Origin of the sequence: Pseudoalteromonas sp. MTN2-4, from assembly GCF_042848605.1 — a bacterium.
Lineage (GTDB): Bacteria > Pseudomonadota > Gammaproteobacteria > Enterobacterales > Alteromonadaceae > Pseudoalteromonas.
The window spans coordinates 111,942-169,612 of the sequence record NZ_BTGK01000009.1; the positions used below are offsets into that span (position 1 = coordinate 111,942).

Consider the following 57,671-nt stretch of genomic DNA (forward strand, 5'->3'; position numbering starts at 1 on the left):
AGCATTGAAGTAGATCTGCGTTTGGTCATTAAAGTAGTACTTGGCGCTGAAATCTAACTGAGTGTGTGCGTCTTGCATCACGCGGGCATCGTTATCTTCATGAGAGAAGCTTTTGCTTTTATAGCTTGCGCTTAAACGCGTACTAAAATGGTCGCTTTCATAGCCGAACATTAAATTCGCAACGGTGTCAGACTGGTTTGGCAGCTTGTCGTCGGCATCAATAAAAGTCCCGTTTGCTGACAACATCAGGCCATTTTTGAAGTTCTTTGTATAAGCAAGTTCAACGCCTGAGAGGCTGGCCTCACCTCCATTGACTGCTTGCATCACTTCTTTAAAGCCATCCCACTGTCCGTTATCTTGCACTTCTTTAGTGGCGATAAAGTTATCTATGTCTTTGTAGAACACGCCGGCTGAAATTACACCAATATGGCCCGGGTAGTATTCAATTGACCAATCGAGGTTTGTCGATTCATATGGGTCTAAATGCGGATTACCGACTTCAGCTTTACGCTCGGTTTCAATCTGACCATCTTCTTCGGTGGTTTCTGATTCAATGATTTGAAATGCCGCAGAATCCGAGAAGCCAGGTCTAGCTAGGGTGTTGGTGTATGCAAATCGCGTCACGAGTTTGTCATTAATATCGTAGCGAACCGTTAAGTTCGGTAATAGATGACTGTAGTCTTTATCAACCGCCCAAGGGTTAATCTCAACACGCTCATCATCGTTTACTTCGTCTTTAATTAGCTCAACTTTGTTACCTGATGTGCTGTAATCAGTCGCTTCATAGCGCAGACCGGTGATCACTTGCCAAGCGCCCATATCGATAGTGAACATGGCGTAAGCGGCAAAAATATCTTCGTTGCTGGTAAAGCTTTTGCCTTTTGTTTCGATATCAGAATCTAATTGATTAACGTCAAACTCAGCACGGTTGGTTGCAACAAATCGTGCAATCTCAGAACGAGATAAACCCGGGCCAAAAGCACTGAGTGACCAATCGGGCGATGGCGCAGCAAATTGCGCAGCTGTGGCATCATTAAAGCCACCATCGAAGACAGTGGTGCGCACAGCATTGAACTTCTCACGTTGCGCATATTTCGCCCCAAATTTGAGCTGGGTGTTGTAGCCAGCTAAGGTAAAGTCTTTGCTTAGATCTAGCTTTAAACTCAGGCTTTCATCTTCGGTATTGTTGTTTTCCCAAACTAACTCATCTAATTCGAAGTTTTCGAGCTGGTGGGCATTGGCTGATTGTGTCAGGGCAGGCGCTTGGCCTAAGTGGCTGTAACCGAGTGTAAAACCTTCTCCCGCAAAATCAGCATCAATGCGATTGGGCTCTTCTTCAGAAGACTTGGAATACCCGATACTATACTCCACAAACCAATCGCTTAGTTGGTGTTCGGCCCCCGTGACTAATGACAAAATGGTTTGTGACTCATATCTGTCTTTGGTGTCACGATCCATTTCTGCGCCACTAAACTGTGCGCTTGAGTCGTTAAATTGACCTGAGACTAATTCACCTTTATCAAACTTATACTCATTGCGCAGACGGAACTCATCATCTGAGAACTCGCTATACAGTGTACGCAGGTAGTATTTGCTGAAATCATTGCTGTGCAAATCAAGGTTTAGGGCTGCGCCTAAACGTTCTCGTTTAATCTTATAGTGGCGTTGTTCAATTTCCTCAGCACCAAATAGTTCTACTTCTTCACCATTGTCGGTTTCAAGTTCGAGCATTTGCCAGCCACCATCGGTCTCCATATTGTGCGAGCCAAATTCTCGTTCAGACCAAGATAGGGCTGTGGCTATACCCAGATCAAACTGTTTGTTAAGGGTATAAACGTCGGTAAAGCTGGCAGAGAGCTTAGGGCTGGTGGCTTCAACTTGTTCGTTGTAAGTGGCTTGTGCACTCATGCTGTAGCTTTGACCTTCACGGTCAAAGGCACTTAAGCTTTTGACTTCGATGCTGCCACCGATGGCACTGGCATCCATATCTGGGGTAACGGTTTTACTGACTTCAAGGCTTTGCACTAGCTCGCTTGGGATCACATCCATGGCGACACTACGAACACCAGATTCTGGGGAGGGCACATTTGCGCCATTGATGGTGACATTATTCAAACTGGGGTCGATACCACGAATGCCAACAAATCGGCCTTCGCCTTGGTCGCGTTGAATAAACATACCGGGTAAACGCTGTAACGCTTCAGCCGCATTTTGGTCAGGAAGCTGACCTATTGAGTCGCTGCTAACAATAGACTTTACGCCCATGGCATTTTTCTGGCGATTAAGCGCGCCAGCTTGTCCTGCGCGTTGACCCACCACAATGACATCTTCGATGTAGGCGTCTTGGTTCTCAAGAGCAATACGTTGAGTGAGTACTTCATTCTCTTTGATGATGATTTGACGTTCGACACTTTTCGCGCCTAGATAATCCACGACCAAGGTATATTGACCTGCAGGCAGGTTTGTTAAGCGAAATCGACCATCGCGTTCAGAGCTGATGGTGCGGTTTAATTCTTTTATGCTTATCTTGGCCCCTTCAAAGTACACTGAATTATTGGCATCTGTAATACGACCTTCAAGGGTATTGGCAAAAGCATGTGAACTTATTAATGCACAAGTGGTAGCTAATGCGATTTTAGAACGAGTAAATCTAGACGGTTTATGTGTTTTCATCTTTCTCTTCTCAGTTTGCACAGGAGTATTTGGGTTTATTGATAACGACGGCAAAAGTAGAGAACTCAGATTAAAGAAATATGTCAGTACAAAAGCAAAGCAGTCAAAATTCGCTTAAAACGAGGTTTTTCGTCGGTATTTTTTGCCTTATTGAGCCAATATGACCCCCTACAATCTTGGTGTGATTGTTTTAAGTGCCATAAAACATGGGGAAAAGTGCCGAGTTGTCATAATCGCATCACCTTTGATGAGCTAAAGTGACCCTACGATAAAACCTGCCAGCTTTGTAGCATGGTGATACTTTTAAGCGCTTATTTGCTGTTATGACTGATTCATTTTTAAAACTTCACACGCGACTATTACTATTGCTAGTAGTGTTTATTGCCGCAGCAATATGCATGGTGAGCCTTTTTGGTAGCGCCAAGCCTGCCAGCGAGATAGATTGGATTGACTGCTTTGGTGAGGGCGGTATCGCGGTGATGACCTTGATTTGGTTACTGGCGACCTTGCTCACTCGGCCTAAAGGCAAGGTAACGAACTTATTGTTTCTTGGCTTGAGTGCTTTACATATTTCTTTGTTGCTCGACTTCTTAGATGAATTTTATCGCTTTGATCTTGAATATGACTGGCTAACGAGTTTAGAAGCGCTTCCTGCGACTTTAGGAATGGGGCTGATGAGCTTAGCAATGTATTTTTGGTATCACGAACAGCAGGTCTTAAATCATCTATTGCAAAAGAAAGAACGCTTTTATCGTGAGCATGGCTTAACGGACTTTATTACTGGTTTGTACCGCGCTGATTATATGAAAAAACAGGTAGCGCGCGAGTTACACGCTTACCGTGAGAGTGGAACTGGATTTTGTATGGCTTTACTTGATATTAAAGGGTTCAGTGAATTTAATCGTAAATATGGGGGCGTTCGAAGCAATAGTTTGCTCTCAGATATTGGTCAGATCATCACGCTTAACTTGCGGGAGTCCGATTTGGCCTGCCGTTATGCCTCTGATAGGTTTATTGTGTTGTTACCTGATACTGATTTAGTGGAAGCACATGCCGTGATTGAACAGGTGGCGCAAATGGTGGCCAGTCATACGCCGTATGATAATCACAATAGCGCACTGGGGTTTGAAGGTGTGCAATGGCAATGTATGGCAGCCCGTAAAGATGACGATCACAGTACCCTGTTACAACGTTTAAGCCAAAGCTTAAATGAACTCAAAGCGGTGGCGGCATGAGGCAGGTATTTGAAAGTGATAGCCCTATTTTGGCAATGCAGCCATTATTACTGCCTTTGATTGAGATGGCTGAACAAAGAGGTGTGAGTAGTCATAAGTTACTCAAAGGCAGTCGTCTGTTTAATGAAGACTTACATCAACCTAACAAGCGAGTGAGTTTTAAGCAGGTGGCGCAAATTTTTGACAATGCTCAAACGCTCCTAAGTCAAGATGGCGTGAGCTTTTTAGTAGCGAGACATTGGCTATTTAGCCAGCCTGAAGCGGCTTTTCAGGCACTACTTAATAGCCGGAATTTGTTAGATATGAGCCGAGTTTTACAAGTTAGGCAAGCGCAAATTTGGCCATTGATGTTTTTTCAAAGTTATCGTAGCGCAAATGCACGCCATTTTGTCGTGAATCCCGCGGTAGCTCAGATGTCAGCGCCTTGCATGGAATTTATGGCCGAATTTCTGATAGCCGTGATTGACCAGTTATGCCGATGGCGCTTTGACATGGTGACGCATTTAACGGTCAAACTGCCCTATGCGCAACCTAAACATGTGGAACAATACCAATCGCATCTGCAGCTGCAATATCATTTTTCACAGCCTTGTTTTATGGTGAGTGTGCCCACTACTTACATGTATCGGCCACAAACTTTAGCATTAACTTCTATGCGTGGTTTCTATCTTCAGCAATCAAAACATGCAGAAAATAATGTCGGTTTTTTACAGTATGTCTGTTCATTACTCGCTCTGAGTCCTAAACAGTCTGCAACTGAGCTCAGTGAATGTTTAGGTGTGAGTGTGGCGACTTTAAAAAGGAAGCTAAAAGCCCACAATACCAGTTTGCAAGCTTTGAAAGATCAGCTACAAAAGCAGCAAGCGGTGATCCATATAAGTGAGCGGGGTTGTTCAAACGAGCAAGTTGCGCAACAACTAGATTATGCAGATGTGACAAACTTCCGCCGCAACTTTAAACGCTGGACGGGCATGACGCCCAGCGAGCTAAGGAAGTTGTTTAATTAAATTAATCTAGGTTCAGGTTAATTAAGTGAATCTGCGGCTTTACGCACAGCAAAAGAAAACTCGGTGCCTTTACCTAATTCGCTATCAACCTTGATCTCTGATTTTAACAAACGAATAAGGCGGGAGGTTATCGCCAGCCCTAGACCCGCATGGGTCTTTTTACAGCCTTGACTGTTGCTTGCCTTGTAACGGGCTTCAAAAATATAAGGCAGCTCTTTGGCATTGATACCCAGTCCGGTATCTCGCACGGCCAAGGCATATTGTTTATTGTGTTCGCTGACTTCAATGGTGATGTTTCCTCCCGACGGCGTATGTCGAATGGCGTTATCAATCAAGTTGGTTAGCACCCGCTCTAATTTGGCGATGTCAGAGTAAACTTGGGCATCAAATGTTTTCGGCTGCACTGTTAAAGTAATATTGGCCTGCTCAGTTTTTAGCGCGAACTTGGCCAAAATGTCGTAAATCAACTCACCTAAGTTAAACACTTCAAATTGCACATTGGCATGACCAGATTCAAGGTGCGCGAGTTCAAAGATTTGATCTATGAGACTCTTTAATTGAATACAGTTTTTAAGTGCAACTTGCAGAAAATGCATCTGTTGCTCAGGCTTGGCATGCTGTTTTTCAATCAATTCTAAGTACCCTTGCAATGAAGCAAGCGGAGTACGCAAATCATGAGAGAGGTGGGCTAATAATTGACGGCGTTGTGAGTCGAGTTCTGTGAGTTGTGCCATCTGCTGATTAATTGTCACCAGCATCTGATTAACACTGTTGCCAAGCTGATGGACTTCGTTATCAGAATTTGACCACTGCGGCATAGTCAACTCGGTTAAATCAAATTTCACTTCTTCTGCTTTGTGAATAAAGTCACTCAGTTGCTTAAGGGGCGAGGTGATATAGCGAAAGAGTAGTACCGCTACGAATAGTAAAATGATCAATAAGATCAACAAGCCAGCGGAGTGTTGAAACAAGTGATCTGAACTGCTGATTTGGGTAAATATAGAATCATAAGCAGAAGAGCCAATAATCACATATAAATACCCCTGAAGCGTGTCATTGTTATACACAGGCGCAACCGAGAAGATTTTTTTTTGATCAAAGCTGCGTGGATCATCGCCAAAAATCGGTAAGTTGTGTGGCTCTTCTATGAGCTGCAACAAAGGGCGTAAATCGATACTTTGCTTTTTAACATCGCCAGGTTTTGCGGAGTAGGTGACTAATTTGCCGCTAGGATCGACAAAGTAAAACTCAAAAGACGGGCCCAGTACCATTAAGGTATGAAATAGGCTTTCAAGGGCCTTATAGTCGTAAACGCCTTGTTTTAGCAAGGGGTTGTCATTGGCGAGGTGTTCCGCAAGGCCTAAATGTAGTTTTTGCTCAGCTTGAGATCGAGACACTTCAGACACACATTGTGTCCAAGTTACAAACGAAATGAGTATGATGAAAAGCACCATTGAAATGGTCAGACTGAGGCGCTGATAAAGAGATTGGATCATAATGATGCCTGTTGCAGTGATTTGGCGTTAAGTTTGTAACCTACACCCCATACTGTTTCTATGATGTCTTGTTGGCATAAGTTACCTAACTTACTGCGAAGACGGTTTATGTGTGAATTAACAGTATGTTCGTAACCTGAGTGGTCATAACCCCAAACTGATTCGAGCAATTGGGCACGTGAAAATACTTGATTGGGGTGTTTGGCAAAGAAGTGGATCAGATCAAATTCGGTTGCGGTGAGGTCAATAAGTTGATCATTGATGAAGACTTCATGGCCTCCGGTATCGATTTGCAGCGCGCCTAACATCAAGGCAGTTGGCGCTGTTGCGATTGTATCGGTTGGCTGTTGCTGCATTTTGAGCAATTTAATATGGCGGATCTGCGCTTTGATCCTTGCTTGGAATTCTCGATAGCTAAAAGGTTTACAAATATAGTCATCGGCGCCGATCTCTAGGCCAATTACTCTGTCCATCTCACTGCTTTTTGAGGTCAGTAATACCACGCTGATATGAGGAAATAGAGATTTGATCTCTCGGCAAACACTGAGACCGTCCATGCCAGGCAACATAATATCGAGTAGCACGATGTCGAAGTGGTCTTGCATTAATTTTGCCATGGCGCTTTCCCCATCGCTTACGTGCTCAACATCAAGTGCCAATTCTTTTAAATGCACTTGAACTAACCCTGCAATATCGAGATCGTCTTCAACGACCAATACTTTATGCTGCATATTTCAACCCTCTTAAAGTAAATCTCAACTCCAATAAGCTATGATTTACTTTGTATTGCCCACCCCACACACCGTGAAATGGGCGTGTAGGGTTTATTTCATTCTTGTTATTGTGATCATCATCAGTGGGTTATCGAATTTATGCATGCTATCTAGCACTGAGCTAGAGAGCCCGTCATCATTACCGACAACGCCAGGATGCATCGCGACCTTATCCATGGCTTCTCGGGCACTATTGAAGCCTTCTCCACCATCGGCAGGGCCAGGAATAGTCCCTTGTGCTTCAGTATTTTCTTCGGTACCTGCATCATACGCATAGGTACGCATAGAAATACTGTCGCCTTCTGCTAGGTTTGATACGTCCATAGCATTAAGACCGGTAAACCCATCATTTGTATTCACCATCATGGTGATTACAGACAATTTATAGTCTTCAAGGCTTTCGGTAGTGAGCATTAACTCTTGGCTTGAGCCTGGCGCAAGTGGGGCATCTGCTGAGCTTGACATCATAACCACATCTAATCCGAGTAGCCCTGAATTATCCCCGCCTTCAGCTAAGGTTTCTAATTCGGCGCTGGCCGCCTCACCGATTTGCCAAAATTGTCCTTCTTTATGTAGTGCAATACCAATTGGCGAAAGTGGCTGTCCGTTAGTGAGGTTCACCGCTGTCACTTTTAGCATAATTTCTTCTGCTGCTGGCGGCGTAGGCATAGGTGTTTCTAGCATCACATCATTGTCGTCATCACCACAACCTGCGAGTAATAGGCCTGCAAATACAGGCGCACATAATTTGAGTGCTTTCATGTTAGGCCTCTTACTTTACTGTTACAGTCACTTTAGCTACTGGGTTCAACCAACGGTGTACTGTGTTGTGTAAATCGCTTTTACCGCCTGTTGCTTCGTCATCACCTAAATTCCCGCGGTGAATATGTACCATCATGTTGGTTTCTTCATTGGTTACACCACTGCCTTGCGTACCAGGAGTCATACCCGGAGAGGCTGGAATACCCAATGAGCCAGGTGCACCAGAGCCATCAACGACCAGTTCGTTGTTTGCTTCTGTGCCTGCATCATAGGCATTTAGGTAGATATGATATGTGCCTGCTTCAGTTGGAATAGGCCAAGCATCAAGGCCCACAAAGCCATCGTTGGTTGGTAACATCATGGCGACAATAGACAGGGTTGAATTAGTTTCAGAACTTTCAACCATAGCCATAGTTGATGCGGTAGGTGCTAATAACCCTTCAGCTGGATTTGCTGCAGCGCTAGCATTGATGCCTGATAGCACATCCACAAGACCTGAAATATCGCCGCCTTCAGCCATTGCTTGTAATGGCTCAGACGCTTTGCTGCCAATTTGGTAAAGGTGTGCGTCACTGCTGTGTGCTGCGACAAGGAGCGGGGTGAAATAAATACCTTGTGTGAGGTTGGTAATTTTTACTTCTACATCAGCGGCCATTGCTGTACCGCCAGCCATTAATGTTAGTCCTGCGATGAGTGCACTTGTTGCTTTGTTCATGTCTTGCTCTTTATAGTTTTGTTAAACACAAATCTAGTTTGCAAGACAGTTATCGCGAAACTATGGCTAATTATTCACAAATTTATCACAAGAGTGTTTTAAATTTATCGCAGCGGAGATTTCTGCTACTGAAGCTTAGAAAACAATGCCTTAAACTCAGTAATTAATTGCTCCTGAGGGTTGTTTTTACGATAAACCAAGTAAATTGGTCGCTTAATTTGTAACGGTGTTTCGATTTCAAATAACTCGCCGCTTTCAATTAGCGCTTGAACCAGAGGGTAGGGCAAGTAAGCAAATCCGCCTTTAGTTTGTAAAACTTCAAGTGCAATCATAGCGGCAGAGGTTTTAAAGTTAGGGGTGACTTTATGGTGCAAAGCGTGTTCTTTTTGAAAGGTGATACCCCAATCAACTAACACATAATCTTCGACTTTGGCCTCGAATTGAGGGCGGCTCCCAACCAATGATAAATCAAAATGACCAATTAGCTCATTACAAAAGTCGCTGTCTTTGATCGGATCGGTGAGTAAGCCCACATCTAATGAACGGTCTTCTAACTTTCTTTGAATCGCCTCTCGAACAGAGAGCTCAGCACCAACAACTAGGTCTTCAAAGAGTGCCAGCATGTCTTGAATACGAGAGCTAAAAAAAGCGTCCCAAACATTGGGCGTAGCTGCAACACTAAAGGTATTTTTCTGCATGGCGGCAATTGATAAAGAGAGCTTAGACTGTGCCATTTGGCTCACCATCAAATGCGCATGAGATAACAGCGCTTCTCCGGCAGGGGTTAGCCTTAAATTATTTTTTTCTCGAATAAAAAGAGCCGTATTATAAAACTCTTCAAGTTGTTTTATTCTTGCACTGACAGCAGCTTGGGTGATATACAAAGTTTCTGCAGCGCGTCCAAAATGGCGATTTTCTGCAACGGCGATAAACGTTTTAAAGACTCTAATATCCATGTGTCATGGCTCACTTCTTATAATGGCCTCAATTTAAAAAAATATTATCTTCACGACAAATATTTTTTGTTTTTCTTCTTATTGGTTTTTGCATACATTCCGCAAATAAGAGCTTTCTTTGCTCTTGGCAATAATTTGTTCATAAAAGCTGGGTATAGATTAATCAGTTGTATCTCACTTTATTTAACCGTTATATGGCAAACCACTTAGGGGAACATATGAATACGACGATCCGTAAAGGTAAAACACTGTTTTATGGCGACCACACATTTTCACATGGGTTATCAAGAAGCGGTCATTTTACGTTGAAAGAGGCTGAGTTTTTAGAAAGCTACGGCCATACGTTAAGTGCACTGGCGAATGAGACGTTGCAGCCTGAAAATGACGAAGAGCAATTATTTGTAGTACAGGTAAATGATGAGGGTGAAAGCACCTTACATGCTGCCAAACTTTGGAAAAAATACTTAAAAGCAATTAATAAAAGCAAAGTGGGTCATAGCTTCTCAAGAAGCAGCGGCCGTACTGTGCAAGACATGGGGAATGAATTCAGCTTAGCTGATTAATCATACGACCCAATCTTTATATCTGATTGCCAATTAGCCAGTTTCGACTGGCTAATTTTATTTCTGTTACTGATATACCAATCCTCAAAAATAGTGAGTTAAGCGGGTTGGTACTTAAAACCTTAAAGACATATAGCCATGAAAATTTGTTTTATTATGTACCCTTGGGATCGTGTTGAGCCTGAGACAGATACTACGCTTCGTTTAATTCATGAGTGTGTTAAGCGCGGTCATACTGTTGCTATGTCAACGGTGAATAACCTGACTATTCGAGATAGCGTGGCGAGTGCATTCTGTGATGTATTTACACGTAAAACAAAGTGTTCTGACAATGTCGTAAGTTTTTACAAAAATGCCGATCTAAAGCGCACTCAACTACCGCTTGCAGGTTTTGATGCCATTATCATGCGTGCGAATCCGCCGCTAGATACCTTAGCATTGAATTTCTTAGACTCAGTGCGTGGCGATACTTTCATCATGAATGACTTAGATGGTTTGCGTATTGCGAACAACAAAATCTACACGGCGTCTTTTCAAGATACTGAGAGCGAGTTTATTCCAGCTACACACGTATCAAAAAACCGCGAATACTTAGAGCGTATTTTTGATGAGTCTGACAGCGATCGCATGATCTTAAAGCCCCTAGATGGGTTTGGTGGCCGTGGTGTGATTGTCATAGAAAAGTCGGCACGTCAGAGCTTTAGATCGTTACTCGATTTTTATATCGGCGGTGATGAAAATGGCAAAGGCGAAAACTACGTTATTTTGCAAGATTATGTTGAAGGTGCGGAAGAGGGAGATGTGCGCATTATGATGCTCAACGGCGAACCGATTGGTGCTATGAAGCGTGTGCCTGCGAATGGTGATCTGCGTTCAAACGTACATGCGGGTGGCCGAGTTGTGAAACATAAATTGACTGAGCAAGAGAAAAAGCTATGTAAGTACATCGGCCCTAAACTTGTTCGCGATGGCTTGTATCTAACAGGCATTGACGTTATCGGCGGCAAGCTAATTGAAGTGAATGTATTAAGCCCCGGTGGCATTGTACGTATCAACAAATTAAACCGCGTGAAATTACAAGCACAAGTAATTGATTTTGTTGAAAGTGTCGTGCATGCCAAAGAGCTAGTACGCAACCGTAAAACTGAATTCAGACAGGTAATCGAAAATGCTAACGCTGTCTGAGCAGGCGTGTATCGCGAAAATTATTAAAGGTGAGAGCTTTCACGCTGAAGTCGAAGGCGGCGCGTTTATTGTTAAAATTGATGAATATACGCCGGTGGTCTGTGCGGCCATTCATAACGGCCACCGTTTGCGTAAAGATCTAGAAAAAAGTTTTATGCTCAGCAAAGATGAGCGATTTTTTGAAGAAGATCCTTATACCGATGAGCTTATTTCGTCATTTCCTATTCAGTTAATAGGAAACGACTCGCGTTTTGAATACGACTTAAACCGTGCAAAAACCTTGTCGACGTATTTTAAAACAGCATGGAATAAACAGGTGTGGCAAAAGCCGTTGAGTGCGAAACAACGTGTAATTAGTCAAGCTAAGCATGAGTCTTTTTATAATGTGCTTGAGGCGATCATTGCCAAAGTAGAGTCACTGTTCAGCCGTGCAATTGTGTTTGATATTCACTCGTACAACTACAAGCGTATCGAAAAAGACACGCCGACGTTTAATATTGGCTCAGGGCAAATTGATGTCGAGCGCTGGGGCAGTGTGGTGAAGCATTTTGAGAAGCAATTGAATAAGATTGAGTTGCCTAACTTAGCAGTGCGCGCTGCAACAGACGAAGTGTTTCACGGTCGTGGTTACTTGATAAGTCATGTCAATGCACACTTTGATAACACCTTAGTGCTACCAACTGAGGTCAAAAAAGTCTTTATGGATGAAACATCGGGTGATGTTTATCCTCTGGTGCTTGAAGAGTTAAAAGCAGGTTTTAAGAGTGCTATCTCTGAAACCGCTGCGTATTTTATTCGCCGTTTTGGCAGTAAAAAGCGCATGCAAAAAGCCGATATGCTGTCTTCCAGTATCAGCCCAGAGGTACTAGAGGTTGATAAAGCGTTATTCTCGTTATGTCGTCATATCGAAACGCTGAACTTTATTAACCCAGTAAACCTGCAAGCGCAGCGTAAGAAGTTTATGAAAAATAGCTATGTTGCGCCGAGTTTTAACTATAAGCAGCTAGACCTTAATCCTTATAAGTTCAGAGAAAAGCTATATAAGTTACCGGTTGATAATATTCTCGATGCCGATATCCAGCAGCTGTATCGTCATATCATTGATAATTTGGCGAACAAAATTGATTTGTTGGCCACCATAGGTACCGATGAGTTTATGTATAACTCATTAAAATATTATGGCGAGCCGAGTGAAGATGACATTGCGAACGCACGATTCTTACTGCACTTAAAGCCACAAATTGATGAAAATGAAAAAGTATTGAATGCGGATGAGGCAATCGCTTGCTTTAGAGCGCAGGCGCAAGAGTGGGGCTTAAACTGTCGTATCGAGAAGTCGGCAAAAATAGTTGCCAAGGCCATGGTCAATAACGACAAAGTATTGTTATTGGTTAACCGAGACGCCAGTTTTACCGAAAAAGAAATTCATGCTTTTGCTTTTCATGAGTTAGGCATTCATATGGTGACGACACTGAATGCTAAAAAGCAACCGTTGAAGGTGTTTGGGTTAGGTTTGTCAGGCAATACTCATACTCAAGAAGGTTTGGCAATCTACAGTGAGTATTGTTCGGGGAGTTTGACAATATCGCGCCTGCAAACCTTGGCGTTGCGTGTTATCGCCGTAAATTACATGTTGAAGCATCGCGATTTTGTGAAAACCTTCCACACTTTAGTCAGTGAGTTTGAGTTAGACAGAGATTTTGCTTTTACTTTAACAACCCGTGTTTACCGAGGTGGTGGCTTTACCAAAGATTATCTATATCTAAGCGGCTTTAGAGATATCGTTGAACTGGCAAAGACACAACCGCTTGATAATTTGCTGGTCGGTAAAACCGGATTACTTGATTTTGCGATTACTAACGAAGTGGTTGAGCGTGGCTTGGTAAATAAACCAACGCCTTTATTTGATTTGAGCTATCGCTCTTCAGGAAATGATGTATTGGATTTTATTGTGCAATCAGTACGTTAATAGATAAATTTCGAACAAATAACAATCGAGCGCCCATCACGAGTGGGCGTTTTTATTAATTATTTGAGTCTGTTGACGGCTTTGTATTTGAGCTAAGCAAGGCTGTCTTCAACGCATTTAAGTTTATTGGCTTGGCAATATATTCATTCATTCCCGCGTCTAAGCACTTTTCTTTGTCGCCCTCCATCGCATTGGCTGTCATGGCAATGATATAGGTAGATTGATGGTGCAAGCCCGCTTTACCCTGTCTTATAAGACGCGTGGCTTGGAAACCATCCATCTCGGGCATTTGTACGTCCATCAAGATGACATCATAAGGAGTGGCTTGTGAGTTTAATTGCGTTAAAGCTTGTTGCCCATTTTCAGCACAGTCACACTTCAGGCCTAAGTTTTTAAGAACGCCTTTAGCCACTATTTGGTTCACTGGATTATCCTCTACAAGCAGAATGTTTAAATCTAGTAGGTGTTTAAGATCATCTATCCCAGAGGTATCATCAGTCTGATGCAGTTCATTAATATAATGATGTGTGATCAGCGGTTTGGCGTTTTTTAAAGAGTCTCCCTTATCAGAGATAATTTTGAGTGCGCCTAATAAATCTTGTGTTGTAGTGGGTTTTGGAAAATACCCTTTAAAGCCCAAATCGGCGAAATACTTTGCGTCACCCCGGGTTTGTATTGAGGTCATCATGATAAGTTGCATTTGCTCGCAATCAGGCAGATTTTGCAGGTGTTGTGCTAGTTGAGCGCCATTCATATTTGGCATTTGCATATCTAAAATAGCAATATCAAACATAGGCCCAGTTTGGCTCTTACAAAGAGTTAAGGCATGCTCACCACTGTGACTGGTCGTGACTTTTGCACCCCATTGTGATAATTGCTTATTTAGTATCTCTCTATTTGTTTCATTATCATCAACGACCAAAATACTCAGTGAGGAAATGTCTGCATTAGGCACCTTGGTGTGATTTTTTTCACAACCAGAGACTTTGATAGAGCAGGTGAATTCGCTGCCTTCTTCTGGTGTACTTTGTAAAGAGATCGAACCATTCATACGATTACAGAGCTTTTTAACTATGGCCAAGCCAAGCCCTGTTCCCCCATAGTTTCTGGTCGTAGAGGAGTCAGCTTGACTAAATGTTTCAAATACGTGTGTTTGCTTGTCTTGAGCGATACCTATGCCAGTGTCTTTAACCCTTAAGATAAGTGTTAGGTTATTTAAGTCTGTGCCTTGTAATTGAGCTGAGATTAAAATCTCGCCGTTATGAGTAAACTTAATTGCATTACCGATTAAATTTGTGAGAATTTGCCTAATTCTACCAGGGTCGCTAATAATCATTTGGTTTGCTAACTCTGTTGTGTCGAGGATCAGTTCTAGCCCTTTGGCGTCGACCGTCATGGCAAATGACTCGCATAATTCACCAAGCAAAGTTGTAAGATTAAAAGGAATATTTTCTAATTCGAGTTTATCGGCATCAATCTTAGAAAAATCGAGAATGTCATTGATCAGGATCAGTAGTGAGTTTGCACTACTTTGCGCAATTGAAATACGGTGCTGCTGTTCATCAGAAAGTTCACTGCTTGTGAGTAAATCAAGCATCCCAATCACCCCATTCATCGGCGTTCTAATTTCATGGCTCATACTGGCCAAGAATTCATTTTTCGCTATGACGGCTGTTTCGGCGTCAGTTTTTGCCTGTTTCAGAGCGTGTTCGTATTCTACGCGTTCGGTTACGTCATAGTTTACACCCACGACATTGGTAACAAGACCATCTTCATTTACCTTGTTGATAGCAGAGGCTTTTATATGACGGATTTTGCCATTAGGTAAGATAATTCTAAATTGTGTATCAAATTTAATATCTCGTTTAATCGCTTCACTTAACAATGTTTCCGTTGAAGCTTTATCATCAGGGTGTAAAGACTCCTCCCATGCGTTGTATGCTGCTGAAAAGTCAGATTCAGGGATGCCATACAGTTTGAACATCCAGTTGTCCCAGCTTAACGTGTCATCGACTAGGTTATAGTCGAAAATTCCGATACCTGCAGAATCTGCAGCTAGCGCCATACGTTCGTTTTTATCTTGTATTTCTTGCTCAGCTTGCTTTGAAGCGCTAATGTCTAAGTGGGTGCCTATCATGCGTTTTGGTGAGCCATCAATATGCCACTCAACCACACGACCGGTGTCCAATATCCAGACCCAGTGACCGAGTTTATGTTTCATACGAATTTCACACAGATATATCTCTTTCTCTCGATTCCAGTGCTCTCGAAGCGCATGCTCTGAGTATTTAAAATCTTCTGGATGAACCTGATTTACCCAAGTTAAGGTATCGGTAGGTTCTAGTTCACTGAGTTTGTAACCTAAAATATTTGCCCAGCGCTCGTTATAGGTAGTTTTACCAGAATCAATTTCCCAGTCCCAAATGCCGACACCGGTTGAATCCAAAACAAATTCGAGCCTTTGATTACTGAATTTAAGCTTGTTTTGCGCTTCGACTCGCTCGGTAATATCTTGGAATGAACCAAACATACGAACACACTTTCCGTCCTTAAACTCCGTCTGCCCTTTGGCCTCAACCCAGACTTCATTGCCTTTGGCTGTGACAATTTGTAGTTCTTCTTGATAGGGTTCGCCGCTTTGCATTGATTGGGCAACCAGTTCAGAAATGCGCTCTTGACTAAACCCTGGCTTATAAAAGTTGATGGCTGTGCTAAGCTCTGGCTCAAAATCAGATTCTACTTCATGTATTTGTTTGGTCATGTCTGACCAATATACTTTTTCTGTGGCCAAGTCGAATTCCCAAGCTCCGATATTGGCTTGTTCACTCATTTGTGCCATAAGTTGTTGCTGTGAAAGTAATCTATTTTCTTGTTCTTCGCGCATGAACTCATTGCTTATCCAGTGTGCTAGCACTTGAACGATTTCAAGATCTGATCGTGTAAAAGCATGTGGAGTGACTTCAGGGCTCGAAAAGTTCAGCGTACCAATGCGCTTTCCTGATACAACGAGTGGGCAGCCAATATAACTCTCTAGGGAAAAGTTTTCGTAACATGGATGCGTGGCAATATCACTTTGCCCAACATGATGATAGGCAATGGCATGGTTTGCTTTTAGTGTATGGAGACAATAAGAGTGTTGGTACTCGAAGGTAGTACCCGGAGTAATTGCCCCATTAGGGGTCGAGGCATATTTAACCAAATAAGAGTTCTTAGCTTCATCTATGCTACTGACAATAGCCAAAGGTAAATTAAACACCTCTCTACCTAGCAACAATAAGCGTTCTATTTTTTCATCTAAAGATTGCGCCGAATCACTGGTGATGTTGTGAATTTGCGTTAGCGCTTCTAAAGTTCGTTTCTTTTCAGTGATGTCGTGTTGGATGATGATAGAGCTATCGACTTCATTTTCTATGTGTTTGATAGGGACGATGCTGGTGTCGAACCAATAAAGTCGGCCATCTTTACCTTTATTACAAATCTCTCCTTGCCAGACACTTCGATTCTTAATGGCATTATCGACTTCTTGATAAAAAGCCTCACTATGAATACCGCTGTGTAAGTTTTTGATGCTTTGACCGAGTAGTTCTTTCTTGTTGAAACCATATTGCTCAGTAAATTTACTATTATAAAATAACAGTTTAGCTTGACTATCAACACGCATAACAACCGCATGCTGATTGATTGCAAATTGCACGTCTTTTACGCGATTCTTTTCTAACAACAGCTTTTGATAGGTCTCAGATAACCAACGTTGCGTCGGTTTGAAAATCGCAAACACTAGAAACAAAATGACCAACATCGAGAGCCCCCAAAAGGCTAGGTTTACTCTTTGTAACGTTAGTTGTTGGGTAAGACTCGCTTGTTCAAACAAGGTAACGGTGTGGTTTAAGTCATGTAGAAGCTTTTCGTTATCAAATTGTTCGAACAGCGACAGGTCATTTATTGTATTTTTATTAGATGCTTCAATTGCTAAGTGGGTGTAACGCTCTAAACGTAAAGCGAGTTGTGTGTCTTTGAAGTGTTGAGACAGCTTAGCTTGTGTTGCAGCACTTTTTGTTGTGAGTTTTTCTATTAAGAATTGCTGATTGTCTAATAGCTTAGCTGCTATGCGCTGAATTTCTTGCGCTTTTTCAGGTGCCTCTAAACGGTGCATAACTAAGGCTAAACGCTGCGATAGCATACGTTGTTCGCCTGCAATATTGATAATTCTTGAGTTATCTCGCTGCTTTATTTGCTGTTCGTTTAAAGTGATAAATGAGGTAGTGATGGCCAGTACGATAACGAAAAGAGCTAGTTTGTAGCGCCTTGAAAAAGTCGCAATAAATGATTCGGTACTGATCATATAAAGCACGCCTTTGTGTTTTTATTTTCTTAGTATTACTTGTTTTGAGAGTAATCGGTGATACGTCAACAACTATGAGTATAAGCTATCACAACAAATGTGCTGAGTCGTAGTAATTTATTTGCTCCTCCCTTGAGCAACGGTAATTCACGAGTTAAATAGTTATAATTTATATTGCTCTATTAACCTTAAGACACTCAGTTTAAACAGCTCGCCAGCTTTGTTTTGGGAAAGAGTATATTTTGTAATGGCATGCCCTAAATATAAACTATAAAGTTCATAGGCGATGACATGACTTGGGATGTCAGACGAGAATTGTTTTTGCTCAATGCAGCGCTCAATACGATGTGTTAGGTAACTCAATAAGCGTTCTTGTTGGTTAATAACAAAGCTACGCACCTGCGAATCAGGTCGGTTTTGAAATTCAACCACAGCCTTGATAAACGGGCAGCTCATTTGTGGATCGTTGAACATGTCATTGATCCAGGTGCTCCAGCAGTTTAATAAGTTGACCAAGTGATCTAAAGAGTTTTCACAGCGAGCCGGGGTGATCACTCGGTCAATAAATAGAGCTTCACCATATTGTAAGATGGCAACTTGCATGTCTTCTTTATTTTTAAAATGAGAAATAACACCCGTTCGAGATAAACCACAGAGTTTTGCAACGCTGCCGATTGTGACATCAGCGAGACCGAATTGACTGCTGTATCTAATACTTTGTTTGAGGATCTCGTTACGAGTGCGTTCGCCTTTACTTATCACGTAGTGATCACCTGAGTTATATGTTTTATGACCTTAGTATCGCCTAAAAGCCTTCGATGACCAAGCCCCTGCGTGGTAAACAATGGGGATTTGTGTGTCTGCAGATAGTCGGTGACACTTTGATAACTGGCGTATTTATCTTGCTCATCATGAATAAAGTGGATGTGCTCAGAGAGTTTACTAGTATGCTGGCTGAGACATAGGCTTTGCCACTGTCGATTAAACTCAGCGCCAATATTGTCTAGCACCTGAGTCAGTAATTTGGTTGAAAGGCCTGCTTTATTGACTTTTTCAAACATGAGTTCAAAGAAGTTAATAGGCGTAGCAATCAATATCAGTTTTTTATTGATTAGTTTGTCTTCAGGTAAATTCAGTGTCGCAACTGCGCCCATTGAATGCGCGACAATGGCATGTATTTGATGCTCACTTTGCTCAAAATACTCGACGGTGGCGTTTAAAGTCTCAATAAAATTCAATAAATGAGTTTGCTTCCCTGTGGACTTGCCATGCGCAATGTGATCGATGGCTGCGACTTTAAATCCTTGCGATAATAAATTGATAATCATGGCTTCAAATCCCGAGCTGTTATCTGCCCAGCCGTGACTGACAATCACAAGGTTGCTGCCTTGCCCAAATAGATTGATGTGTGCTTTGCCCAAAGAGGTATTTAGATGAATGACATCATCAGCTTCAAGTTCATTAAAGGCATAATGACGTTTACCAAATGGATTGAGTAGCAGTTTTTTACCTATGGTAAGGCTCAACTTTGGCGCGAGTTTTATTAGCCCGCCAGATAAAGCGCGCGTGACATTTTGAATGCCAAAACGATTTTGTTTGTCTTGAAAATAGTTGAATTTCATGGGTAATACCAAATAGTACAAATGTTATATTTTAAAATAGTTCAACTGTACTATTTTGTAAAGAGGTTATTTTGATGCTTGGTGGTTAGGTATTATTGAGATAAGTGAAGGAAGTAGAAGAATAGACAAAAAAAGCTGCCATAGGCAGCCTTTAAAAAATCAATATAAAAATAGTGTTATTGCATCATGCTTGCTGTTTTTGGGTTGGCAAGTAGTTCGCTAAATAATGCCCAAATCTCTGCTTGCGTGCCTTTTTTTGTTTGATTTTCAATATAGTCCTTAACGATATCTTGGCCAAGGTTGTAATTGATAACATAAGCGCGGTTAGCTTTAATAAAGCCTAGGCGTTGTTGCGCCTTTTTCTCTGTGACTAAGGTGTATTTTATAAGTAATTCTATGGCTTTTTGATCGTCAATCTCACCATCTAAATAACGTTTTGCGACCATGTTATCAGCATATGATAGTTGCTGTTTTACAGCCTGTACTTGGTAGTACAACTCGACCTTGCTGGCATCTAGTCCAGCCAATGGAAATAAAACGTCTCTTTCAAATTTGATACGTTCAGAATGTGGGAAAACCACATCAACGCCGAAATTGGCACTGCCTTCTGCAAGTAATGACATCGGCGAGAACAGCGGGTACACCGAGTATTCAATCCAGCCTTTCCCATTAACTAAATGTTTTTCCATGAGGGAATTAAATACATGGTGCCCTGGATAGCCTTCGTGACTGGCTAAGTCTATGGCGCGAGCAATATAAATGGGAAAGTCTGTATTCACTTGAATTAAGCTAAAACTGTTTCCTTGATACCAGTTGTAGCCGCTCCACACTTTATCTTGAACATATTCGATGGTGAAGCTCTCCTGTTCTTCAAGTTCTATGTATTGCTTAGTTCTTTTACGAGATTCAACAACAGCCGCTTTAAACACACTATCTAGTTTGTCTTTAGGGATCACAAACTGCTCAATAAAATTATTCATACGCTCACTGACTGAGCCTTGTCCTGGCAGCATTAAGTCTAATTCATTCAGTGCTTTATCTAGTTCGGCCTCGGTAATGTTTGGAGAAACGGCGTCGTATAAACGCAAAGACTCATCATCAAAGTTGACTTGTTCGTTATTGATAATTTGGATGAAGGTCAACATTGACTTAGTTTGTACTTGAAGAAACGCTTTACGCTGTGATTGCGTTTCTGAGTTTTGCACTTGTTCTAATTGCTCAAGCAGCGTTGAGATATCTTCTTTTAAGTCTTTTAAAGGTCGCTTCTCACCCGTTCGCCACTCACTAGGGCCATAATAAGCATCGACATAATAAGGATGGTGCTCACCCATAGCCAAAGCTAATTTTACATACTGTTCTGCTAAATTATCTAGGGTCATGGGAGTGTCCTCTTCGGTGTTTAACATGTTTGAATGGCAGCCCAAAAGTGTGGCTAACAAACAAAGAATAACGAGTGTGATACGCATGATGGAGTTCTGCTTGGTTAAATGGAATGCGGATCATAGCTGAAATAAATATTGTATACAATTTGAGTTTTAGGGACTTTGATATAAAACACCGCTTAGTCTGATAACTTATGCTATGTTTTTAACATGTTTGAAATTATGTATTTATGGTTATGCTGAAAGCTGAGGGTATACAAGACGCTCCTTTTACAATCAAAAGTGGGTATTTTTTAGGTATTACCATTAGCTGTTTTGTATTGGGTCTGTTTGGCACACTGTTCAATATAGAGCCTGGTTTTGCAAGTGCGATTTGGCCCGCTGCTGGTTGGTCTGTTGCCTGCCTGTTGGCATTTGGTCGATTTTCACTCCTGCCATTATTCTTCGGAACACTATTAGCAAACTTATATAATTCCGGTTTTTTTGGTGTCCCCTTTGATTTCTCAAATATCTTTTGGAATGCTTTACGCAGTGCCGCAGGCGTACTGCAGTGTATTTTTGCTTACTCATTAATGAAGCGCTTTTGCCGTTTTCCGCTAAATTTTCAATATGCAGAAACACTTATTAAAGCGCTCTTATTAGCCGGGCCTATCGCCAGTATAGTATCGTCTTCTTTCGGCGCGTGGAGCTTATTACAGCAAGGTTTCATCCATTCAGATAGTCTAATGTTTGTATGGTTTACCTGGTGGGTAGGCGACACCGTTGGTGTATTATTTTTCCTACCGCTATGTACTTTTTTGTTTAAAAGCCGCAGCTATACAGAAGTCAGTCATAAATCATGGATTTTAGCGTCCGCATGCTTACTGTTTATCACAGTATGTTGGACCTTTAATTACTCTCGTAATGTCTATTATGACAACCATTACACTCGCTTTGCGAACATCACTGAGCAAAAGCTAGTTTCGATGCAGTTATTAAAAAATTCTATTGAAAATGATTTAAAAGCGCTCGGGGTATTAATGCAAACGGGTCATACGATGAATATCGATGAATTTGAGCATTATAGCTATTTTTTAAGTGATGATTTTGAGCTATATCGCGCCTTAGGATGGGTTGATTTTGTTCGAACTGAAAACCTTGCTGCTTGGCAAAAGTCTCTGGCGCAGTCGGGCATTGCAGATGCAAAAATCAAACAAGCCCCCGACAGCAATGAGATTGAAGATATTTTATTACCTATCAGCTTAATAGCCCCATATAAAGCCAATGCACCAGCAATTGGTTTAGATGTCATGAGCCACCCTATTGCGGGGCCGGCTGCGGCAAAAGCGATTAAGCAAAAAACGCCCATCGCAACAGCGCCATTAGTGCTGGCGCAACAAGCGAATAAAGCGACAGGGAATGTGGTGTATTTTCCTGTTTTTGATAAAAATGACCCCGATAGGTTATTGGGGTTGAGTGAAGTTGTACTCGAAATTGATGTTATCGTTGAGCGAATTTTATCAACTAGCCGATATAAACATAGCTTCAGTTACACTTTAAGTGATTTATCAAAGCAAGACTTTTGGTATAGCTATACGCCTGAAGTTAAGCATGATCTTCATGATTTGCACTTTACCACAGAATATCAAATAGATTGGTTTGGTCGTAGTTGGAAGCTGAGTTTTGAAAGTACCGAGAGCTTTGAGAACAACAATAAAGACTGGTTAAGTTGGTTAACCCTCACAATAGGGTTGATAGTTGCCGCATTGGGCATGTCATTTACCATGATTTTAGCTGGGTTTAATGAGCAGCTAAGAGTGCGTGTCGATAAGCAAACTGCGCAACTAGAAGAGCTGGTGGTTGAACTAAAGCAAGCAGACAAAGTTAAGAGTGAATTCTTGGCAAATATGAGCCATGAAATTCGTACACCGATGAATGGGATCTTGGGTACTTTGCAACTATTACTTAAGACGGCATTAAGTGAGAAGAACCATGAGCTGGTAGCCAGTGCGCTGGGCTCAAGTCGATCATTATTAGCGATATTAAATGACATTCTTGATTTATCTAAACTTGAAGCTGGTAAGGTCAAGATAGAGAGTGCACCACTGTCGATAAAAAGTTTAATTGATCAAGTGATCAGAAACCAATCTCGAGCAGCAAAAGCAAAAGAGCTACAGCTAAGTATTGAGATAGCATCTGAAGTTTGGCTATTTAGACAAGGCGATAGCACACGTATTAAGCAGGTGCTTGAGAATATTATTTCAAACGCCATTAAGTTTACTTCAGATGGAGAGGTCAAAGTCACTGTTTCAGAGATGGGTGATGATCAGGTTGTCATTACAGTGAAAGACACTGGAATAGGGCTCAGTGACGAGCAAATAGCACGTCTCTTTAATCGTTTTGAGCAAGCCGATGCGTCTACAACAAGAAAGTATGGCGGTACAGGACTCGGTTTATCTATTTCTAAACAGCTAGTTGGCTTAATGGGTGGTGAGATCTCTGTATCAAGCCAACTTCACCATGGCAGCAGTTTTGAGGTTGTTTTACCGCTCATAAAAATACCTGCAGAGCAGGTTATTGAAACAGCAGAAGTTCATGCAGATCTCCCTGATCTGCAAGAGTATAAGATCTTGGTCGCTGAAGATAATCAGGTAAACCGCTTGGTCATTAATGCAATGCTGGCACCAACACAAGCGAGCATAGACTTTGCTGAAAATGGCTTGCAAGCAACTCAGATGGCGACAAACCAGCATTATGATTTAGTGCTGATGGACATTCAAATGCCTGAAATGGATGGTGTGCAGGCCTGCCAGATAATCAAAGAGCAACTCCCTAAATTGCCCATCGTTGCTTTGACAGCCAATGTAATGGAGCAAGATGTTAAAACGTATCTGAGCTCAGGTTTCACCGCTCATCTAGGTAAGCCGATAGAGATAGACGGCTTGATGAGTTTGCTTAAGCGACTTTTAGACTCTTAATCATATTTTGTATTTAGTTTTTTAATTAAGCTGTTTTAAACGCCTTTCATAAACTCTAAATAAGCTTTTTCGGGCATTGGCTTAGCGTAATAGTAGCCCTGACCATAATCGCAGCCTGCAGCAAGCAATTGCAGGTGTTGTGCTTCGGTTTCAATGCCTTCAGCAATCACCTTTAAGCCCAGTTGATGTGCCATCATGATCATGGCTTCGCATAGTGCAAGATCATCAGGGCTTTCAGCAATGCCATCCACAAAGCGCTTATCGATTTTAATAAAATCGGTATCCATTTGCTTTAAATAAGCCAAAGATGAATAACCAGTCCCAAAGTCATCGAGTGCTAAAGCAAAACCTTGCTTTGATAATTGATTTAAACGCGACTGGGTACGCTGTTGAGCATTCATCATTAAGCCTTCAGTGATCTCAATGACAAATTGCTCAGCATTTAAAGAAAGCTCATCAAGGTGTGTTTTCCAATCAACTAAACGGCTATGTTTAGAAGAAAACTGTATCGGTGAGACGTTAATACTCAGTTGTACTTGCTGCTCTGCAGATATGAGTTTCTTTTGAGTGCGACAAGCTGATGCAAAAATAAATTCGCCAATTTCTAATATAAGTTGTGTTTCTTCAGCAAGTGGAATAAACATCGCTGGACTTATAATGCCCTTATTTGGGTGCAGCCATCTGATCAGGGCTTCGGCTTTGACTGCCTTACGTGATGACATCTCAACGATAGGTTGATAATACAGTTCAAATTGCTGCTTTTGTATCGCAATACGTAAATCTTTCAGCAGTTGCATGCGTTGTTCTGTAGCATGACGCATCTCAGCGTCAAAAAAGGCAAAGCCGTTACGCCCTTGTTGCTTAGCCAAATACATAGCTTGATCTGCTGCTTTTAGCAGTAAGCCACTGCTATTACCATCTTTAGGTGCGGCTGCAATGCCGACACTGGCACTAATATGGCAAGCTTCATTATCAAGATAAATAGCTGGTTTAAGCGATGTAAGCACTTGCTCAGCTATTTGCATCAGGTGCTCATGTTGGGTACTTTCAGAAATCACTAATACAAACTCATCGCCACCTATACGAGAAAGTAAACTACATTTACCTGCCAGCTGGTTGAGTCGATTGGCAACTTCCCTGAGCAGTTTGTCGCCATGATAATGACCTAAGCTGTCGTTAATATCTTTGAAGTGGTCGAGATCGAGTAGCAGGATGGCCAATGAAACCCCTTCACTGAGTTGCTGCTTCAAATGACGTTTCAGTTCTAAGCGGTTCGCTAGTTCAGTGAGTTGGTCGAAATGAGTACGACGCCAAATCAACTCATCTTGACGCTTTTTCTCACTAATATCAGTGAAAATGGCGACTCGTCGGTAAGGGTTGCCTGCATCATCATAAACAGAGTTAATGGTAAGCCATTCGGTAAATAACTCGCCATTTTTGCGTTTATTAATGATTTCACCTTGCCACGCACCTTTAGATTGGATCTGCTGCCACATGTCATCATAAAACTGCTTAGTATGCTTTCCTGAGCCCAGTAATGCGGTATTTTTACCCAAGACTTCAGCTTTAGAGTAGCCGGTGACTTTTTCGAAAGAGGGGTTCACATCCAAAATAATACCGTTAGCGTCGGTGATGGTCATACCCTCACTCGAGTTCTTATATACCATGGCTGCTAACTTCATCGCTTCTTCTTGTTGCTTACGCGCTGTAATATCACGCAGCACAATAATAGCTTGCTGGTGGGTATCTATGAGGTTGGTTCGAGCTTCAAAGGTATGGAGATTGCCATCGACTTGCGCGGTAAATTCAAATTGATTTGTGTCACTGAGAGAATGGTTTTGTAATGTGTTAAGTAATTGATCACAGCTATGCTGAGGCAGTAGATCGAGTATATGCTTGGGCGGGCTCGAAAAGGTGACATTAGACGCCAATACTTTGCCTTCGTTATCAATACGCAAATAGGTATCGGGTAGCGCCTGGATCAGGCTAGCTAATTCGGCATGTTTATGTGCGAGCGCATTCTCAGCGGTGAGCCTTTGGGTTGCCATATTTTCAAAATTGCTCGCGATACTTTTAAACTCAGGAGATAAGCCACTTTGTTGAAAGCGAGTTTTGTTCCCTTTAGCAAAAGCATCTAGTGCATTTTGGAGTGATTTTAAAGGTTGCAGGAGCACTTTATTGAGCTGTTTACGTGCTTGCCAAAACATAAGTAACAGCGCGGCAATAAATAAAGTAAAGATTAGACTAACTTTGCGATTTGCGGCGGCAATAGCATGCTCAAAGGGAATAGATAAATGTAGCGTAAGCTGACTACTCGAAGTGTTTTCGACGATATGTTGTCGTAAGTAAATTCTGCGCTCACCAGTTGGGGCTTCAAATTGTAAAACCCCTTGAAAGTGCATATTGGGCCAATGCTCATTGGTAGGTTGGCCGAGTTGTGCATAATCAAACGGATAATTGGCAACTATATTGTGATCAACATCGGTAATAATTGCTTGAGAGTTAGCTGGTAGAGTCAATTGATTTAAGCTTTGACTCCACTGTTCTAGTAATTTAGCTACAGCAAGTATATGAGTTAAGTTACCGTGACGATCAAAAACAGGCATCGCAAAATTGACGGTTAAGCGGTTAATTGAACGATCAACCTGAAACTGACCAATCGCGAACTGCTGTGTGTTTAAAGCGCTTTGAAAATAACGTCTGTCTTTTATGCTTATGCTTTGATTGGTGTTTTTTACTGTGCATAACACATCACCATTCAGGTCTATCAAACCAATATTGGCAATGTTAGGGGTGATCAAACTGGCATGAGTAAGCAGGCTACTGCATTGGCCATTACTGGCTTTTAGCAGTTCATCATGTTTCGCCAATTGGGAAAGTAATCTTCTGGTTGCGTTGAGATCGGCACGCTGCAGCTGTGAGATCTGTAATGCGAGCGCACGCGCTTGTTGCTCGTGCTCTTTTAAAATATCTGTACGCTCTTCAAGTAACTGAAAGAGGATCACGGCTAAGCCTGGTAGGCAAAGCAAAAAGAGTAAGCGATTAAAGCGACGTGGTATTGATAAATTTAAAATAATAACGCTCGGTGATTTACAGCAGCAAGACTCTTAATTGTATAAAAAATCCAGTCTAGCGCCAAGTTTAGTGATGAATTTAACTGATTACTCCTTGTACAAGAAGATGAAACTCATTTTGCACGTCATAGCCTGTCGAAAAGTCATGCTTGTAAAATCATCATAGTGCGAAAAAATAGATGAATTTTTTGTTATAAAAAAGTTTTATTCCTGCCTTTTCGGGTTTTCTCAAGCATTTCATAGGCTTTCAGCAAAGCCGCATTTTATCTGGGTTTTTTGATATTTTCGGCTTAGTTTTCGGCTTGACAATAATACTAGTCAAGTCATAGACTGTGCAGTTGTGGGAAAAAGTGGTTTTTTGTGGATCAAATTGGATCTGAAGGGTTAAAAATACGATAAGGTTGGTTGCTCCATGTTTTCAGGTGCAAGTGCGCTAAATTTAGATGATAAAGGTAGATTTGCGATACCAACTAAGTATCGCCAACCAATTTTGTCTGAAGAGCAGGGCTCGCTGATTTGCACTATTGCGATTAACGAACCATGCCTTTGGTTATACCCTCGCAGCGAGTGGGATGAAATTGCCGCTCGACTTGTAAAGCTCTCCAGTATGAATCCAAGAGCGCGTCGATTGCAGCGCATGCTGGTTGGGCACGCCACTGAGTACCAATTAGATAAGAATGGCCGCATTTTACTTTCTCCGGCATTACGTAACTACGCAGGTTTGGGGAAAAAGATCATGCTAATAGGGCTATTAAATAAATTTGAGATTTGGGATGAGTCGAAATGGCACCAGCAAATGCAGCTTGATACAGAAATTGAGCGTGCAGGTGACTTTGAGATGACGCCTGAATTTGAAAACTTTTCGCTTTAGAAAACAAAAAGGCTTACATAACGCATGACTGCGCAATTTACCCATGTATCAGTTTTGATGAATGAAACGTTAGACGCGTTAGATATCAAAGCCGACGGTACCTATATCGATGGCACATTTGGCCGAGGCGGCCATTCGGGTCAAATTCTAAGTCGTTTGGGCGAACAAGGTCGTTTACAGGCTATTGATCAAGACCCGCAGGCGATCGAAGCCTCTAAGAAATTTGCTGACGATACCCGTTTTAATATCGCACATACGCGTTTCTCAAACATCGAATCGGTGGCAACAGAAGCGGGTATTCTGGGCCAAGTCGATGGCATTTTATTAGATATTGGCGTTTCTTCCCCGCAATTGGACGATGCTGATCGCGGTTTCAGCTTTATGAAAGATGGTCCACTTGATATGCGTATGGATCCAACGTCTGGTCGTAGTGCCGCGCAGTGGTTAGCTGAGGCTGAACTTGAAGACATCGCGTTTGTGATCAAAAAGTATGGTGAAGAAAAGTTTGGCCGTCGCATAGCGCATAAAATTGTTGAAACCCGCGACGAAACACCGATTACCACTACGAAACAGCTGGCTGATTTAGTTGATGAAGCGGTACCTGTGAAAGATAAGCACAAGCACCCAGCAACACGCACTTTCCAAGCAATTCGTATTTATATCAACAGCGAATTAGAAGAAATTCAAACTGCATTACAAGCGTCGCTTTCGGTATTAAAGCCTGGCGGTCGTTTGGTGGTGATTTCATTCCACTCTTTGGAAGATCGCATCGTTAAGCAGTTCATTAAGAAACAAAGTAAAGGTGAGGCCGTTCCTCGTGGCTTGCCATTAACTGAAGCGCAGTTGAATAAAAACCTGACACTGAAGGCGTTAGGTAAAGCCATAAAACCAACTACTGAGGAAATAGCTGCTAATCCAAGATCACGTAGCTCAGTATTGCGAGTAGCGCAAAAACTATAATGAACAAACCACAAAGCCGACAGCCTAAGCTGTTTAATGAGATATTTGCAGGCCTTTTAGCGAATAAGCTAACGGGCTTTTTGCTTATTTGTATCTTTGCTTCGGCTTTGGGGGTTGTACAAGTCACTTATCTGTCTCGTCAGCAAGTGATCCAGCAGGATAAACTCTTACAAGAGCGTGACGAATTGGACTTGCAATGGCGTTACTTACTGGTTGAAGAAGAGTTCTATTCACAACATGCGCGCATCGAAGAAGTCGCAACCACGCAGCTAGAAATGAAGCGCCCAACCAGTAAAGATGAGCAAGTGGTGGTGTTGCCATGAAAAAAGCAAAAGCCAATAGCTCAAAAACACTCATAACTTGGCGCTTTGCATTGGTGTGTACTGTGTTAGTCATGGTGTTTTTAACGCTGATGGCCCGTGCTGCCTACTTACAAGTGATTGAGCCCGATCATGCTCGTGAAGAAAGTACAAAACGTACAGTGCGTGTTGAAACTCTAAAAGTGCAACGCGGCATGATTTTTGACAGAAATGGTAAAGAGCTCGCTGTCAGTGTGCCCGTTGTGAGTGTCTATGCCGATCCGCTTGCCCTAGATAAAGCGCTTGGTAAAAGAGTCATTCGTGCTGCGCGTAAAAATAAAGAAGATCATAAAGCGCTGGCTGAAAATGAAGAAGAAATGACATACCGCAAGCAAGTTCGGTATGACAATGATATTCGTTGGCGCGAGCTTGCAGACGTATTACAAATTGATCACGAAGGAGTGGATGAACGTTTGCGTGACAATCCTGCACGCCGATTTGTTTATTTAAAGCGTCAAGTCACGCCTGCAGTTGCAAGCTATATCAGTCAATTAAAATTGCCTGGCATTCATTTACTCGACGAATCAAAACGTTACTATCCGAGTGGCGAAGTCACCGCGCATGTGTTGGGTTTTACCAATATAGATGGCAAAGGCATCGAAGGCATCGAAAAGCTATTTGAGAATGCCCTTACAGGTGCAGAAGGTAAAAGAACCATTCGTAAAGACGCACGTGGTCGTGAGATCCAAGTGTTATCTGAAGAGCAACGTGTTGAGCCAGAAGATATTCAACTCAGCATTGATTTACGTATTCAAGCGATTGCTTATAAGGCCTTGAAAAGTGCGGTACTGAGCTATCAAGCGACTTCAGGCTCAGCCATGGTGGTGGATGTGAAAACCGGTGAAGTGCTTGCTATGGTAAACAGTCCAAGCTTCAACCCGAATGATATGCGCGATGCACACCCTTACAAACGCCGAAATCGCGCCATTACTGATTTATTTGAGCCCGGCTCAACGCTTAAACCGCTGGCTGTGTTAGCGGGACTAGACCATGATGTGATTGAAGCCGATGACACCATCAATACCTTTCCGGGTTGGATGCGCCTAGGTGGCAGCTTAGTTAAAGATGAGCGTAATCACGGTGAAATGACACTAAGAGAAATTCTTAAAGTATCGTCGAACATGGGCGTGGCTAAAATTAGCCAAATGCTGCCTAAAGAATATCTCGTTGGTTTATACCAAAAAGTAGGCTTTGGAGAAGATACAGGCACCTTGATGGTGGGTGAGAGCAGTGGTTTGTTTTACCCAAATCGTCGTTGGTCTGATTTTGAAATTGCAACCTTATCATATGGCTATGCGGTTTCAGTGAGTACCGCGCAAGTAGCACGTTTATATGCCACATTTGGCGCTGGGGGAATTTCTCGCCCTTTAACCATCCTAAAACAAGATACGCCGCCAGAGGGTGAGCGTCTATTCAAAGAGGAAGATGTCAAAGCGGTTGTAGAAATGATGGAGTCTGTATTTGAAAAAGGCGGTACCGCGGCAAACGTCAAAGTCGATGGCTACCGTGCAGCGGGTAAAACCGGTACTTCTGAGAAAGCAGTAGCCGGTGGTTATGGTGATGAATATGTTGGTTACTTTGCCGGTGTAGCCCCAGTTACAAACCCGCGCTTAGCTGTGGTGGTGATGATCAATGAGCCTGGCGGTGATGTTTATTACGGTGGTCAAACAGCAGGCCCTGCATTTGCAGAAATCATGTCGAACGCATTACGTATTTTGAATGTGGCACCTGATAAAGGCCGCGTTGCTTATTTGTCGGAGAAAAAAGATGCGCTTTAATTTATCTCACACATTAGCAGCGTTAAACATTGAACTTTCAGAGGCAAAAATCCCCACAAAAACTGCTGACTTGCAGCTCGATAGCCGTGCTGTAAAAGCCGATGATGTATTTATTGCCATTAAAGGCCATATAAGTAATGGCGAAAACTTTATTGCTGCGGCTTTTACCAATGGCGCTAGTTGTGCCTTGGTCGATGTAACCAGTTTTGCAGCGCAGGATCAAAGTTTAGGCTTGCTGATCCCTGTCCAGAATTTGGCTGAGCGTATCGCTGAAATTGCCAAAACTTACTATCAGAGTCCGACCGAGCGTATAAAAGTAATGGGTGTAACTGGCACCAATGGTAAGTCAACCACGACTGCCATGATAGCATCGCTCGCAGAGGCCATAAATGCACCAGCTGCGGTTGTCGGTACTTTGGGTTATGGCAAAGTAGATGAGTTAACGCCTCTGCAAAACACCACGCCGTCGTCTGTGGACTTACAACGTATTTTTGCAACGCTTGCAGAGCATAATCAGCTAGCAGCCATCGAGGTTTCATCTCATGGTTTAGTGCAGGGCCGTGTAAAAGAAACACAGTTTAGTACGGCGGTTTTTACCAATCTATCTCGCGATCATTTAGATTATCACGGTGACATGCACCGTTATGCCGACGCAAAGCGCTTGCTGTTTACAGATTGTATGCCAAAACACTGTGTTTTAAATCATGACGATGCAGTTGCCCAAAGCTGGATCGCACAATCTAGTTTTAGCAATCTAGTGGTATATGGCAAAAAACCAACGGCACACAATTTTTCTCAGTTTGTTTGGTTTGATGAGGTTGAATGTCATCAAACAGGTATTCGTGCAATGCTCTTCACTTCTTGGGGGGAAGCGACCATTAATGTACCGCTATTTGGTCAATTTAATCTTTATAACCTAGCAGCTGCGATGGCGGCACTCTTGGTTGAAGGGTATGACTTTAGTGCATTGTGTAACGCAATTTCTTCTCTGGAGCCAGTTGCGGGTCGTATGCAGGCATTTTCGGTTGAGGACAAACCAACTTGCGTGGTTGATTATGCCCACACCCCGGATGCGTTGACTTTGGCGTTACAAGCACTTCAGCAGCACGTACCCGGGCAAGTGACTTGTGTATTTGGCTGCGGGGGCGATCGCGATAAAGGCAAGCGTCCTATGATGGCGCAAGCGGCTGAGCAAAACGCCGATAAGCTGGTGATCACCAGCGACAACCCGCGCAGTGAAAATCCCGACGATATTATCGCAGACGTTAAGGCTGGGCTCAGTCAACCTGAGTATGCTTACTGCCAACCTGACCGAGCTAAAGCTATTGCCTATGCAGTTGAGCACACATCTGCTTCAGGCGTGGTACTGGTTGCTGGCAAGGGACACGAAGATTATCAAATTATCGGTGATCAAACGATCACCTTCTGTGACAGAGCATGGGTAATGAAAATTTTAAAAGGGGATAAAGCATGATCACAATGGATTTTGCTTGGCTTACAGCCGTATTAAACACCCCAGTAAGTTGTGGCGAGAATTTATCTGTCAGCAATATCAACACCGACACCAGAACAATAAAAAATGATGAGGTGTTTTTAGCACTGAAAGGGCCAAACTTTGACGGACATAAATTCGTCCAGCAAGCGTATGAAAAAGGCGCCATAGCAGCGATTGTCGATAAACCAGTGGAATGCGATATTCCTCAGTTTGTGGTAGCCGATACACGCTTAGCTTTAGGACATATAGGTGCTGCCGTAATGACACAAGTAGCGCCAAAAACCATTGCTATTACGGGCAGTGTGGGCAAAACCACAGTAAAAGAAATGTGCGCAGCGATTTTGTCGCAAAAAGGCAAAGTGCTGGCAACCAATGGCAATTTTAATAACGACATTGGTGTTCCGTTGACGTTAATTCGTTTGTCGGAAGACGACGAATATGCGGTTATTGAACTTGGTGCAAACCATATTGGTGAGATTGCTTATACCACGCAAATGACCAAACCAGACGTTGCTGCCATTTGTAATGTTGCACCAGCACACATTGAAGGTTTTGGTTCAATTGAAGGCGTGGCGCAGGCCAAAGGTGAGATTTTCTCTGGCTTAAAAGCAAATGGTTGTGCTGTATTTAACTGCGATATTAATCCTGAATTTCGCCAGATGTGGGATAGCAGCATGTTTGATAAGCGTATAAAACGCATTGCCAGCCATGAACAGCTAGATATTTGGGCTGAACAAGTCACGCTAAACGACACCGCTCACGCCAGCTTCTTACTTTGTGATGGTGAACAAAAAGTACCTGTGACGCTGGCGTTACCAGGTGAGCACAATGTCACCAATGCACTAATTGCAGCGGCCCTCACAACTGAACTAGGCGCTAGTTTAAATGAGGTGGCTGCGGCGCTTGAGAGCATGAGTGCAGTCAAAGGTCGTGTGAACCTTATTAAGGTCAACGAAAATTTAACCGTGATTGACGATACCTACAATGCCAATGTGCGCTCGGTCAAAGCGGCAATCGATTTATTGACTAAAATGCCAGGCTATAAGGTGTTTGCCTTAGGTGATATGGGCGAGCTTGGTGAACATGCTCGTGAGTATCATCAAGAAGTAGGCGAGTATGCCAAACAGCAAGGTATCGACGCGTTATTTACCCTAGGGGTACTGAGCCGTTATAGCAGTGATGTGTTTGAAATTGCCGATAGACACTTTTCGACACGCCCGCATTTATTGGCCGCAATTAATCAAACTTTAGCGGCGCAAAATGGTCCATGTACTGTGATAGTGAAAGGCTCTCGCAGCGCGCGAATGGAATTACTAGTAGAAGAATTAATAACAACAAGTGGTGAACAAGCAGCCACAAATGGAGTATCAGCATGTTAGTGTGGTTGGCTGAATATTTAACCCAGTATTACAGTGGCTTTAACGTCTTTTCTTACCTGACGCTGCGTGCGATTTTAGGTATTTTAACGGCGTTATTGTTATCGCTTTATTTCGGTCCGATTTTGATCCGCGCACTACAGCGCATGCAGATTGGTCAAACGGTACGTGATGATGGTCCAGAATCACATTTATCTAAGTCTGGTACGCCGACCATGGGTGGGGTATTGATCTTAGGCGCTATTTTTACCAGTACCCTAATGTGGGGCGACTTAAGCAATAAATATGTGTGGGTGACGCTCTTTGTTTTAGGCAGTTTAGGTGTTGTCGGCTTTGTCGATGACTATCGCAAAGTGATCCGCAAAGATTCAAAAGGCCTAATTGCTCGTTGGAAATATTTCTGGCAGTCGGTGATCGCTATGACTGTGGCGAGCTTCTTATACTTTACTTCACTAGACCCAAATGAAACCGTGCTAGTTGTGCCTTTCTTAAAAGAAGTGATGCCGCAACTTGGCATTTTCTATTTGGTTATGAGCTATTTTGTGATTGTCGGTACATCTAATGCGGTAAACCTCACCGATGGCCTAGATGGCTTGGCGATAGTTCCGACTATTTTAGTGGCATCAGCCCTTGCGATTATTGCCTATTTAACTGGTAACGCAAATTTCTCGGAGTACTTACATTTACCGCATTTACCACTGGCCAGTGAGCTGGTCGTAGTGTGTACCGCCATTGTTGGTGCGGGCCTTGGGTTCTTATGGTTTAACACTTATCCTGCACAGGTCTTTATGGGTGATGTGGGTTCATTGGCACTAGGTGGTGCGTTGGGCATTATCGCGATTTTAGTGCGTCAAGAGCTTGTGCTGTTGATTATGGGGGGGGTGTTTGTAATGGAGGCGCTGTCGGTCATTTTGCAGGTCGGTTCATACAAGCTACGTGGCCAGCGTATTTTTAGAATGGCACCGATCCACCATCATTATGAATTAAAAGGTTGGCCGGAGCCGCGTGTGATCGTGCGCTTTTGGATTATTTCGATTGTATTAGTACTCGCTGGATTGGCAACGCTGAAGATCAGATAAATGCAGTATTTAAACGAGTTAAAAAATAAAAACATCACTGTGCTCGGACTGGGAATTACCGGTCTGGGCATTGTGCGTTTTTTACTGTCTCACGGTATTACGCCGCGCGTGGTCGACAGCCGCTCTGTACCGCCGGGTTCGCAATGGCTTGCCGATAATGCCCCTGACTGTGAAGCGGTGTTTGGTTCGCTGGCACAGGCGAGTTTACCGAGCGCTGATTTAATCATTATCAGCCCTGGTATTGCGTTATTTGAGCAAAGTGTTGCTGAAGCGATAGCGCAAGGTGTTGAAGTGATTGGTGACATCGAGCTGTTTGCTCGTTTGAACATGAAACCTGTCATCGCGGTAACTGGCTCAAATGGCAAATCGACGGTGGTGAGTCTTGCCACTGAAGTGCTTACCCAAGCCGGTTACAAAGTGGGGTTGGGTGGCAATATTGGTACCGCAGCGCTCGACCTTCTTGAACAAGACTTTGATGTGTTTGTCTTAGAGTTATCTAGTTTTCAACTCGAAACCACGCAAAGTCTAGTTTGTACCAGTGCCATGATCTTAAATGTCACTGAAGATCATATGGACCGTTACCCTGATTTCGCCGCCTATTGCCAAGCAAAACAGCGAATTTATCAACATGCCAAGCATGTGGTATTTAACGCCATAGATAACAATACACTGGCCAATGCAGGTGTCGGTGTGAGTGTAGCATTAGCGCAAGCAGATTATTGTCTTCAGACACATGACGGTGGTTTGTATTTCGCTGCACATCAGCAGCCTGTTTTGCCTGTCTCTAGTTTGACTATGGTGGGTAAACACAACCAGTTTAATGCGTTGGCTGTAATGGCATTGCTTGAGCCTTTTAACATTGATAAAGCGGCATTTGCAGCAGCATTTAAAAACTTCACAGGCCTGGCACATCGTTGCCAGTTAGTGACTGATGTAGCTGGGGTAAAATACTTCAATGATTCTAAAGCAACCAATGTCGGTGCGACGGTCGCTGCACTTGAAAGCTTAAAAGATGATGTAAACAAAATCGTGCTTATTGCCGGTGGTGATGCCAAAGGGGCTGATTTATCACCTTTACGTGAGCCATTGCAAGCTGCTTGTCGCGCTGTGATTTGTTTTGGTCAAGATGGAGCAAAGTTTTTACCATTACACGAACAAAGCCACCTAGTTGCTGATTTACAACAAGCCATTTTAAAGGCGCAGTCACTGGCACAAAACGGCGATGCAGTGTTATTAGCACCGGCCTGTGCCAGCATAGATATGTTCCCGAATTATATGATTCGTGGTGAAGCTTTTTGTAAAGCCGTAGCGGAGCTTGCACCATGATGACCTTCGCTGAGCTAAGAATGCAACTTACGCCAAAACAGTCAAATGCACTTTTTGATGTACCTTTGTTGTACGCCATGCTGTGTTTAATCGGCATTGGTTTTGTGATGGTGACCAGTGCTTCTATGCCAGTGGCTGAGCGACTTTATAACAACCCTTATGGCATAGCGATGCGTCACGGGGTGTTTTTAGGATTAGGTTTCTTTTTATTTTGGTTTAGCACTAGCGTGCCAATGAACTGGTGGAAGAAGTGTAATCCTTATTTATTATTCTTTGGGCTATTTCTATTGTGCTTAGTACTGGTAGTAGGCCGAGAGGTGAATGGCTCGAAACGTTGGATCCCCATTGGGCCGATAGGTTTTCAGGTCGCTGAAGCTGCCAAACTTTACTTTTTTAGTTACATTGCCGGTTACTTGGTTCGTAAGCGCGAAGAAGTGCAAGAAAACTTAAAAGGCTTTGCTAAGCCCATCGCTGTATTTGCGGTTTATGCATTACTGATTTTAAAACAACCTGACTTAGGTACCGTAGTGGTTATGTTTGTGACGACAGTGGGTCTGCTGTTTTTAGCTGGCGCTAAGTTATGGCAGTTTTTTATGCTGATCTTAACGGGCATTGGCTTGATAGTGGTGCTAATTGTCTTTGAACCCTACCGCTGGCGACGAGTTACTGGCTTTTTAGATCCTTGGGATGACCCATTTGGCGCTGGCTATCAATTAGTTCAGTCACTCATGGCTTATAGCCAAGGTGGTTGGTTTGGTCAAGGCCTAGGTAATAGTGTGCAGAAGCTGCAGTATTTACCTGAGGCGCATAACGATTTTATTTTTGCGGTTATCGCCGAGGAGCTAGGCTTTGTCGGCGTAACTAGTATCTTGCTGTTGCTTGGTGTTTTGGTATTTAGAGCCTTATTAATCGGCCAGAAAGCATTAAAGCATGGTAAAGAATATGAAGGCTATTTTGCTCTGGCCATTGGTATTTGGTTTGCGTTCCAAACCATGGTGAACATTGGAGCAAGTGCCGGCATTTTGCCAACCAAAGGCTTAACTTTGCCGTTTGTATCTTACGGCGGCTCGAGCTTTTTAATTATGGTGATTGCAGCGGGTGTGCTGCAGCGTATTGATTTTGAAACTAAGTTATCGAGCCGACAAGCAACGGCGAGGAGTGGGCGACGATGACAGTGAATAAACGTTTAATGGTGGTCGCCGGTGGTACGGGCGGTCATATTTTCCCGGGCATCGCGGTTGCAGAGCATATGCAGCAACAAGGTTGGACAGTGTCTTGGGTAGGCACTGCCGACAGAATGGAAGCGCAATTAGTGCCAAAGCACGGTTTCGAGATTGATTTTGTCGAAGTCCAAGGCGTGCGCGGTAACGGTATTACTCGTTTACTCAAAGCGCCATTTATGGTGCTAAAAGCCATATTAGCGGCAAAAAAAGTTATCAAACAGCGTAAGCCTTCGGTGATCTTAGCCATGGGCGGATACGTCACGGGCCCTGTTGGCATTGCTGCAAAATTATCTGGCGTGCCTTTGGTGATCCACGAGCAGAATGCAGTGGCTGGGTTTAGTAATAAGCTTTTGGCAAAAGTCGCTAATCAAGTGTTAGCAGCTTTTCCTAATGCCTTTGAAAATAACGCCGAAGTGGTTGGCAATCCAGTTCGAGCCAGTGTCAGTTCGATTGCAAAAAAACCACAGACAGAACAATTGAATGTGCTAGTTGTTGGTGGCTCGTTAGGCGCGCAAGTACTAAACGAGCGTCTGCCAGAGGTATTTTCGACATTGGCAAAAGACTTTTCGTTGAGTGTACGCCATCAAAGTGGACGTAACAACCAAGATAAACTCAAAAGTGCTTATGTTGGTCGCGAATTAGATGCACAAGTTGATGAATTTATTCACGATATAGATGCAGCCTATGCATGGGCAGATTTAGTCATTTGTCGCGCAGGGGCTTTAACTGTCAGTGAAGTGGCTGCAGCGGGAAAAGCAGCTTTGTTTGTGCCATTAGCACATGCGGTTGACGACCACCAAACAGCAAATGCTCGCTATTTAGTCGATCAACAAGGTGGTTTGCTTATGTCGCAGCAAGACTTTACAACTGAGCGATTAGTTGAGTTATTAACACCGTATTTTGAACAGCCAAGTTTATTGTCTGAGATTGCTGATAAAGCAAAGCAGTTGGCGAAATTTGATGCCACCGAACGCGTCGCGAAGGTGTGTGGTGAGTTGGCAAAATAAATGAATTTAAAGAAAGAGACGCAAGTGAACGAAGCGAATAATCGAAGAGCAATGAGACGCATCAATACGATACATTTTGTCGGTATTGGTGGTGCTGGTATGGGCGGTATTGCTGAGGTACTAGCCTATGAAGGTTATCGTATTACAGGCTCTGATATAGCACAAAACGCGATGACAGAGCGTTTGATTAAAGCGGGCGCTGAAGTCTTTATTGGTCATCACGAAAATAACATTAAAGATGCCAATGTGGTTGTGGTATCGACAGCGATTGATGTCAATAACCCTGAAATTAAAGCCGCGAAAGCAGCGCGAATTCCAATTGTTCGTCGTGCTGAAATGTTGGCTGAGCTCATGCGTTATCGTCATGGTATTGCCATTGCGGGTACGCATGGTAAAACCACCACAACCAGTTTGATCGCAAGCATTTTTGCTAAAGCAGAACTTGACCCCACGTTTGTCATCGGCGGTCTGTTAAATAGTGCGGGTACTAATGCCAAATTAGGGACCAGTGATTATCTAATCGCTGAAGCCGATGAAAGTGATGCTTCCTTCTTGCATCTACAGCCAATGGTATCGGTTGTTACCAATATCGAAGCAGATCATATGGATACCTACGAGGGTGATTTCGAGAAGATGAAAGACACCTATGTGGAGTTCATCCATAACTTACCTTTTTATGGCTTGGCTGTGGTATGTATTGACTCGGACGTTGCTGCTGAACTTATACCTCGCTTTGCACGCCCAACCATTACTTATGGTGAGCATGAAGCGGCAGACTATCGCTTAGTGGATTTCAAGCAAACGGTAAATAGCAGCGAATTCAAAGTTGTCACTAAGTCAGGCGAAGAGATCGCGGTGCATTTAAATATGCCGGGTAAACACAATGCGCTGAATGCGACTGCGGCAATTGCCGTGGCGAAAGATCACAATATCAGCAATGCTGCGATTTTAGCAGCACTCACAGAGTTTGAAGGTATAGGCCGTCGCTTCCAACATTACGGCACATTTGATAATGAACAAGGTAATGTGATGCTGGTTGACGATTATGGTCACCACCCATCAGAAGTTGATGTCACCATTGAGGCAGCAAAAGCAGGCTGGCCTGAGCGTCGATTGGTGATGATTTATCAACCGCACCGTTTTACACGTACTCGTGACTTATATGAAGATTTTGTCAAAGTACTCTCTAAAGTTGATCAACTTATTTTGTTAGATGTATACAGTGCTGGCGAAGCACCTATTGTAGGTGCTGACAGCAAGAGCTTATGCAGAAGCTTACGTCAAAGAGGTGTAGAGCCAATTCATGTTTCAGACAATGAAGAGTTGGGCAAAGTCCTTTCGAATGTTTTACAAGACAGCGACCTTGTGATCACACAAGGTGCCGGCAACATTGGTCAAATCGTTAAGAAGTTGGCAGCAACTGAAATGTCACTCGCTGCGTTAAAAGGTGAATCATGAAACAGTTTGGTAAAGTAGCAGTATTACTTGGCGGAACGTCTGCTGAACGTGAAGTGTCATTAAATTCAGGTAATGCCGTTTTGAATGCATTGATTGCAGCTGGCGTTGATGCGTTTGCGTTTGACCCGGCAGAACGTGCGCTTTCAGAGTTACAAACCGCAGGCGTTGATCGTGTATTTATCGCTTTGCACGGTCGTGGTGGTGAAGATGGAACCATTCAAGGCGCACTTGAATTTATGGGGATCCCATACACTGGCAGCGGTGTGTTGGGCAGTGCTTTGGCAATGGATAAAATTCGCTGTAAGCAGCTGTTCCAGTCAGCACAATTAAGCACTGCCGCATTTGCGGTTGTTGATGCGAAAGCGGGCTTTGATGCAGCCAACATTATTAATGAGTTTGGCAAAGTCATGGTGAAGCCAAGCCATGAAGGCTCAAGCATAGGTATGGCTCAAGCCGAAACTGCAGAGCAATTAACCGACGCTTTAAATAATGCCTTTAAGTATGACGATCAGGTTTTAGTTGAGCAATGGATCACCGGCCGAGAGTTTACTGTTGCTATGTTAGGTAATGAAGCATTACCTGTTATTGAAATGGTAACCCCGCGTGGCTTTTATGACTACGAGGCCAAATACAAAGTAAATAGTACTGAATACCATTGTCCAGCGGCATTGAGCGATGCGCATACGCAGCAATTACAAATTATGGCGACGCATGCTTTTGCTTTAGTTGATGCGCAAGGTTGGGGCCGCGTTGATGCAATGCAAGATGAAAATGGCCAATTTTACTTATTAGAAGTGAATACTGTGCCAGGCATGACAGAAAAATCCTTGGTGCCTATGGCGGCCAAAGCGGTTGGCGTAACTTTTGAGCAATTAGTTGTTCGCATTTTGGAGCAAACGCTTTAATATGCGTGCTCTTTTTGAGAAAGCTCAGGCAGTTAATTCACAACTCAATTGGCAAAAGATATTGAGTGTGGGCTTTTTCGTATTGGTAGCAGGCTTACTGGTTCGCGGTGGCTACTGGGTATCTGATTGGTTGGTTGAAAACCAAGATGCACAAATAAAGAAAATAGTGGTGTTAGGCAAACCTAAATACACCTCTGACAAAGAGGTTGTCGCTGCTATTAAACAGGTTGATTTAAGTAGTTACTTTCAACTGAATGTGAAAGCAGTACAGCGCTCGGTACAGGACTTACCTTGGGTCGCAACGGTATCGGTAAGAAAACAATGGCCTGACGAATTACAGGTTTACATTGTTGAGCATAAACCCGTGGCCATTTGGAATAGCGACTTGCTGTTAAACGCTAAAGGCCAAGTGTTTCAGGCAGACAACGAAGCCTTACAGGCTTACTTGCCCCAACTATACGGGCCTGAAGGAAGTGAACTAGAGGCCTGGCAAGCATTCTTACAGTTTAAAGATATGCTGGCAGTAAACGATTTTAATTTGGTGAGTTTAGCGCTGTCTGAGCGTTTTGCTTGGCAATTATGGCTTGAAGATGGCGTGCGACTTAACCTCGGGCGCGAAGAAAAAGCCAAACGAGTACAAAGATTTATAGACGTGTATCCAAGTATGCAAATCCCTGAGGGCGGCGTACTTGATACGGTAGATTTAAGGTATGACACCGGCCTTGCGGTGAGCTGGAAGTTTCCAGCACAAACAGAACAACAAAATAAGAGTGAAGCATGACTAAGTCAATAGAAAGAAACTTAGTAATCGGCCTTGATGTTGGTACCTCAAAAGTGGTAGCAACAGTAGGTGAGATAACAGCAGACAATCAGCTCAGTATCGTTGGTGTGGGGTGTCAGGAATCTCATGGAATGGATAAAGGGGGAGTGAACGATCTCAACCTAGTTTCTGATTCCATTCGCCGCGCAGTCGACGAAGCCGAATTAATGGCTGATTGCCGAATAGGTTCAGTTTACCTTGGTATTTCAGGTAAGCACATTCAATGTCAAAACGAGAGTGGTGTTGTTGCGATTAATAACGCAGAAGTGACTGAAGATGATATGGACAATGTAATGCATATTGCCCGTTCAGTGCCTATTTCTGCAGAGCGCAAAATGCTTCATTCATTGGCGCAAGAATATAGCATCGATATGCAAGAGGGCATTAAAAACCCGCTTGGTATGAGTGGTGTACGTATGGAAGCGAAAGCTCACATCATCACCTGTTCAAATGATATGGCTAAAAACATTGAGAAGTGTGTTGAGCGTTGCGGTCTTCAGGTTGACCAATTAACGTTTGGCGCATTGGCATCGAGTTATGCGGTTTTAACAGATGATGAGAAAGAGCTAGGCGTCGCAGTACTTGATATTGGTGGCGGTACCATGGACTTGGCCATTTATGTCAATGGTGCATTGCGCCATACCGCAGTGATCCCAGTGGCTGGTAACCAAGTCACGGGCGACATAGCGAAGATTTTCAGGACGCCAATCTCTCATGCTGAGTCGCTAAAGGTGCAATATGCTTGCGCCAGCAGCCAAATGGCCAGCAGTGAAGAAACCATTGAAGTGCCAAGTGTTGGTGGTCGTCCAGCGCGATTAATGTCGCGCCATACATTATCTGAAGTGGTTGAGCCAAGATTCAGAGAATTATTTGAACTGGCGTTAGAAGAAGTTCGCCGTTCTGGTTTTGAAGATCAAATAGCCGCAGGTTTAGTTGTAACAGGCGGTACTGCAAAGATGACTGGCGCATTAGAAGTGGCTGAAGATATCTGCCAAATGCCAGTTAGAATAGGTAAACCTGTAAATATCACAGGTTTAACAGATTATGTTGACGATCCTGCATATGCAACAGCCGTAGGTTTGTTACAATACGGTCGTTCTCTACACTCGGTTAATGCACAAAAGTCGAGAGTAGATACGGACGTGAGTTGGTGGAGCCGCGTATCAAAGTGGTTCCAAGGTGAGTTTTAAACTCGAGTCGGAGAGTGAATGATGTTTGATATTATGGAACAACACAGCGAAGAAGCTGTGATCAAAGTGATTGGTGTTGGCGGCGGCGGCGGTAACGCTGTTGAGCACATGGTAAAACAAGAAATCGAAGGTGTGCGATTTATTGCTGCTAACACAGACGCGCAAGCGTTACGTAAATCATCTGCAGATGTAACGGTACAATTAGGTACGCAAATTACATCTGGTCTAGGTGCGGGTGCAAACCCTGAAGTAGGCCGCAAGTCTGCTGAAGAAGATATTGAAACGATCAAAGAAGCGTTAGATGGCGCGGATATGGTCTTTATCGCTGCCGGTATGGGCGGCGGTACAGGTACGGGTGCAGCACCTGTCGTTGCGCGCGTAGCAAAAGATTTAGGAATTTTGACTGTAGCAGTGGTAACACGTCCGTTTGACCTTGAAGGTAAAAAGCGCATGGCTGCGGCTGATCAAGGTATCGGTGAGTTGTCAGAAATTGTAGATTCACTTATTACAATTCCTAACAACAAATTACTTAAGGTTTTAGGTAAAGGCACTACACTGTTAGACGCATTCGCGAAAGCGAACGACGTACTATACGGTGCGGTACAAGGTATCGCTGAACTTATTACACGTTCAGGTCTTATCAACGTGGACTTTGCGGACGTACGTACAGTTATGTCGGCAATGGGCACTGCTATGATGGGTACTGCATCAGCGTCTGGTCCAGATCGTGCGCAAGAAGCTGCAGAAGCGGCTATCTCAAGCCCACTATTAGAAGACGTCGATTTAACCGGTGCAAAAGGTATTTTGGTTAATATCACAGCGGGTATGGATATCACCATCGAAGAGTTTGAAGTGGTTGGTAACCATGTTAAAGCATTAGCGTCTGAAAATGCGACTGTGGTAGTCGGTGCGGTAATCGACCCAGAAATGAGTGATGAGCTGCGTGTAACTGTTGTTGCAACTGGTTTAGGTGGCGACCGTCGTCCTCAGTTTGGCATTATTGATAACGGTATGCAGCAGGTTTCAGGTAGTGACGCGCAAACAGCTGCACCAGCATCAAGCCAGCCAGGCATGTTTGTACCAAGCTTTACACAAACGAGCACTGAGCAGCCGACAAGTGCACCGGAGCAAACACAGAGTCAAGCGACTCAAGCTCCTAAAACACCAGCTCCTGAGAGCAAACCAGCAGCGACTGGTGAGACTGAAAAAGGCGATTACTTTGATATTCCTGCCTTTTTACGTAAACAGTCTGACTAACAAACTGGTTACATATTAAACGATTGGCAGCTGGTCGTATCTGTGATACAATCCACGGCCCAAGTGACATGAATAGGCGAAGTTATGATTAGACAACGTACAATTGCTGAAGTTGTTAAAGCGACAGGTGTCGGTCTACATAAAGGTGAAAAGGTTACCATTACTCTCCGACCAGCGAGCGAGAATACCGGTGTTGTATTCCGTCGTGTCGACCTTGATCCTGTTGTTGACTTTGAAACAACACCAGAAGCTGTTGGCGATACACAGCTATGTACATGTTTGACTAACAAAGATGGTGTGCGTTTATCGACCACTGAACATCTAATTGCCGCTGTTGCTGCACTGGGTATTGATAACCTTGTTGTTGAATTAGATAGTGCTGAAGTACCGATTATGGACGGCAGTGCATTACCGTTCATTTATTTACTACAAAAAGGCGGTATCAAAGAGCAGCAAGTTGCTAAACGTTTTATTCGTATTAAAGAAACTGTACGCGTTGAAGACGGTGATAAGTGGGCAGAAATTACCCCTTACGATGGTTTCCACATTGATTTTGAGATTGACTTTGATCATCCAGCAATCAATGACAGCCGTCAGCGTATCGGTCTTGATATTACGGCACAAAGCTTTACTGAAGAAATCAGTCGCGCACGTACGTTTGGTTTTATGAAAGACATCGAGTATATGCATGCCAACAACCTAGCGTTAGGTGGTAGCATGGATAACGCGGTTGTTTTAGATGAGTACAAAGTACTTAATCCGAACGGTTTACGATACGATGATGAGTTTGTTAAACACAAGATCTTAGATTGTGTTGGTGACATGTTTATGGCTGGCCATAACATTCTAGGTAAGATCACCTGTTACAAGTCAGGTCACGGTTTAAATAACAAACTGTTACGTCAAATTATGGCGACTGAATCAGCGTGGGAATGGGCGACATTTGAAGAGCCAATTCATATGCCTGCACCAGGTATGGAGCTTGCGAAAGCTTAATACAGATTAATTATAAAAAATGACGCTTTTTAGCGTCATTTTTTTTGCTTGTTTTTTGCCGCGTGGGTAGCGAGCTTGAGTAGTTTTGCTTGTAAACTCGGTGGTGCATGCGCTGCAAGCTCTGTTAATTGTTCAGCAGTGCTTTCGCTCATGGTTCGACTACTTTTTTGTGTCTTGAAGCTAGGTTTGGGCTCACTTAATCTTAATTGTGCATCGGGGTTAGAAGTGACTTTCACTTGTCCACACTCAGCAAAACCGTTTTGTCTGAGGTGAGACAAAATATCTAGTTTCAGATAGTTAAGTCGAGTTGCTAATGTGGCAGAAACGGCTTCAATCACTAAAGTGCCATCTCGGTAATTTGCCACGCGGCACTTTTTACTCAATATAGGACCCAGCGCTTTATCAAGCTCTGCTTGTAAAACTTGCAGACTATCGGTTTTTGCACCGAATTGGGTGATCTTGTTAGACCATTTGCCCATCAATTCATCTATGGATTTTGGATCATAGCGATTTTTAGCCATACAGCAGATGCCACTTCAAAATTAACTTACCCAAGTATAACAGCATAACGACAGACGAGAAGTGATTCTTGTCAGTGAATATGCTTGAAATTTATGCCTGTCGTCACCATATAAAGAGAATTACCAGTTGGACCATCTTGCGGAACAAATGAATTGCCAAGGCTTTTTTGCTTGATTGCATTTCAAAGGTTTGCAGACAGCGTGAGTCTGGTATGATAGGGGCAATTTTATATTCGGCATTCAGTAGGGCTTGATTGCTTTTACTGCCAACAGGACGCAGGGTGGCCATTGATATCCAATGTTAAAAGTGGATATGCGGTCAGCCATCACTAGAGTGAAATGGTTTAAACATGATAGCGAACATTTTTACCAAAATTTTTGGTAGTCGTAACGACCGAACGATTAAAAAACTAAGAAAGACGGTCGCATTAATTAATGCATTAGAAGAACAACTTAGCGCACTTTCTGATGAAGAATTAAAAGCAAAAACAGCAGATTTCAGAGCGCGTTATGAGCAAGGCACTAACCTTGACGATTTATTGCCAGAAGCATTTGCGACGGTACGTGAAGCTTCAAAACGTGTCTATGGCATGCGTCATTTCGATGTACAAATGATCGGTGGTATGGTGTTGCACCAAGGTCGTATTTCAGAAATGCGTACCGGTGAAGGTAAAACCCTTACAGCGACTCTACCTGCCTACTTGAATGGTTTAACAGGTAAAGGTGTTCACGTTATTACGGTGAATGATTACCTAGCAAAACGTGATGCCGAAACAAACCGCCCGCTATTTGAATTCCTAGGTCTAACTGTTGGCTGTAATGTGCCTGGTATGATGCCAGATGCGAAGAAGCAAGCATATGCAGCAGATATTACATATGGTACGAACAACGAATTTGGTTTCGACTACCTTCGTGACAACATGGCGTTTAGCATTGAAGAACGTGTACAACGTCCATTGCACTTTGCGGTTGTGGATGAGGTTGACTCTATCCTAATCGATGAAGCACGTACGCCGCTTATCATCTCTGGTCCAGCTGAAGACAGTTCTGAACTTTACGCTCGTATTAACACCATAGTGCCATCACTGACACTTCAAGAGAAAGAAGATGAAGAAGGCGTTGAAGGTGACGGTGATTACACGCTTGATGAAAAATCAAAGCAAGTACACCTTACAGAGCGTGGTCAGTTAAAAGTTGAAGAACTTCTTACTGAAAATGGCCTGATTGAAGAAGGTGACTCACTGTACTCTGCAGGTAACATTTCGTTATTAAGCCATGTGTATGCAGCACTTCGTGCACACAAGCTATATCAAAAAGACGTAGACTACGTTGTAAAAGACAATGAAGTTATCATCGTTGATGAGCACACAGGTCGTACAATGGAAGGTCGTCGTTGGTCTGAAGGCTTACACCAAGCTGTTGAAGCGAAAGAAGGTGTGCGCATTCAAAACGAAAACCAGACACTTGCGTCTATTACTTTCCAAAACTACTTCCGTATCTACGAAAAACTATCTGGTATGACAGGTACTGCGGATACAGAAGCGTTCGAATTCCAATCAATTTATGGTCTAGACACTGTTGTTATTCCAACTAACCGCCCGATGATCCGTGATGATCGTGCTGATTTAGTTTACTTAACTCAAGATGAAAAGTTTGAAGCCATTCTTGCAGACATTAAAGACTGTCAAGAGCGCGGTCAGCCAGTACTAGTGGGTACGATTTCAATCGAAAGTTCAGAGTACTTATCTCAGTTCTTACGTAAAGAAAAAATCGAACACAACGTACTGAATGCGAAGTTCCACGCCCAAGAAGCAGACATCGTTGCTGATGCAGGTTTACCGGGTAAAGTGACTATTGCAACAAACATGGCTGGTCGTGGTACCGATATCGTATTAGGTGGTAACTGGCAGAGCGAAGTGGCAAAGCTAGAAAACCCTTCTGAAGAGCAAATCGCTGAAATTAAAGCGAATTGGCAAGAAACTCACGATGCCGTTATTGCTGCAGGTGGTCTTCATATCATTGGTACAGAGCGTCACGAATCTCGTCGTATCGATAACCAGCTACGTGGTCGTTCTGGTCGTCAAGGTGATGCAGGTTCAAGCCGTTTCTACCTATCGATGGACGATGCACTAATGCGTATCTTCGCAGGTGAGCGCATGACAAACATGATGCGTAAGCTAGGTATGCAACGTGGTGAAGCAATTGAGCACCCATGGGTTAACCGTGCAATTGAAAACGCACAACGTAAAGTAGAAGCACGTAACTTCGATATTCGTAAGCAGTTACTTGAGTACGATGATGTTGCAAACGACCAGCGTCGTGTTGTGTACGAGCAGCGTAACGAGCTACTTGAAGAAGGCGATATTTCAGAAACAATTACAGCTATCCGCAGCGATGTTGTGAATGGCATGATTGATCAGTACATCCCGCCACAAAGCTTAGCTGAAATGTGGGATATTCCAGCGCTTGAAGAGCGTATTAAAGCTGACTTCTTAATTGAACTGCCAATTTCTAAGTGGCTAGCTGATGATGACAAGCTTTACGAAGAGACATTACGTGAGCGTATCACTGAAGAGATCGACAGCGCATACAAACAAAAAGAATTGATGGTAGGCCCAGATGTACTGCGTCATTTCGAAAAAGCCGTGATGTTACAAAGTCTAGATCAACATTGGAAAGATCACTTAGCAGCAATGGATCATCTTCGCCAAGGTATCCACTTACGTGGCTATGCTCAGAAGAATCCGAAGCAAGAATATAAGCGTGAATCTTTCGAACTATTCTCTGCAATGCTTGAAAACCTTAAAACTGACGTAGTGGGAATTCTTGCGAAAGTACAAGTTCGTGCAGAAGAAGATGTTGAGAAAGTAGAAGAGCAACACCGTCGTGCAGAGCAAGCACCGCGTGAATATCAGCATGCTGAAGCAGAGCATGTTGGTGGTGACGTACCAGAAGGTGCAGTTGTGGCATCACGCACAGAGCCAAAAGTTGGCCGTAATGAGCCTTGTCCTTGTGGTTCAGGTAAAAAGTTTAAGCAGTGTTGTGGCAAGTTAAAATAATCACACACGCGTAAATTATTAAAAAGCGACTTTATAGTCGCTTTTTTTATCGGAGAAGAAAATGACAAAGAAAGTAGTCGAAGTCGCGGTTGGCGTAATAAAGCGTGATGAGCACATATTTATTACTAAGCGTGATGAGTCGCAACATCAAGGCGGCCTTTGGGAATTCCCTGGCGGTAAAATTGAATCAGGTGAGTCAGTCACAGAGGCGCTGGCGAGGGAATTAAAAGAAGAAGTGAATATTGACGTGCATAGCTCACAAAGTTTGCTTGAAATTGAGCATGACTATGGTGATAAGTGCGTGAAGTTGTTTATTCATATCGTTGAAGACTTCTCTGGCGAAGCAACAGGACTTGAAGGGCAGGCATCGCAGTGGGTGGCAATCAATGATCTGAACAATTGGGCGTTTCCTGCTGCAAATGTTGCCATTATTGATGCGTTACAAAAACAGTAACTAGCTAACAAAAGAGTGATGACTTCAGCGTTTTGAATTGACAGTAACAAGAAAGTGCTTTTATAAAAAGTGACTAAATAATACTGGCTCTGAGAGCTAAAAAGTCAGATATAACCGTAATTTAATAAAATTTAATTTATCTAAACCCGCGAAATTGCGGGTTTTTTTATTTTATGAGCTGTTCATGGAAAATATTTGATAGCGCTGTCATTTTGCATTTACTATGATGAAATTATTGAACTGAAAATCGCACTCGCAATAAAACATGGGCGTGCAGTTCTTACTTTGTCGTCCTAAGCTAACTGTAGTGGCGAGTCGACCATATTTTACGTTTACCAAGGAGCTAAAATGATAAACAAGAAATTTGCTCTAGCGGGTATCATGGCTGCAATGCCATTATTTGCTCAAGCTGGTTTATCTCAACAACAAGTAGATAATTTCGCAAAAGGTACAGCACTGACTTTTGCAGTTGAAGACAATTTTCATAACGGTGCAGCCAGTTTTATCGGTTCTATGCGTTTACAAAATAATTCGTCAGTTGCTTTGCCAAAAGGCAAAAGTGATTGGCAAATTTACGTGCATTCAGTGCGTAAAATTTCAAAGGTAAATACCCAAGGTATTGCTATTGAACACATAAATGGTGACTTACATCGTTTTATACCCACAAACGAGTTTAAAGGTCTAAAGGCTGGTGAAAGTTTAAATGTCGAGTTTGAAGCGGGCGCTTGGGTGGCTTCATATTCCGATTTTATGCCACGTGCTTTCCTGGTCAGTAACAAACAAAAACCAGCCATTTTTGCTAATACAGACACCGAAGACCTAACCACATTTATTGCGCCATTTAAACGTGATAATCAGTTATATCGCTACAATGAGCCAAAAGATCAGACAAAACTTGCTACTCCTGCGCTACGTTTTGAGCGTAATCAAAGCAATATTGAAGTCAGCAAAGAAGATGCGCTGAAACGTATTATTCCAAAGCCTCACTCAGTTGACTTCAACCGCGGGACTGCAGAGCTTGATAGCAGTTGGCAGATTCGTTTCGCAGGACGATTAAAGTCAGAAGTGGCCGTTTTCCAAGAAGATCTTGCTGACTATGGTTTAACACTCAAGGCTGAAGCCGATCATATTGTAGCAGGCAAAACGCCGACTATTTTCTTGAAAGTGAATGATGCACTAAAAGTTGATGGTAAAGTGGCTTCTGAAAGCTATCACCTAGAAATTGATGATGACAAAGTAGTTATTACAGGTAGCGACAACGCGGGTGTCTTTTACGGTATTCAAAGCTTCTTAGCGCTAATCCCTGCAGATGCAAAAAATACAGTGTCAGTGCCTAACGTAGAGATTGAAGATACGCCGCGTTTTGCTTGGCGTGGTATGCATTACGATAATGGTCGTAATTATCATGGTAAAGATGCGCTGTTCAAAATGGTTGAACAGATGGGTCGTTATAAAATGAATAAGTTCCACTGGCACTTCTCTGAAGATGAGGGCTGGCGCTTAGAGATCCCTGGTTTACCAGAGCTGACAGACATTGGCGGTTATCGTTGTTTCGATTTAGAAGAGCGTAGCTGTTTGTTAACTCAGTTAGGTACTGGGCCATTTAAGTCGGGCACAGGTAACGGTTATTTAAGCCGTGAGGACTTCGTTGAGCTACTGAAGTTTGCTAAAGCGCGCCATATTGACATCATTCCTGAAATTGAAGGTCCGGGTCACGCTCGTGCCTCAATTATCGCGATGGAAGCTCGCTATGATCGTTTAATGGCAGAAGGTAAACCTGAAGAGGCTAAAGCGTATCTATTATCTGATCCTAAAGACACGTCTCAGTACTTAACGGTTCAAAACTACACCGACAATTCAATGAATGCGTGTATGGATTCGACTTATGCATTTATTGAAAAAGTTACTTACGAGCTACAAAACATGTATCGCGAAGCGGGTACGCGTTTAACAAATCTTCACTTTGGTGGTGATGAAGTTGGTGCTGGCTCTTGGGTTGGTTCACCAGCATGTCAGGCGATGTTCGCTGATCCGAATAATGGCGTAGCAGGTCCAAATGATTTAAAGCCTCACTTTACTCAGCGTGTTGCAACTATGTTTGCTAAACGTGGCATTGCACCAGGTGCGTGGGAAGATGGGTTAATGTACGACAAAATTAACCCGTTTAAGCGTGATGAATTCCCTAATGAAGTATTTACTGCCAACGTATGGGATAACATCTGGGAGTGGGGCGTTGCTGATAGAGCACACCGCCTAGCAAACAATGGCTATCAGGTTATTTTATCTCATGGTACACATTTGTACTTTGACCACCCTTATGAAGCGCATCCTGAAGAACGCGGCTACTACTGGGCGACGCGTTATACCGACACGAAGAAAACATTTAGCTATATGCCAGATGATGTTTATGCTAATGCCGACTATACCCGCAGCCGTGAGCCAATTGTTAATTTAGAAGCATTAGTCGGTCGTGAGCTACCGAAACTTGAAAAGCCTGAGAACATTCTGGGCATTCAAGGTCAGGTGTGGAGTGAAACAATTCGCACTGAAGATCAAGTTCTACGCATGGTATTCCCGCGTATTCTTGCTGTTGCTGAGCGTGCTTGGTACAAAGCAAGTTGGGAAGGCAGTAAGATTGAACCAAAGGCATTTGCTAAAGACTGGCATACTTATGCTGCTGCATTGAGTGTGAAAGAGCTTGCTAAACTTGAGCGTGATGGTGTGAATGTTAATTTACCAGTACCTGGCGCAAAAGTTGAAAACGGTCAGCTAGTGGCTAACGCTGCGTTCCCACATTTAGAGATTCAATACAGTACCGATGGCGGCCAATCTTGGTCTGAGTACACCTTACCTGTTTCTGTAAGTGGTAAAGATGCGGTGCAATTACGCACAACATTAAACGGCAAGAAGTTTAGCCGTGTTACGCAGTTAACACTTTAGTAAAGAGTTGAAAATAAAGAGATACCCCTATGTGTTTTGGTATTGGCGCAGGCGGCAAAAATCACCAGAGGCCTGAACATAGCTAGTCTATGAGATGGTCCGAATGATTGCAGCTAACACATGACAATATTAAAAGACGACGGGAAAAAGGGCCGAATGGCCCTTTTTTAATTAGCTGGTAAGGCTAGTAATAGAACAAATTTTAACGTAAAGTTAAATGTCAGCGCTGTCATTTTTCTGTTTTTAAGCAGAAAAAGCTGAAAAATTTTATGGCATTGTGCCAATCTGACATAATTAAAATCACACAACGAGTAGAAGTTTATGGAAGCAACTGTGTCAAATTCAACGACGACTAAAAGCAATGCCATTCCTTTGGCTATCGTTGCGGCGATGTTCTTTATTCTGGGTTTCGTTACCTGGTTGAATGGTTCATTAATGCCGTATCTAAAGCAACTTTTTGATCTGACTCCTATTCAGGCGTCTTTGATCTTATTCTCTTTTTATATTGCAGTGACATTTACTGCTATCCCATCGGCAAAATTTGTTAAGAAAGTGGGATACAAAAACGGTATGGCCATCAGTATTGGTATGATGATGGCAACAGCTCTGTTATATATCCCAGCAGCGAAAACTCAGATATTTGCGCTATTTTTAGTGGCACAGTTCACTATGGGTATCGCGCAAACAATTCTTCAAACCGCGGTTAACCCTTACGTAGTACGTTTAGGACCAGAAGAGTCGGCAGCGGCACGCGTAAGTATCATGGGCATTCTTAACAAGTTTGCCGGTGTTATTGCGCCATTAGCATTCACCGCACTTGTATTAGGCGGCTTTAGTGAAGCTGCTTCAAGCGCGCCTTTATCACAAGTTGAAAAAGATGCTATGGCAGGCAACTTAGTGATGCCTTACCTAGGTCTTGCTGCATTTATTGGTTTGTTTGCTGTGGGCATCAAATTTGCTCCACTTCCTGAAATAGAAGAAGAAAATGAAGATAAGTCTGCGGGTACTGTGAAAGAAGCTTTAGCTCATCCTAATCTAGCGTTAGGTGTAGTTGCATTATTCTTGTACGTAGCGGCTGAAGTAATCGCAGGTGATACGGTTGGTTCATTTGCATTAACTTTAGGCGTTGCGAATTATAGTGTAATGACCTCATATACTATGGCATTTATGGTAACAGGTTATGTACTAGGTATTCTTTTAATTCCTCGCTTTATCTCGCAACAAACAGCTTTAACAATTTCAGGTATTTTGGGCTTAGTTCTAACCCTGGGTATTGCATTTGTCGATAGTGCTGCAACATTAAACGTCCCGACCTTTGGTGAAATGCCAGTAGCTGTATTCTTTTTAGCACTATGTGGTTTAGCAAATGCAATCATGTGGCCGGCAATTTGGCCATTAGCTTTGTCTGGACTTGGCAAGCTAACTAGTGTAGCTTCTGGTTTATTAGTTATGGGTATTGCTGGTGGTGCTTTTGGTCCACTTTTCCTAGGTTTAGCAAAAGGTTCTGAAGCAACAGTTGCATCTAGTCAAACAGCATACCTGGTATTATTACCATGTTACCTATTTATCCTCTTCTATGCCCTGAAAGGTCATAAAATGAGAAGTTGGAAGTAAAGCATTTCTATCTAAAAGTAGAAATAATCCCGTGTGTAATGCCACCGTAAGGTGGCATTTTTTTGTCTGAAATTTACTCGTAACATCCTTAGTACTTTCAATACCCTAGCCGTAACCCATCAACGATGGAACTTCACTAGCGCTGTTTCAGATTCCAGCACGATGCGATATGCGGTATAATCGGCGCCTTTTTTCTATTGGGGCAATTTACATGAACGCGTTAAAAGCGGAACGAGCACTGTTTTCCTATCCCAAATATTGGGCGGAATGTTATGGCAATGCACCTTTTCTTCCGACAACTCGACAAGAGATGGAGGAACTAGGCTGGGATAGCTGTGACATTGTGTTAGTAACCGGTGATGCGTATGTAGATCACCCAAGCTTCGGCATGGCCGTTATCGGCCGTGTTTTAGAAGCACAAGGTTTTAGAGTCGGCATTATTGCGCAGCCTGATTGGTCAAATAAAGATGCCTTTATGTCACTGGGCAAACCAAATTTATTCTTTGGTGTAACCGCTGGCAACATGGATTCGATGATCAACCGTTACACAGCTGAAAAACGTATGCGTCACGATGATGCCTACACGCCGGGTAATGTCGGTGGTAAACGTCCAGATAGGGCAGTTGTGGTATATAGCCAACGCTGCCGCGAAGCTTATAAAGATGTGCCTCTGGTAATTGGCGGTATTGAAGCCAGCTTACGTCGTATTGCCCACTACGATTATTGGCAAGAAAAAGTGCGCCGCAGCATCATCTTTGATGCTAAGGCTGACATACTCATTTACGGTAATGCTGAGCGTCCGTTAGTCGAAGTGGCGCATCGTATTGCAGCTGGTGATGACATTAGCCAGATCCAGAATATTCGCGGTACTGCGGTCATTCGAAAAGAGCCGTTAGAGGGCTGGCGCGGTAGTGATTCAACAGCCATTGATAAAGTGGGTAAAATAGATCCAATTCCAAACCCATACGGTGCTGATGATGTGGGCTGTAGTAAATCTGAGTTTGCCAAAGCTGGCATAGATTTAAAAGCGGAAGAGGCTAAACCTATCGTGGTTCAACCGCCCAAATTAAAGCCATGGGAAAAAGCCTACGTAAAGCTGCCTGCTTTTGAGCAAGTAAGCGTAAATAAGCCGCTTTATGCCCACGCTTCACGTATTTTGCACCAAGAAACCAACCCAGGCTGTGCTCGTGCGTTATATCAGCGCCATGGTGACCGTTATGTGTGGGTGAATCCACCTGCGTTTCCTTTAGAAACTGAAGAAATGGATATGGTGTTTGGTTTGCCATACCAGCGTGTGCCTCACCCTAAATATGGCAATGAAAAGATCCCTGCCTACGATATGATCAAAACTTCGGTAAACATCATGCGCGGGTGTTTTGGTGGTTGTAGTTTCTGCTCTATTACAGAGCATGAAGGGCGAATTATTCAAAGCCGTTCAGAAGAATCGATTCTAGATGAAATTGAACAAATTCGTGACAAAGTGCCGGGCTTTACTGGCGTTATCTCAGACTTAGGTGGCCCAACAGCCAACATGTATAAGTTGCGCTGTAAGAGCAAAAAGGCTGAGAGTACTTGTCGACGTTTATCGTGTGTGTTCCCTGATATTTGTAAGCACATGGATACTGATCACACACCAACGATTAACCTGTATCGAAAAGCACGTAATGTAAAAGGCATCAAAAAGATCCTGATTGCGTCAGGTGTACGTTATGACTTAGCCATTGAAGATCCGCGTTATGTGAAAGAGTTAGTATCACACCACGTAGGCGGATATTTAAAAATTGCCCCAGAGCATACCGAATCGGGTCCGCTGTCGAAAATGATGAAGCCGGGCATGGGCACTTATGACAAGTTTAAAGAGCTATTTGATAAGTACTCAAAAGAGGCAGGTAAAAAGCAGTATTTGATCCCATACTTTATTTCTGCTCACCCAGGCACGACCGACGAAGATATGGTAAACATGGCGCTATGGCTAAAAGCCCACGACTTTAAACTCGACCAAGTGCAAAACTTTTATCCATCTCCTATGGCAAATGCGACGACGATCTACCATACCGAGATGAACTCGCTGCGTAATATCAAGAACAACAAAGAAGTGGTGAGTGTGCCGAAAGGGGCAAGACAACGTCGCTTACACAAAGCCATCTTGCGCTACCATGATCCTGCTGGGTGGCCGATGATCCGCGAAGCCTTACGTAAAATGGGTAAAGCAAAGCTAATCGGCGGTGGACCAAATTGTTTGGTGCCAGACGAAACCAGACAAGAGAAAGCGCAGCGTGGCAAAAAAGGTGCAGGTCATGGGCAGCAAGCTCGTAAGGGCGGTAAACCAGCTCTGACACGTCATACCGGGTTTAGTCAGTTTAAAAAGGCCAATACTAAGCCGAGAGTAGGGGCGAATAAGAAAAGGCCTTAATTGGCTTTTTCTTATTTTGAGCTTAACAAAAACACATCTGAAAAACATATTATCTGTTTCTTATAAACAAGCATCTCATCTATAGCTTAAGGGCTTTATACAATATCGTATTGAAGCCCTTTTTGTTATGTCAAACTGAATAAAATACGAGCTTTGCCACCTGTTTACTTTTAAAACTTTCAACTTGCGGTTTAAAAGTCTTGTGTTAAATTTATGTTTCAACTCATTTGCTATTAAGGATCAATATGCAAATCAAAAACTCTGCTGCTTGTTACAGCATTATCACTCCCAACCATCAGTGTCGCAAACACTGAAATAGTTAAAAAAAACGCTTATGGCGCTCTATCGGTAAATCTAGAAAGTAATACTTTTCTTTTCTCAGGCAGTCGTGGCGAGGTGAATATCACCAACTCACAAAGTGAGCTTAAGTATACTTTTGAAGATGGCAGTTTTATAAGAATTGATCTATCGAAGAATGAATTAGAGAGATTCAGTGCTAAAACCAAGCGCTCAGAGATATTCACTTCAGTTAAATTACCAGAGTCTATTTGGGATGTCTCGGATGATGCGCGTGCTTCATTTGAACAGTTTCAAAATTTCACTGAATCTCCCGCATTTGATCAAAGTACGAGTTCATTAAATTAAAGTTTAAAAATGAAAAATAATTTAATCTCAGCACTTATTTTAAGCCCTTTTCTCTTAGGGCTATACTTCACTCTATCTGACTTGAAACAAGCTATATTTTGTTTTGCCATCTTTGGTTTTACGATGTTTTTTCATTTGTTTAGAAAGCAAAGTAGTTCATTTACAGGGCAAATAAAGTCAATGCAAGCATCCATTAAAACGCATTATATTATTACGTTATGGGCGCTGTTTTCAGTAAGCTTAATTTTATTTGTAGAGCAATCTGAATTAATGCTTTCATTGCTGGTGAGCAGCTTATTAGCATGTACATTTTTAAGTTGGGCTTATGTACAAAATAAAGTTGGCGGAAGCTATTTTCAGTTTATCGCTTGTCTTTATAAAAAGAACGCAATTTACCTTTTAATTTTGACCATGATGACTTTATTACTGATTGTGATATTGGTTATAGAGTTGATTGATAGCGCGACTCATTCAGAGCCTTTAAACCTAAATAGCCTTATCAGATTACTGCCATTACTGTATTGTTTTCACAGTGTGCAACTTGAAGCAGTACTTGTATCAGAGCAAATAAAAGAGGCTTAAGCCTCTTTTATTTAAATGTAGCCAGCAATTGTATTAAGTTTTGGATTTTAAACACCACGGCTTTTAACTTCTCTTCGTCTAAATTTTCCATTTTACTGAGTGCTTCAACGTCTGCGGCTGTATCAAGCACATAAGGCTTGAAGCGTTTTGCTTCAAAATCAAAGCCCGCACTTTTATCGAATAGTGCGGTGAATTTTCCATGCCCTTGTTGCTGCAATTCATCTAATTTTTTATCTGCATCAAGTGCCTGACGGTAAACGACTTTTAGATTTTCATTGAGTTTTTCAATAACAGCTTGCATGTTTTTCCTAAAGTTGTCGGTAAATCGGCCGATAGTGTACGAGGATTCAATTAAAAAGTCAGGTACATGCTTATGAATATTTCAGGAGGTTCTTTACCTGTAATGTCTGATGCTGGTGAAGGTGGTAAAGTAGTAAGTGCTGCTTTAGCCAAAAAGCAGCAGCAGGTAGAAGGTAAAGCGGCACTTGCTCTGATTGATGCTGCTAGTACTAGTTCGGCAGCACAGAGTCCAGCACAATCAACAACAGCTACTTTAGGTAATAATATTAACGTGTACGTTTAATCGTTCTCGATTGGTATTAGCTTAGTTGTAAATCAATCGGTGTCTTGCT

General features: G+C 42.9%; 44 protein-coding genes (2 of these 44 cut by a window edge). 30 read left to right on the top strand and 14 right to left on the bottom strand.

The window, feature by feature from the left end:
* Positions 1-2,673, bottom strand: the 5' portion of a protein-coding gene (locus tag ACGHEH_RS17920; protein WP_390448071.1) for a TonB-dependent receptor. It extends 114 nt beyond the left edge of the window; the window shows 2,673 of its 2,787 coding nt (coding positions 1-2,673); the start codon lies at positions 2,671-2,673; its stop codon lies off the left edge, out of view.
* A 323-nt stretch (positions 2,674-2,996) separates the two neighbouring features.
* Between ACGHEH_RS17920 and ACGHEH_RS17925 the strand changes: the two genes are divergently transcribed.
* Both ACGHEH_RS17925 and ACGHEH_RS17930 read left to right on the top strand, forming a co-directional pair.
* Positions 2,997-3,908 carry a GGDEF domain-containing protein gene (locus ACGHEH_RS17925; protein ID WP_390448073.1) on the top strand — a complete coding sequence of 304 codons (912 nt, stop codon included), beginning with the start codon at positions 2,997-2,999 and terminating at the stop codon, positions 3,906-3,908.
* A complete protein-coding gene (locus tag ACGHEH_RS17930; protein ID WP_390448076.1) occupies positions 3,905-4,915 on the top strand; it encodes a helix-turn-helix domain-containing protein in 1,011 nt (336 codons plus the stop codon). The genes ACGHEH_RS17925 and ACGHEH_RS17930 overlap by 4 nt, the downstream gene beginning before the upstream one ends.
* Positions 4,916-4,932: 17 nt before the next feature.
* Here ACGHEH_RS17930 and ACGHEH_RS17935 read toward each other — a convergent pair whose 3' ends face one another.
* From ACGHEH_RS17935 to ACGHEH_RS17955, 5 genes are all read right to left on the bottom strand, one after another.
* The gene (locus tag ACGHEH_RS17935) at positions 4,933-6,411 is read right to left on the bottom strand and encodes a sensor histidine kinase (RefSeq protein WP_390448079.1); all 1,479 of its coding nucleotides are present in this window, start codon (positions 6,409-6,411) and stop codon (positions 4,933-4,935) included.
* The gene (locus ACGHEH_RS17940; protein WP_138566159.1) at positions 6,408-7,142 is read right to left on the bottom strand and encodes a response regulator transcription factor; all 735 of its coding nucleotides are present in this window, start codon (positions 7,140-7,142) and stop codon (positions 6,408-6,410) included. Before ACGHEH_RS17940 ends, ACGHEH_RS17935 begins: the two co-directional genes overlap by 4 nt.
* Positions 7,143-7,235: 93 nt before the next feature.
* Complete coding sequence (locus tag ACGHEH_RS17945) at positions 7,236-7,946, bottom strand: spondin domain-containing protein (protein WP_390448083.1); 711 nt, start codon at positions 7,944-7,946, stop codon at positions 7,236-7,238.
* Positions 7,947-7,956: 10 nt separating this feature from the next.
* On the bottom strand, positions 7,957-8,661 hold the full coding sequence (locus tag ACGHEH_RS17950) for a spondin domain-containing protein (protein ID WP_390448086.1): 705 nt from the start codon (positions 8,659-8,661) through the stop codon (positions 7,957-7,959).
* 125 nt (positions 8,662-8,786) lie between these two features.
* Complete coding sequence (locus ACGHEH_RS17955) at positions 8,787-9,617, bottom strand: LysR family transcriptional regulator (RefSeq protein ID WP_349284732.1); 831 nt, start codon at positions 9,615-9,617, stop codon at positions 8,787-8,789.
* Positions 9,618-9,835: 218 nt separating this feature from the next.
* On the opposite strand from ACGHEH_RS17955, the gene maoP reads away from it, so the two are divergent.
* From maoP to ACGHEH_RS17970, 3 genes are all read left to right on the top strand, one after another.
* A complete protein-coding gene (gene maoP / locus ACGHEH_RS17960) occupies positions 9,836-10,180 on the top strand; it encodes a DUF413 domain-containing protein (protein ID WP_171037223.1) in 345 nt (114 codons plus the stop codon).
* Between the two features lie 138 nt (positions 10,181-10,318).
* Positions 10,319-11,365 (top strand): glutathione synthase, encoded by a 1,047-nt coding sequence (gshB, locus tag ACGHEH_RS17965; RefSeq protein WP_058028645.1) that lies wholly within the window; start codon positions 10,319-10,321, stop codon positions 11,363-11,365.
* A complete protein-coding gene (locus ACGHEH_RS17970; protein ID WP_390448090.1) occupies positions 11,349-13,334 on the top strand; it encodes a flavohemoglobin expression-modulating QEGLA motif protein in 1,986 nt (661 codons plus the stop codon). Before gshB ends, ACGHEH_RS17970 begins: the two co-directional genes overlap by 17 nt.
* Positions 13,335-13,389: 55 nt before the next feature.
* On the opposite strand, the gene ACGHEH_RS17975 is transcribed toward ACGHEH_RS17970, so the two are convergent.
* The 4 genes from ACGHEH_RS17975 to ACGHEH_RS17990 form a co-directional block, all read right to left on the bottom strand.
* Positions 13,390-17,676: a PAS domain-containing protein gene (locus ACGHEH_RS17975; protein WP_390448092.1), complete on the bottom strand. Its 4,287-nt coding sequence runs from the start codon at positions 17,674-17,676 to the stop codon at positions 13,390-13,392.
* A 162-nt stretch (positions 17,677-17,838) separates the two neighbouring features.
* Positions 17,839-18,438: a TetR/AcrR family transcriptional regulator gene (locus tag ACGHEH_RS17980; protein WP_390448095.1), complete on the bottom strand. Its 600-nt coding sequence runs from the start codon at positions 18,436-18,438 to the stop codon at positions 17,839-17,841.
* Positions 18,435-19,298, bottom strand: coding sequence for an alpha/beta hydrolase (locus ACGHEH_RS17985; protein WP_390448098.1), 864 nt, complete (start codon positions 19,296-19,298; stop codon positions 18,435-18,437). The genes ACGHEH_RS17980 and ACGHEH_RS17985 overlap by 4 nt, the downstream gene beginning before the upstream one ends.
* Before the next feature lie 176 nt (positions 19,299-19,474).
* Positions 19,475-20,677 (bottom strand): hypothetical protein, encoded by a 1,203-nt coding sequence (locus tag ACGHEH_RS17990; RefSeq protein WP_390448101.1) that lies wholly within the window; start codon positions 20,675-20,677, stop codon positions 19,475-19,477.
* Positions 20,678-20,916: 239 nt separating this feature from the next.
* Here ACGHEH_RS17990 and ACGHEH_RS17995 point away from each other — a divergent pair, with 239 nt between their 5' ends.
* Positions 20,917-23,637: an ATP-binding protein gene (locus tag ACGHEH_RS17995; protein ID WP_390448104.1), complete on the top strand. Its 2,721-nt coding sequence runs from the start codon at positions 20,917-20,919 to the stop codon at positions 23,635-23,637.
* Between the two features lie 35 nt (positions 23,638-23,672).
* Here the strand turns inward: ACGHEH_RS17995 and ACGHEH_RS18000 are convergent, their stop codons facing one another.
* Positions 23,673-26,642 (bottom strand): EAL domain-containing protein, encoded by a 2,970-nt coding sequence (locus ACGHEH_RS18000; protein WP_390448107.1) that lies wholly within the window; start codon positions 26,640-26,642, stop codon positions 23,673-23,675.
* A gap of 481 nt (positions 26,643-27,123) precedes the next feature.
* Here ACGHEH_RS18000 and mraZ point away from each other — a divergent pair, with 481 nt between their 5' ends.
* From mraZ to lpxC, 16 genes are all read left to right on the top strand, one after another.
* Positions 27,124-27,582, top strand: a complete 459-nt coding sequence (gene mraZ / locus ACGHEH_RS18005) for a division/cell wall cluster transcriptional repressor MraZ (RefSeq protein WP_390448110.1) — start codon at positions 27,124-27,126, stop codon at positions 27,580-27,582.
* Between the two features lie 24 nt (positions 27,583-27,606).
* Positions 27,607-28,542, top strand: a complete 936-nt coding sequence (gene rsmH / locus ACGHEH_RS18010; protein WP_390448112.1) for a 16S rRNA (cytosine(1402)-N(4))-methyltransferase RsmH — start codon at positions 27,607-27,609, stop codon at positions 28,540-28,542.
* Positions 28,542-28,865 (top strand): cell division protein FtsL, encoded by a 324-nt coding sequence (gene ftsL, locus ACGHEH_RS18015; RefSeq protein WP_349284722.1) that lies wholly within the window; start codon positions 28,542-28,544, stop codon positions 28,863-28,865. Before rsmH ends, ftsL begins: the two co-directional genes overlap by 1 nt.
* Positions 28,862-30,679 (top strand): peptidoglycan D,D-transpeptidase FtsI family protein, encoded by a 1,818-nt coding sequence (locus ACGHEH_RS18020; protein WP_390448117.1) that lies wholly within the window; start codon positions 28,862-28,864, stop codon positions 30,677-30,679. Before ftsL ends, ACGHEH_RS18020 begins: the two co-directional genes overlap by 4 nt.
* Positions 30,669-32,153 carry a UDP-N-acetylmuramoyl-L-alanyl-D-glutamate--2,6-diaminopimelate ligase gene (locus ACGHEH_RS18025; RefSeq protein ID WP_390448120.1) on the top strand — a complete coding sequence of 495 codons (1,485 nt, stop codon included), beginning with the start codon at positions 30,669-30,671 and terminating at the stop codon, positions 32,151-32,153. Before ACGHEH_RS18020 ends, ACGHEH_RS18025 begins: the two co-directional genes overlap by 11 nt.
* Positions 32,150-33,553 carry a UDP-N-acetylmuramoyl-tripeptide--D-alanyl-D-alanine ligase gene (gene murF, locus ACGHEH_RS18030; RefSeq protein WP_390448122.1) on the top strand — a complete coding sequence of 468 codons (1,404 nt, stop codon included), beginning with the start codon at positions 32,150-32,152 and terminating at the stop codon, positions 33,551-33,553. The genes ACGHEH_RS18025 and murF overlap by 4 nt, the downstream gene beginning before the upstream one ends.
* Positions 33,547-34,629, top strand: coding sequence for a phospho-N-acetylmuramoyl-pentapeptide-transferase (mraY, locus tag ACGHEH_RS18035; RefSeq protein WP_349284718.1), 1,083 nt, complete (start codon positions 33,547-33,549; stop codon positions 34,627-34,629). Before murF ends, mraY begins: the two co-directional genes overlap by 7 nt.
* Positions 34,630-35,955 (top strand): UDP-N-acetylmuramoyl-L-alanine--D-glutamate ligase, encoded by a 1,326-nt coding sequence (murD, locus tag ACGHEH_RS18040; RefSeq protein ID WP_390448125.1) that lies wholly within the window; start codon positions 34,630-34,632, stop codon positions 35,953-35,955.
* Positions 35,955-37,127, top strand: a complete 1,173-nt coding sequence (ftsW, locus tag ACGHEH_RS18045; protein ID WP_390448200.1) for a cell division protein FtsW — start codon at positions 35,955-35,957, stop codon at positions 37,125-37,127. Before murD ends, ftsW begins: the two co-directional genes overlap by 1 nt.
* A 2-nt stretch (positions 37,128-37,129) precedes the next feature.
* Complete coding sequence (gene murG, locus ACGHEH_RS18050; protein ID WP_390448203.1) at positions 37,130-38,185, top strand: undecaprenyldiphospho-muramoylpentapeptide beta-N-acetylglucosaminyltransferase; 1,056 nt, start codon at positions 37,130-37,132, stop codon at positions 38,183-38,185.
* Positions 38,186-39,643: a UDP-N-acetylmuramate--L-alanine ligase gene (gene murC / locus ACGHEH_RS18055; protein ID WP_390448128.1), complete on the top strand. Its 1,458-nt coding sequence runs from the start codon at positions 38,186-38,188 to the stop codon at positions 39,641-39,643.
* On the top strand, positions 39,640-40,548 hold the full coding sequence (locus ACGHEH_RS18060) for a D-alanine--D-alanine ligase (RefSeq protein ID WP_390448131.1): 909 nt from the start codon (positions 39,640-39,642) through the stop codon (positions 40,546-40,548). The genes murC and ACGHEH_RS18060 overlap by 4 nt, the downstream gene beginning before the upstream one ends.
* Before the next feature lies 1 nt (position 40,549).
* Positions 40,550-41,329 carry a cell division protein FtsQ/DivIB gene (locus ACGHEH_RS18065; protein WP_390448134.1) on the top strand — a complete coding sequence of 260 codons (780 nt, stop codon included), beginning with the start codon at positions 40,550-40,552 and terminating at the stop codon, positions 41,327-41,329.
* Positions 41,326-42,558, top strand: coding sequence for a cell division protein FtsA (ftsA, locus tag ACGHEH_RS18070; RefSeq protein ID WP_390448137.1), 1,233 nt, complete (start codon positions 41,326-41,328; stop codon positions 42,556-42,558). The genes ACGHEH_RS18065 and ftsA overlap by 4 nt, the downstream gene beginning before the upstream one ends.
* Before the next feature lie 21 nt (positions 42,559-42,579).
* On the top strand, positions 42,580-43,815 hold the full coding sequence (gene ftsZ, locus ACGHEH_RS18075; protein ID WP_390448205.1) for a cell division protein FtsZ: 1,236 nt from the start codon (positions 42,580-42,582) through the stop codon (positions 43,813-43,815).
* Between the two features lie 84 nt (positions 43,816-43,899).
* Positions 43,900-44,811 (top strand): UDP-3-O-acyl-N-acetylglucosamine deacetylase, encoded by a 912-nt coding sequence (gene lpxC / locus ACGHEH_RS18080; protein ID WP_058028665.1) that lies wholly within the window; start codon positions 43,900-43,902, stop codon positions 44,809-44,811.
* 35 nt (positions 44,812-44,846) lie between these two features.
* On the opposite strand, the gene ACGHEH_RS18085 is transcribed toward lpxC, so the two are convergent.
* On the bottom strand, positions 44,847-45,332 hold the full coding sequence (locus ACGHEH_RS18085; RefSeq protein ID WP_058028666.1) for a DUF721 domain-containing protein: 486 nt from the start codon (positions 45,330-45,332) through the stop codon (positions 44,847-44,849).
* A gap of 350 nt (positions 45,333-45,682) precedes the next feature.
* Between ACGHEH_RS18085 and secA the strand changes: the two genes are divergently transcribed.
* From secA to ACGHEH_RS18120, 7 genes are all read left to right on the top strand, one after another.
* Positions 45,683-48,391 carry a preprotein translocase subunit SecA gene (secA, locus tag ACGHEH_RS18090; protein ID WP_390448142.1) on the top strand — a complete coding sequence of 903 codons (2,709 nt, stop codon included), beginning with the start codon at positions 45,683-45,685 and terminating at the stop codon, positions 48,389-48,391.
* 61 nt (positions 48,392-48,452) lie between these two features.
* Positions 48,453-48,845: an 8-oxo-dGTP diphosphatase MutT gene (mutT, locus tag ACGHEH_RS18095; RefSeq protein WP_390448145.1), complete on the top strand. Its 393-nt coding sequence runs from the start codon at positions 48,453-48,455 to the stop codon at positions 48,843-48,845.
* A gap of 348 nt (positions 48,846-49,193) precedes the next feature.
* Positions 49,194-51,785: a family 20 glycosylhydrolase gene (locus tag ACGHEH_RS18100; protein ID WP_390448147.1), complete on the top strand. Its 2,592-nt coding sequence runs from the start codon at positions 49,194-49,196 to the stop codon at positions 51,783-51,785.
* A 321-nt stretch (positions 51,786-52,106) separates the two neighbouring features.
* On the top strand, positions 52,107-53,399 hold the full coding sequence (nagP, locus tag ACGHEH_RS18105; protein ID WP_390448150.1) for an N-acetylglucosamine MFS transporter NagP: 1,293 nt from the start codon (positions 52,107-52,109) through the stop codon (positions 53,397-53,399).
* A 211-nt stretch (positions 53,400-53,610) separates the two neighbouring features.
* A complete protein-coding gene (locus ACGHEH_RS18110; protein WP_390448153.1) occupies positions 53,611-55,812 on the top strand; it encodes a YgiQ family radical SAM protein in 2,202 nt (733 codons plus the stop codon).
* A 396-nt stretch (positions 55,813-56,208) separates the two neighbouring features.
* Positions 56,209-56,457, top strand: a complete 249-nt coding sequence (locus tag ACGHEH_RS18115) for a hypothetical protein (RefSeq protein WP_390448155.1) — start codon at positions 56,209-56,211, stop codon at positions 56,455-56,457.
* Between the two features lie 9 nt (positions 56,458-56,466).
* Positions 56,467-57,039, top strand: a complete 573-nt coding sequence (locus tag ACGHEH_RS18120; RefSeq protein ID WP_390448158.1) for a hypothetical protein — start codon at positions 56,467-56,469, stop codon at positions 57,037-57,039.
* Positions 57,040-57,046: 7 nt separating this feature from the next.
* On the opposite strand, the gene ACGHEH_RS18125 is transcribed toward ACGHEH_RS18120, so the two are convergent.
* On the bottom strand, positions 57,047-57,340 hold the full coding sequence (locus ACGHEH_RS18125) for a prephenate dehydrogenase (protein WP_390448161.1): 294 nt from the start codon (positions 57,338-57,340) through the stop codon (positions 57,047-57,049).
* Positions 57,341-57,412: 72 nt separating this feature from the next.
* Between ACGHEH_RS18125 and ACGHEH_RS18130 the strand changes: the two genes are divergently transcribed.
* On the top strand, positions 57,413-57,622 hold the full coding sequence (locus tag ACGHEH_RS18130) for a hypothetical protein (protein ID WP_390448164.1): 210 nt from the start codon (positions 57,413-57,415) through the stop codon (positions 57,620-57,622).
* A gap of 16 nt (positions 57,623-57,638) precedes the next feature.
* On the opposite strand, the gene epmB is transcribed toward ACGHEH_RS18130, so the two are convergent.
* A protein-coding gene (gene epmB / locus ACGHEH_RS18135) for an EF-P beta-lysylation protein EpmB (protein WP_390448167.1) crosses the window boundary here: on the bottom strand, positions 57,639-57,671 show its 3' portion. It continues 981 nt past the right edge of the window; the window shows 33 of its 1,014 coding nt (coding positions 982-1,014); its start codon lies off the right edge, out of view; it ends in the stop codon at positions 57,639-57,641.

Coding starts and splice junctions, on each gene's coding strand:
- ACGHEH_RS17925 (WP_390448073.1), top strand. CDS start 2,997: ATGACTGATTCATTTTTAAAACTTCACACGCGACTATTACTATTGCTA.
- ACGHEH_RS17930 (WP_390448076.1), top strand. CDS start 3,905: ATGAGGCAGGTATTTGAAAGTGATAGCCCTATTTTGGCAATGCAGCCA.
- ACGHEH_RS17935 (WP_390448079.1), bottom strand. CDS start 6,411: ATGATCCAATCTCTTTATCAGCGCCTCAGTCTGACCATTTCAATGGTG.
- ACGHEH_RS17940 (WP_138566159.1), bottom strand. CDS start 7,142: ATGCAGCATAAAGTATTGGTCGTTGAAGACGATCTCGATATTGCAGGG.
- ACGHEH_RS17945 (WP_390448083.1), bottom strand. CDS start 7,946: ATGAAAGCACTCAAATTATGTGCGCCTGTATTTGCAGGCCTATTACTC.
- ACGHEH_RS17950 (WP_390448086.1), bottom strand. CDS start 8,661: ATGAACAAAGCAACAAGTGCACTCATCGCAGGACTAACATTAATGGCT.
- ACGHEH_RS17955 (WP_349284732.1), bottom strand. CDS start 9,617: ATGGATATTAGAGTCTTTAAAACGTTTATCGCCGTTGCAGAAAATCGC.
- maoP (WP_171037223.1), top strand. CDS start 9,836: ATGAATACGACGATCCGTAAAGGTAAAACACTGTTTTATGGCGACCAC.
- gshB (WP_058028645.1), top strand. CDS start 10,319: ATGAAAATTTGTTTTATTATGTACCCTTGGGATCGTGTTGAGCCTGAG.
- ACGHEH_RS17970 (WP_390448090.1), top strand. CDS start 11,349: ATGCTAACGCTGTCTGAGCAGGCGTGTATCGCGAAAATTATTAAAGGT.
- ACGHEH_RS17975 (WP_390448092.1), bottom strand. CDS start 17,676: ATGATCAGTACCGAATCATTTATTGCGACTTTTTCAAGGCGCTACAAA.
- ACGHEH_RS17985 (WP_390448098.1), bottom strand. CDS start 19,298: ATGAAATTCAACTATTTTCAAGACAAACAAAATCGTTTTGGCATTCAA.
- ACGHEH_RS17990 (WP_390448101.1), bottom strand. CDS start 20,677: ATGACCCTAGATAATTTAGCAGAACAGTATGTAAAATTAGCTTTGGCT.
- ACGHEH_RS17995 (WP_390448104.1), top strand. CDS start 20,917: ATGCTGAAAGCTGAGGGTATACAAGACGCTCCTTTTACAATCAAAAGT.
- mraZ (WP_390448110.1), top strand. CDS start 27,124: ATGTTTTCAGGTGCAAGTGCGCTAAATTTAGATGATAAAGGTAGATTT.
- rsmH (WP_390448112.1), top strand. CDS start 27,607: ATGACTGCGCAATTTACCCATGTATCAGTTTTGATGAATGAAACGTTA.
- ftsL (WP_349284722.1), top strand. CDS start 28,542: ATGAACAAACCACAAAGCCGACAGCCTAAGCTGTTTAATGAGATATTT.
- ACGHEH_RS18020 (WP_390448117.1), top strand. CDS start 28,862: ATGAAAAAAGCAAAAGCCAATAGCTCAAAAACACTCATAACTTGGCGC.
- ACGHEH_RS18025 (WP_390448120.1), top strand. CDS start 30,669: ATGCGCTTTAATTTATCTCACACATTAGCAGCGTTAAACATTGAACTT.
- murF (WP_390448122.1), top strand. CDS start 32,150: ATGATCACAATGGATTTTGCTTGGCTTACAGCCGTATTAAACACCCCA.
- mraY (WP_349284718.1), top strand. CDS start 33,547: ATGTTAGTGTGGTTGGCTGAATATTTAACCCAGTATTACAGTGGCTTT.
- murD (WP_390448125.1), top strand. CDS start 34,630: ATGCAGTATTTAAACGAGTTAAAAAATAAAAACATCACTGTGCTCGGA.
- ftsW (WP_390448200.1), top strand. CDS start 35,955: ATGACCTTCGCTGAGCTAAGAATGCAACTTACGCCAAAACAGTCAAAT.
- murC (WP_390448128.1), top strand. CDS start 38,186: ATGAATTTAAAGAAAGAGACGCAAGTGAACGAAGCGAATAATCGAAGA.
- ACGHEH_RS18060 (WP_390448131.1), top strand. CDS start 39,640: ATGAAACAGTTTGGTAAAGTAGCAGTATTACTTGGCGGAACGTCTGCT.
- ACGHEH_RS18065 (WP_390448134.1), top strand. CDS start 40,550: ATGCGTGCTCTTTTTGAGAAAGCTCAGGCAGTTAATTCACAACTCAAT.
- ftsA (WP_390448137.1), top strand. CDS start 41,326: ATGACTAAGTCAATAGAAAGAAACTTAGTAATCGGCCTTGATGTTGGT.
- ftsZ (WP_390448205.1), top strand. CDS start 42,580: ATGTTTGATATTATGGAACAACACAGCGAAGAAGCTGTGATCAAAGTG.
- lpxC (WP_058028665.1), top strand. CDS start 43,900: ATGATTAGACAACGTACAATTGCTGAAGTTGTTAAAGCGACAGGTGTC.
- ACGHEH_RS18085 (WP_058028666.1), bottom strand. CDS start 45,332: ATGGCTAAAAATCGCTATGATCCAAAATCCATAGATGAATTGATGGGC.
- secA (WP_390448142.1), top strand. CDS start 45,683: ATGATAGCGAACATTTTTACCAAAATTTTTGGTAGTCGTAACGACCGA.
- mutT (WP_390448145.1), top strand. CDS start 48,453: ATGACAAAGAAAGTAGTCGAAGTCGCGGTTGGCGTAATAAAGCGTGAT.
- ACGHEH_RS18100 (WP_390448147.1), top strand. CDS start 49,194: ATGATAAACAAGAAATTTGCTCTAGCGGGTATCATGGCTGCAATGCCA.
- nagP (WP_390448150.1), top strand. CDS start 52,107: ATGGAAGCAACTGTGTCAAATTCAACGACGACTAAAAGCAATGCCATT.
- ACGHEH_RS18110 (WP_390448153.1), top strand. CDS start 53,611: ATGAACGCGTTAAAAGCGGAACGAGCACTGTTTTCCTATCCCAAATAT.
- ACGHEH_RS18120 (WP_390448158.1), top strand. CDS start 56,467: ATGAAAAATAATTTAATCTCAGCACTTATTTTAAGCCCTTTTCTCTTA.
- ACGHEH_RS18125 (WP_390448161.1), bottom strand. CDS start 57,340: ATGCAAGCTGTTATTGAAAAACTCAATGAAAATCTAAAAGTCGTTTAC.
- ACGHEH_RS18130 (WP_390448164.1), top strand. CDS start 57,413: ATGAATATTTCAGGAGGTTCTTTACCTGTAATGTCTGATGCTGGTGAA.